50 protein-coding genes (2 of these 50 running past the window's edge) are annotated in these 57,671 nt (G+C 40.9%); 34 read left to right on the forward strand and 16 right to left on the reverse strand.

The window, feature by feature from the left end; all coding sequences use genetic code 11:
* Positions 1–332, reverse strand: partial view of a MarR family transcriptional regulator gene (locus tag FXW07_RS02820; RefSeq protein WP_346655614.1) — the 5' portion only. It extends 157 nt beyond the left edge of the window; 332 of the gene's 489 nt are visible here — the first part of the coding sequence; the start codon lies at positions 330–332; its stop codon lies off the left edge, out of view.
* A 916-nt stretch (positions 333–1,248) separates the two neighbouring features.
* Complete coding sequence (locus tag FXW07_RS02825; protein ID WP_229393672.1) at positions 1,249–2,112, reverse strand: nitrilase-related carbon-nitrogen hydrolase; 864 nt, start codon at positions 2,110–2,112, stop codon at positions 1,249–1,251.
* A 631-nt stretch (positions 2,113–2,743) separates the two neighbouring features.
* Between FXW07_RS02825 and FXW07_RS02830 the strand changes: the two genes are divergently transcribed.
* Positions 2,744–4,207, forward strand: a complete 1,464-nt coding sequence (locus tag FXW07_RS02830; protein WP_229393673.1) for an asparagine synthetase B — start codon at positions 2,744–2,746, stop codon at positions 4,205–4,207.
* Between the two features lie 346 nt (positions 4,208–4,553).
* Positions 4,554–5,348: a carbon monoxide dehydrogenase accessory protein CooC gene (locus FXW07_RS02835; RefSeq protein ID WP_346655620.1), complete on the forward strand. Its 795-nt coding sequence runs from the start codon at positions 4,554–4,556 to the stop codon at positions 5,346–5,348.
* A 50-nt stretch (positions 5,349–5,398) separates the two neighbouring features.
* Here the strand turns inward: FXW07_RS02835 and FXW07_RS02840 are convergent, their stop codons facing one another.
* The 3 genes from FXW07_RS02840 to FXW07_RS02850 form a co-directional block, all read right to left on the reverse strand.
* Positions 5,399–5,974 (reverse strand): tetratricopeptide repeat protein, encoded by a 576-nt coding sequence (locus FXW07_RS02840; protein WP_229393674.1) that lies wholly within the window; start codon positions 5,972–5,974, stop codon positions 5,399–5,401.
* Positions 5,975–6,391: 417 nt separating this feature from the next.
* Positions 6,392–7,081: a class I SAM-dependent methyltransferase gene (locus FXW07_RS02845; protein WP_229393675.1), complete on the reverse strand. Its 690-nt coding sequence runs from the start codon at positions 7,079–7,081 to the stop codon at positions 6,392–6,394.
* A gap of 95 nt (positions 7,082–7,176) precedes the next feature.
* On the reverse strand, positions 7,177–8,553 hold the full coding sequence (locus FXW07_RS02850; protein WP_229393676.1) for a NosD domain-containing protein: 1,377 nt from the start codon (positions 8,551–8,553) through the stop codon (positions 7,177–7,179).
* A gap of 1,142 nt (positions 8,554–9,695) precedes the next feature.
* Here FXW07_RS02850 and FXW07_RS02855 point away from each other — a divergent pair.
* Both FXW07_RS02855 and FXW07_RS02860 read left to right on the forward strand, forming a co-directional pair.
* Positions 9,696–10,643 (forward strand): phosphotransferase, encoded by a 948-nt coding sequence (locus FXW07_RS02855; protein ID WP_048119400.1) that lies wholly within the window; start codon positions 9,696–9,698, stop codon positions 10,641–10,643.
* Between the two features lie 31 nt (positions 10,644–10,674).
* Positions 10,675–11,439, forward strand: coding sequence for an HAD family hydrolase (locus tag FXW07_RS02860; protein ID WP_229393677.1), 765 nt, complete (start codon positions 10,675–10,677; stop codon positions 11,437–11,439).
* Positions 11,440–11,648: 209 nt separating this feature from the next.
* Here the strand turns inward: FXW07_RS02860 and FXW07_RS02865 are convergent, their stop codons facing one another.
* Genes FXW07_RS02865 through FXW07_RS02875 form a run of 3 tightly spaced genes read right to left on the reverse strand, consistent with a single transcriptional unit; the run spans position 11,649 to position 13,323 of the window.
* Positions 11,649–12,011 carry a hypothetical protein gene (locus FXW07_RS02865; RefSeq protein WP_229393678.1) on the reverse strand — a complete coding sequence of 121 codons (363 nt, stop codon included), beginning with the start codon at positions 12,009–12,011 and terminating at the stop codon, positions 11,649–11,651.
* On the reverse strand, positions 11,996–12,520 hold the full coding sequence (locus FXW07_RS02870) for a class I SAM-dependent methyltransferase (RefSeq protein ID WP_229393679.1): 525 nt from the start codon (positions 12,518–12,520) through the stop codon (positions 11,996–11,998). The genes FXW07_RS02865 and FXW07_RS02870 overlap by 16 nt, the downstream gene beginning before the upstream one ends.
* Complete coding sequence (locus FXW07_RS02875) at positions 12,517–13,323, reverse strand: class I SAM-dependent methyltransferase (protein WP_229393680.1); 807 nt, start codon at positions 13,321–13,323, stop codon at positions 12,517–12,519. Before FXW07_RS02875 ends, FXW07_RS02870 begins: the two co-directional genes overlap by 4 nt.
* Positions 13,324–13,475: 152 nt before the next feature.
* Here FXW07_RS02875 and FXW07_RS02880 point away from each other — a divergent pair, with 152 nt between their 5' ends.
* The 6 genes from FXW07_RS02880 (at position 13,476) to FXW07_RS02905 (ending at position 22,088) form a co-directional block, all read left to right on the forward strand.
* Positions 13,476–14,414 carry an ABC transporter ATP-binding protein gene (locus FXW07_RS02880; protein WP_229393681.1) on the forward strand — a complete coding sequence of 313 codons (939 nt, stop codon included), beginning with the start codon at positions 13,476–13,478 and terminating at the stop codon, positions 14,412–14,414.
* A gap of 36 nt (positions 14,415–14,450) precedes the next feature.
* Positions 14,451–15,365 carry an ABC transporter ATP-binding protein gene (locus tag FXW07_RS02885; RefSeq protein ID WP_229393682.1) on the forward strand — a complete coding sequence of 305 codons (915 nt, stop codon included), beginning with the start codon at positions 14,451–14,453 and terminating at the stop codon, positions 15,363–15,365.
* 221 nt (positions 15,366–15,586) lie between these two features.
* A complete protein-coding gene (locus FXW07_RS02890) occupies positions 15,587–17,137 on the forward strand; it encodes an ABC transporter substrate-binding protein (protein WP_229393683.1) in 1,551 nt (516 codons plus the stop codon).
* 49 nt (positions 17,138–17,186) lie between these two features.
* Positions 17,187–18,131 (forward strand): ABC transporter permease, encoded by a 945-nt coding sequence (locus FXW07_RS02895; RefSeq protein WP_255678559.1) that lies wholly within the window; start codon positions 17,187–17,189, stop codon positions 18,129–18,131.
* A gap of 14 nt (positions 18,132–18,145) precedes the next feature.
* Positions 18,146–19,024, forward strand: coding sequence for an ABC transporter permease (locus tag FXW07_RS02900; protein WP_229393685.1), 879 nt, complete (start codon positions 18,146–18,148; stop codon positions 19,022–19,024).
* A gap of 454 nt (positions 19,025–19,478) precedes the next feature.
* The gene (locus FXW07_RS02905) at positions 19,479–22,088 is read left to right on the forward strand and encodes a valine--tRNA ligase (RefSeq protein ID WP_229393686.1); all 2,610 of its coding nucleotides are present in this window, start codon (positions 19,479–19,481) and stop codon (positions 22,086–22,088) included.
* Between the two features lie 139 nt (positions 22,089–22,227).
* On the opposite strand, the gene FXW07_RS02910 is transcribed toward FXW07_RS02905, so the two are convergent.
* Positions 22,228–22,395: a hypothetical protein gene (locus FXW07_RS02910; protein ID WP_229393687.1), complete on the reverse strand. Its 168-nt coding sequence runs from the start codon at positions 22,393–22,395 to the stop codon at positions 22,228–22,230.
* Positions 22,396–22,897: 502 nt separating this feature from the next.
* Here FXW07_RS02910 and FXW07_RS02915 point away from each other — a divergent pair.
* From FXW07_RS02915 to FXW07_RS02960, 10 genes are all read left to right on the forward strand, one after another.
* Positions 22,898–23,266 (forward strand): DsrE family protein, encoded by a 369-nt coding sequence (locus FXW07_RS02915; protein WP_229393688.1) that lies wholly within the window; start codon positions 22,898–22,900, stop codon positions 23,264–23,266.
* A 983-nt stretch (positions 23,267–24,249) separates the two neighbouring features.
* Positions 24,250–25,506 (forward strand): hydroxymethylglutaryl-CoA reductase (NADPH), encoded by a 1,257-nt coding sequence (hmgA, locus tag FXW07_RS02920; RefSeq protein WP_048119375.1) that lies wholly within the window; start codon positions 24,250–24,252, stop codon positions 25,504–25,506.
* Positions 25,507–26,040: 534 nt separating this feature from the next.
* Positions 26,041–26,649, forward strand: coding sequence for an archaellin/type IV pilin N-terminal domain-containing protein (locus FXW07_RS02925; RefSeq protein WP_229393689.1), 609 nt, complete (start codon positions 26,041–26,043; stop codon positions 26,647–26,649).
* Between the two features lie 81 nt (positions 26,650–26,730).
* Entirely contained in the window at positions 26,731–27,420 is a 690-nt protein-coding gene (locus FXW07_RS02930) for a hypothetical protein (protein ID WP_229393690.1), read from the forward strand.
* A 413-nt stretch (positions 27,421–27,833) separates the two neighbouring features.
* Complete coding sequence (locus FXW07_RS02935; RefSeq protein WP_229393691.1) at positions 27,834–28,328, forward strand: hypothetical protein; 495 nt, start codon at positions 27,834–27,836, stop codon at positions 28,326–28,328.
* On the forward strand, positions 28,328–28,837 hold the full coding sequence (locus FXW07_RS02940) for a hypothetical protein (protein ID WP_229393692.1): 510 nt from the start codon (positions 28,328–28,330) through the stop codon (positions 28,835–28,837). Before FXW07_RS02935 ends, FXW07_RS02940 begins: the two co-directional genes overlap by 1 nt.
* Positions 28,838–29,033: 196 nt before the next feature.
* Positions 29,034–29,819: an ATPase domain-containing protein gene (locus tag FXW07_RS02945; RefSeq protein WP_229393693.1), complete on the forward strand. Its 786-nt coding sequence runs from the start codon at positions 29,034–29,036 to the stop codon at positions 29,817–29,819.
* Between the two features lie 60 nt (positions 29,820–29,879).
* Positions 29,880–31,694, forward strand: a complete 1,815-nt coding sequence (locus FXW07_RS02950) for a type II/IV secretion system ATPase subunit (RefSeq protein WP_229393694.1) — start codon at positions 29,880–29,882, stop codon at positions 31,692–31,694.
* On the forward strand, positions 31,691–33,256 hold the full coding sequence (gene flaJ, locus FXW07_RS02955) for an archaellar assembly protein FlaJ (protein ID WP_229393695.1): 1,566 nt from the start codon (positions 31,691–31,693) through the stop codon (positions 33,254–33,256). Before FXW07_RS02950 ends, flaJ begins: the two co-directional genes overlap by 4 nt.
* A 155-nt stretch (positions 33,257–33,411) precedes the next feature.
* Complete coding sequence (locus FXW07_RS02960) at positions 33,412–34,410, forward strand: hypothetical protein (RefSeq protein WP_229393696.1); 999 nt, start codon at positions 33,412–33,414, stop codon at positions 34,408–34,410.
* 267 nt (positions 34,411–34,677) lie between these two features.
* On the opposite strand, the gene FXW07_RS02965 is transcribed toward FXW07_RS02960, so the two are convergent.
* Positions 34,678–34,857 carry a hypothetical protein gene (locus FXW07_RS02965; protein WP_048119360.1) on the reverse strand — a complete coding sequence of 60 codons (180 nt, stop codon included), beginning with the start codon at positions 34,855–34,857 and terminating at the stop codon, positions 34,678–34,680.
* Positions 34,858–34,961: 104 nt separating this feature from the next.
* Here FXW07_RS02965 and FXW07_RS02970 point away from each other — a divergent pair, with 104 nt between their 5' ends.
* Positions 34,962–35,195 (forward strand): hypothetical protein, encoded by a 234-nt coding sequence (locus FXW07_RS02970; RefSeq protein WP_229393697.1) that lies wholly within the window; start codon positions 34,962–34,964, stop codon positions 35,193–35,195.
* Between the two features lie 102 nt (positions 35,196–35,297).
* Here FXW07_RS02970 and hacA read toward each other — a convergent pair whose 3' ends face one another.
* The 3 genes from hacA to FXW07_RS02985 form a co-directional block, all read right to left on the reverse strand.
* Positions 35,298–36,530: a homoaconitase large subunit gene (hacA, locus tag FXW07_RS02975; RefSeq protein ID WP_346655621.1), complete on the reverse strand. Its 1,233-nt coding sequence runs from the start codon at positions 36,528–36,530 to the stop codon at positions 35,298–35,300.
* Positions 36,531–36,740: 210 nt separating this feature from the next.
* Positions 36,741–38,921 (reverse strand): PAS domain S-box protein, encoded by a 2,181-nt coding sequence (locus tag FXW07_RS02980; protein ID WP_229393699.1) that lies wholly within the window; start codon positions 38,919–38,921, stop codon positions 36,741–36,743.
* A gap of 524 nt (positions 38,922–39,445) precedes the next feature.
* Positions 39,446–39,604, reverse strand: coding sequence for a hypothetical protein (locus FXW07_RS02985; RefSeq protein ID WP_229393700.1), 159 nt, complete (start codon positions 39,602–39,604; stop codon positions 39,446–39,448).
* A gap of 142 nt (positions 39,605–39,746) precedes the next feature.
* Here FXW07_RS02985 and FXW07_RS02990 point away from each other — a divergent pair, with 142 nt between their 5' ends.
* The 11 genes from FXW07_RS02990 (at position 39,747) to FXW07_RS03040 (ending at position 48,135) form a co-directional block, all read left to right on the forward strand.
* Complete coding sequence (locus tag FXW07_RS02990) at positions 39,747–40,337, forward strand: 50S ribosomal protein L15e (RefSeq protein WP_229393701.1); 591 nt, start codon at positions 39,747–39,749, stop codon at positions 40,335–40,337.
* Entirely contained in the window at positions 40,334–40,777 is a 444-nt protein-coding gene (locus FXW07_RS02995; protein ID WP_048119347.1) for an RNA-binding protein, read from the forward strand. The genes FXW07_RS02990 and FXW07_RS02995 overlap by 4 nt, the downstream gene beginning before the upstream one ends.
* Positions 40,770–41,489 carry a ribonuclease P protein component 3 gene (locus FXW07_RS03000; RefSeq protein ID WP_048119346.1) on the forward strand — a complete coding sequence of 240 codons (720 nt, stop codon included), beginning with the start codon at positions 40,770–40,772 and terminating at the stop codon, positions 41,487–41,489. Before FXW07_RS02995 ends, FXW07_RS03000 begins: the two co-directional genes overlap by 8 nt.
* A complete protein-coding gene (locus tag FXW07_RS03005) occupies positions 41,486–41,857 on the forward strand; it encodes an Rpp14/Pop5 family protein (protein WP_229393702.1) in 372 nt (123 codons plus the stop codon). The genes FXW07_RS03000 and FXW07_RS03005 overlap by 4 nt, the downstream gene beginning before the upstream one ends.
* 945 nt (positions 41,858–42,802) lie before the next feature.
* The gene (psmA, locus tag FXW07_RS03010) at positions 42,803–43,552 is read left to right on the forward strand and encodes an archaeal proteasome endopeptidase complex subunit alpha (RefSeq protein ID WP_048119339.1); all 750 of its coding nucleotides are present in this window, start codon (positions 42,803–42,805) and stop codon (positions 43,550–43,552) included.
* A gap of 78 nt (positions 43,553–43,630) precedes the next feature.
* Positions 43,631–44,323: a ribosome assembly factor SBDS gene (locus tag FXW07_RS03015; protein ID WP_048119336.1), complete on the forward strand. Its 693-nt coding sequence runs from the start codon at positions 43,631–43,633 to the stop codon at positions 44,321–44,323.
* An 11-nt stretch (positions 44,324–44,334) separates the two neighbouring features.
* Complete coding sequence (rrp4, locus tag FXW07_RS03020) at positions 44,335–45,117, forward strand: exosome complex RNA-binding protein Rrp4 (protein ID WP_048119333.1); 783 nt, start codon at positions 44,335–44,337, stop codon at positions 45,115–45,117.
* A gap of 73 nt (positions 45,118–45,190) precedes the next feature.
* Positions 45,191–46,738 carry an exosome complex exonuclease Rrp41 gene (rrp41, locus tag FXW07_RS03025; protein WP_229393703.1) on the forward strand — a complete coding sequence of 516 codons (1,548 nt, stop codon included), beginning with the start codon at positions 45,191–45,193 and terminating at the stop codon, positions 46,736–46,738.
* The gene (gene rrp42, locus FXW07_RS03030) at positions 46,722–47,522 is read left to right on the forward strand and encodes an exosome complex protein Rrp42 (RefSeq protein WP_229393704.1); all 801 of its coding nucleotides are present in this window, start codon (positions 46,722–46,724) and stop codon (positions 47,520–47,522) included. The genes rrp41 and rrp42 overlap by 17 nt, the downstream gene beginning before the upstream one ends.
* Before the next feature lie 170 nt (positions 47,523–47,692).
* Complete coding sequence (locus tag FXW07_RS03035; RefSeq protein ID WP_048119323.1) at positions 47,693–47,977, forward strand: 50S ribosomal protein L37ae; 285 nt, start codon at positions 47,693–47,695, stop codon at positions 47,975–47,977.
* Between the two features lie 20 nt (positions 47,978–47,997).
* Positions 47,998–48,135: a DNA-directed RNA polymerase subunit P gene (locus FXW07_RS03040; RefSeq protein WP_011021777.1), complete on the forward strand. Its 138-nt coding sequence runs from the start codon at positions 47,998–48,000 to the stop codon at positions 48,133–48,135.
* A gap of 388 nt (positions 48,136–48,523) precedes the next feature.
* Here FXW07_RS03040 and FXW07_RS03045 read toward each other — a convergent pair whose 3' ends face one another.
* Complete coding sequence (locus FXW07_RS03045; protein ID WP_229393705.1) at positions 48,524–49,387, reverse strand: GNAT family N-acetyltransferase; 864 nt, start codon at positions 49,385–49,387, stop codon at positions 48,524–48,526.
* A gap of 231 nt (positions 49,388–49,618) precedes the next feature.
* The gene (locus tag FXW07_RS03050) at positions 49,619–52,843 is read right to left on the reverse strand and encodes a RyR domain-containing protein (RefSeq protein WP_229393706.1); all 3,225 of its coding nucleotides are present in this window, start codon (positions 52,841–52,843) and stop codon (positions 49,619–49,621) included.
* Positions 52,844–53,200: 357 nt separating this feature from the next.
* Here FXW07_RS03050 and FXW07_RS03055 point away from each other — a divergent pair, with 357 nt between their 5' ends.
* Positions 53,201–55,573, forward strand: a complete 2,373-nt coding sequence (locus FXW07_RS03055; RefSeq protein WP_229393707.1) for an SIR2 family protein — start codon at positions 53,201–53,203, stop codon at positions 55,571–55,573.
* Here FXW07_RS03055 and FXW07_RS03060 read toward each other — a convergent pair.
* Positions 55,488–56,141, reverse strand: a complete 654-nt coding sequence (locus FXW07_RS03060; protein WP_229393708.1) for an NUDIX domain-containing protein — start codon at positions 56,139–56,141, stop codon at positions 55,488–55,490. The genes FXW07_RS03055 and FXW07_RS03060 overlap by 86 nt on opposite strands.
* Positions 56,142–56,351: 210 nt before the next feature.
* On the opposite strand from FXW07_RS03060, the gene ade reads away from it, so the two are divergent.
* On the forward strand, positions 56,352–57,671 hold the 5' portion of the coding sequence (gene ade / locus FXW07_RS03065) for an adenine deaminase (protein ID WP_229393709.1). It continues 336 nt past the right edge of the window; only the first 1,320 of its 1,656 coding nucleotides appear in the window; it begins with the start codon at positions 56,352–56,354; its stop codon lies beyond the right edge, outside the window.

Consider the following 57,671-nt stretch of genomic DNA (forward strand, 5'->3'; position numbering starts at 1 on the left):
GTGAGAGAAATAAGGTTTTTTCTCCGATCCTGGGGGTCTTTTTTCCTGTAGACAAGCCCTTCTCTTTCCAGAGCATCGATCATACTTGTCAAGCTTCCCTTCTGAAGATCAAGGCATTTTCCCAGGGTTGTAGGCATAATATTGTCTGTTGACCCAATAATCATAATTGCTCGATTCTGATTTTTATTGAGGCTATACGGAATGTCACCTGCTTTGTGAAATATTTTAGCAAAATTTTTTTGAAACAGATTAATTATCTCAAACTGGAGTTTTACTGTTTCTTTTATCTTTTCTTCCTTCATTGTTATCACAGTAAGGAGTTTTACAGTCATAATTCGGATGATAAAGGCAGGATAGTAACCATTAGAGGTTTTTTACGAGACATTTTTTATCCAGTAGATTTGTTTGCGAGGTGTTTCTTAGTTGAATCTACTGGTTCTAATGGGCTTTACTTATTTTCTTGAGTTTGACTGGATTTTAATATCTCTATCATCCGAATGGCTGTTTTTAATCTTACTATTTGGTATCTTACTGTTAGATTTCAAACTAAAAAGGAACTGGGTTTATTTATATTTTATGATTTTGCAATTATTGTATATTTAAGCATCAGCCGCCCTTATACTACCAAATTTATTCCTGTTTCCCATTAGTTAATTGTAAAAAGAAAGTGAAAATTAACAGATCAGTGAAGTTAAAAACTTTAGCTGTCAATAAGAGAAATTAACAACTAAGACTCTACCAGAATTGAAAAATAAGATTCAACCAATTAGGATGAACCAGTTTCCTTTAAGATGAGGCTCTACCAAAATTGATAAAAATGCTCTAAAACCTAAAAAATCTGTTAAAATCACGTATTTTGGCATAAAATTACTTTTTAAGCCTCTAAAATAATACTTCAAAATACCTTTGAATACGAGTTAAGTTCAAAAATTGATATAATATTACATTTACTTTCAAAATTAGAATTTATTGCAATTTATTTTCATAACTTTCATAAAAACATAAATATTTAGTATGTTTTGAAAGCTCAAATAAAGTTTATTTCCTAATAAATAAGCTATTTATTGCTCCAATTCAAATTTTAGATAAAAACAAAGAATTAAATAGATTTTAAGTAATTATTATATAAATTTTTCAAGAAATAAGCTATGCTATTAAATATTAGCGGAAATAAAGGGATTATGTGAAAAATGGCAAAACCTCAGATGAGTAAGTAATACAGTTACAGAAATTATTATCGAAAAAAACTTAAATAATCTTTAGATCTTCAGAATAAAGCTCAATTCTCCGATTTTCAAAAACGGGAATCATTTTACGAACTTCATTCTTCCTGGACAGGTCAAGGTCATGCACTATTACGCACTCTTTATTGCCGGCATCGGCTTTTACCTCACCCCAGGCATCGATTATCATGGAGTTGCCGAAATAACTGCAGTCAGGAGCAGAACCTATCCGGTTACAGGCAATATGTGGGATCTGGTTTTCAATCGCCCTGGCCTTTGCGAGAATATTCCAGTGTTCAGACCTTGGATTGGGGAATGCAGCTGTGGTCACAAGCAGGTCAGAACCGTCAAGGGAAAGTTTTCTTGCAACCTCGGGAAAGCGGAGTTCATAGCAGATCTCAAAACCGATTTTCAGGTTTTGCTTTTTAAGAGAAATTGGCTCTATAGAGTCGCCTTTCGAGAAATAGTTGTTTTCGTTTTTGAAGGGATGAGTTTTCCGGTAACTACCTGCAAGGGTTCCTGACTCAAAGCAAAAGCCGAGATTGTAGTAAAATGGGGAATTACTGGAGTCCGAAAGAATAGAATTTTCAGAATCCGCAGGTGTTCCACTGTTAGAAGTCTCTTCCGAAACAACTTTTTCAATTACTGAGCCCATAATAATACAGTCATTGGCCTCGGAAAAACAGGCCAGGTTTTCAAGGAGAGGAGAAGGTAAGGTCTCTGCTGCATGGTCAAGATACTCGTAGCAAAACCCTGTTGAGAAGACCTCGGGTAAAACAATAAGTTCGGCTCCTTTTCTTACAGCTTTAAGGGCCATATGCAGAGCTTTCTCAAGGTTTTCCTGTTTTCTGCATTGCAGCACGTCCATCTGTATACAGGCAACTTTCATGTCATAAACACCAGCTAACCGTTAGCAAACGGCTTGAATCCTTTGAAGTAAAATTTCAAGTAAATAATATGAATTTGAAGAGACTATGAATTTGAAGAGACTATGAATTTGAAGAGACTATGAATTTGAAGAGACTATGAATTTGAAGAGACGAATTGAAAAAAGTGAATTTCAATTCATTGGTCATCAGTTAGGGATCTTATTTCTTCTTTACTTTTTGAATCAATACTTATATTTCAGTTAAATATCCTGCAACTTGCTGCGGGGATGGAAAACTTTCCCAATAACCTTTGTTAAGTAACCAATTTATATTTTAGCTATATTTATATTGTGAATGGAACTCAGACACAATCATTGTATATAAAATAAGATACAGCATGTTTTTTTGTGTGAAGTATCGTAAAAAGCTTATTTAGAAAACGCACATGAATTTTTCCAAATAGCAGGCACAAAAAATGAAAGTGCCTGCAGATGGCAGCATTTTCATGCTAAATAATTTGTAAATTTTTTGTCATTCATAAATTCACAGTTTTTACCATTTCGGATTTAGTATGTCCTTTTTAATATGGAAAAATGATAAATAGAGATAGAGCGCGTGTATACACCGAAGATAACGAAAAAAGGAGTAAACATGTGCGGAATAGCAGGAGCAGCAGGAACTCCTGATACAAATGAAGAAACACAAAGAATGCTTGCAGCCCTGGAGCATAGGGGGCCTGATGCTTGTGGAACCTATGAGGCTAAAGGACTGAGTATAGGAAATACCCTGCTTAAAATAACAGGCGACATGCCCCAGCCCCTTGTTGGAAAAGGGGCTCTGGTACTCAATGGAGAAATTTTCAATTTCAGGGAACTTGCAGCCGAACAGGGCATAAAAACTGATTCAGACACTGAAGTACTTTTTGCCCTCATAGAAACAAAGATAAAGGAAGGAGAAACACCTACAAATGCGATCTTTTCCGTGCTTTCCAGAGTAAATGGAGATTACGCTCTGGCTTATACCCTGGATAACGAACTTGTACTCGCCAGAGACCCTGTAGGAGTCAAACCTCTTTTTTATTATCTAGAAAAAGGAGCAGAAAAGCCTAAAATCGCTTTTGCTTCCGAAAAAAAAGCTTTTTCCCAGGGAAAACAGATAAAACCCTTTCCGCCTGGCAGAGTCATGTCTTTCGATATCAGAAATGGAGGGCTTGAAGAAAAATCCCTTACAATTGAGCCTCCGCAAGAAAGAATCTCAGAAGAGCACGAAGCTGCGTCCCGCCTGAGGACGGCCCTTGAAAAAGCTGTCGAGATAAGGCTTACAAAAACCGCAGGAATCGCGTTTTCAGGTGGTATTGACAGTACATTTTTAGCTGCCCTTGCAAAAAACATTGATCCTTCAATTTCTCTTTATGCCGTTGGGCTTCCAAATTCCCATGACCTTGTCCAGGCTCAGCTTGCGGCTGAAATTGCTGGCATGAGTGATTCCCTCAAGATCCATCTCCTTTCTGCTGAAGAAATAAAAGCTGCAATCCCGGATGTGATCTATTCGACGGAATCGACTGACCCTATGAAAATTGCAATCGGGCTTCCACTCTATTTTGTAGCGAAAACTGCAAAAGAAGATGGTAAACGAGTCCTTCTCACAGGTCAGGGCGCAGACGAACTTTTTGGAGGTTACAGCAGGCACGAAGGTTTTCTTGAGCAGGGTCCCGAGGTACTTGACAGAGCGATCTACTCAGACCTTAAAAACATTTCAACTATAAACCTTGAGAGGGACGATATGGTTACCATGGCCAACTCTGTGGAGCTCAGGGTGCCTTTTCTGGATAAAGAGGTAATAAAAACAGGACTTGCAATCAGCCCTGAACTTAAAGTCCTTAAAAGAGATAGCCTGTATATAAGAAAATATATCCTGAGAAAAGCAGCAGACAGTTTGCTTCCATCGGAACTTCTCTGGAAAGAAAAGAAAGCAATCCAGTATGGGACAGGAGTTCAAAAGGTACTTGACAGGCTTGCCCGCGAGGCAGGATTTTCAAAAAAAGAAGGAAACCATATAGAAAAGTACCTGAAACAGGTTGCTGAAGACGAGGGATTCGATTTCATATTCAGGTAAAGGAGTTCCCTGCTGAATAGGCCTACTGAATAGGCCCACTGAATAGGGGAATCAATTTTTTACCTGATAAATGTGGTCTTTATAATTTATCAAAATAACTTTTAACTATTTTTAAATATCTTTTTGATTCATATAAAACGAAAAGACTTTAAATAATACTCTCTAAGGAATAACGGGATGAAGCCAGAGATAAATAAACAAGTATAAACAGCTTGATGACTATATCCCTGCTTAGAAAACCACTATAGTTAATCTGAATCAACAATTAACCTGAATCAACAATTAACCTGAATTAACAATTAATCTAAAACATTTAAATTTAAATCTAAATTAATGTTCAGGGGGAATCTTCATAAAAATAGCAATTACCGGAAAAGGCGGCGTTGGAAAAACAACTCTTTCAGGCACTCTGGCCAGACTGCTTGCAAGGGACGGATACGAGGTACTGGCAATAGATGCAGACCCGGATATGAACCTGGCATCTTCGCTTGGGGTCGAAAATCCCCCAAAGCCCCTGACAGAATTCAAAGACCTGATTCAGGAAAGGGCAGGCGCCGAAGGCGGAGCTTTCATCTACAACCCTAAAGTCGATGATATTGCGAGTAAGTACGGAGTTATAGGGCCCGATGGAGTTAGAATGCTTGTCATGGGAACCGTAGACCGCGGAGGAAGCGGATGCATGTGTCCTGCCTCGGCTTTCCTGAGGGCTCTTCTCAGGCACCTTATGCTCAAGGAAAAGAGTGCAGTAATCCTTGATATGGAAGCCGGGATTGAACATCTCGGAAGGGGAACTACAAGAGGAATGGACCTCATGATCGTTGTAGTTGAGCCTGGAGCAAGATCGCTTGAAACGGCTGAGAGAATAAAAAAGCTGTCTTCCGAAATAGGGATAAAACACCTTGCTGCCGTAATTAATAAAGGAGGCTCAGGAAAAGTTAACGATAAACTTGAAGAGATGGGCATCCAGGTACTTGGAGAAATTCCCTTTGACACCATGTTAATGCAGGCCGATCTGGAGAAACGGGCTCCTATTGAGGTAGGCGGCGAAGCTGTTGACGCTATAGCAAAAATTAAGGAAAAACTGATGGAAATTGTTGAAGAGATCAGGAAAGAAGAAGAAGCTAGCAAGAGCAAAAAGTAAAGGCTGCTTGCCGGCCCTCATTTTCGTCTCATATTTCAAAAGTTCTTAATTTAATTGAAGCTGCTGTCCGGAGAGTCAGTTAAAGTTCCCTTTTTATAAATAACTTCCAGAAGCCTCAATTTCTTTTCTCTGATAAAAACATCAGTCGGATCGATATCAAGCGCGTTGTCATAACACTTCATAGCTTCCCCATATCTTCCAAGGCTTTCCAGAGCTGAACCTTTCTGACATAAAGAAAATACATCTTCAGGATTTACTTTCAGAACCTCATCATAAGACTCAATAGATTTCTCAAATTCGTTCAGATTGTTAAAGGCAAAACCTTTGAGGCACCTGATCCCCAGATTTTCAGGATCGATTTCAAGAGCCCTGTCATAGCAGTCAAGAGCTTCCTTTGATTTCCCCATCCTGTCCAGGGCGAAACCTTTCTGGATCCAGGCATCGAGAAACAAAGGGTCCAGAGTTAAGGCTTTATCGTACAGCCTGAGTTTGTCTTCGTAACTGCCAATCTCACCAGCTTTGATAAGGAGCTGCCTGAGATCCTCTGGTTCTTCGGTTTTTTCTGCCGCTTGCGACTCCTTTTGCTTTGCTTTATCCATCTTTTCACTCACGTTTTCTTCTGTCATATAGGAATCCTCGCTTTTCCAGTGAAAGCTCATTCCGGACCCCTTTCGGGTTTTTACCACACCTGGTTGTTTTTACATTTCACGCATGGAACCAGAGCTAAAACTGGTATTTTGCATTTTTTGTTTTCAATGAGATATACTTTTTCTGATTCGAATTTTCCCTAATATAAAAAAGCTACCTGTAACTGAAGGAGTACAGCCGATTCTTAAGCTCAGATGGAGGAATACGATCTATTTTTGGTTCTTCGTCATTCCCTGTGGATAAGATGATTTTCAATTCGAGATCGCATTGGTTTTTATGAAAACATTATGAGGATAGCCACACAAAACAACGAAGAGCCGAAATTATTTATTAACCGATGACCAATGAATTAGTTTTTGAATGACTGATGAATTAGTTTTTGAATGACTGATGAATTAGTTTTTGATTTTCATGTTCTTGAACAGGTTGGTTTTTTGTACTTGAACAGGTTTTTTGGCAGAAAGCACTACAAATCTTCCCTTCCCATGTCCTTCTTCCGGAAACTCAATACTTTCAATTTTCTCAGGCTGCCTGAAAAGGGTCTGGCAAACTTCAAGATTTTCAAAACCGACTTCCAGTAAGTATGTCGATAACTCTGCTGTCGAAAAAAAATGCGCTTTCGAAGAAAACCTGCCTTTTTTATTTCCGGATTCGAGATCGAGGCCCTGTGGGCTATCCCTATCAAGGATTCCGGCTAGTATTTGCCCACCTGGTTTCAATACCCTCAGAGCTTCCCTGAGTGCCTGGTTCGGATTTTTAAAAAAAGCAAGTGCAGTAACGATTAAAACAAGATCAAGCTTCTCTCTTTTAAAGGGCAGAAACTCAGCAACTCCAAGCATGACTTCCAGCCTGCGTTGCTTTGCAAGTATTGCCATAGCTCTTGCCGGTTCAAGCCCGAGTCTAACCCCAAGAGCCGAAGCGAACCTACCTGTACCAGCTCCAATTTCAAGAGCTTTTAATTTCTCGGGATTTTCGGGTAGAAAAGTTCTCAGGGCAAGAAGTTCGGATTCATATGCAGGCTTATATTTCTCATACCATACATCGTATTCTTCTGCACACCTGTCAAAGCTCTCCCAGAATCCCATTAAATCCCCATAACCCCATTAAATCCCCACTCCCTTCAATGGCTCATGTTCTTTCTGATTCCTTAAGTTTCCTCAGCCTTTTTCATCTTCAGAATTTATTCTCTTTTTCTATACAGGAAGACCGCAAGAAAACCGAAAATTCCATAAATCAATTCAAAACCAGGTAAACTCTTAATTTTATTCAGCCCGGTATCTTGAGTATCGCTTCCCTCAAGAACAACTATTATGTAACTTTTTGAAGCAGTTCCGTTTTCGTTGCTTGCGGTAAGATTAACGGTATAGGTCCCAGGCTCTGCAAATGTATGAACCGGGTTTTCGTCCGTCGAATCAATATTTTCATCACTTTCAAAATCCCATTTTCTTTCGCTTTCATTATTCGAAAGATCGGTAAACTGGACTGAAAGAGGAGGGTGACCACTAGTTACATTGGTACTGAAATTTGCAACAGGAAGAATCGGATTCTTCACTTTAGCGGCTACAAGAGGCATGCGATCAACGTAATCACTGTTTTCAATCTTGTAGACCTTATCAGCAATGCCGTCCCCATCTGTATCAGGCGTGATTTCCGAGGGGCCCAGTCCATTGGGTTGTGACCAGTAGTTTCCTGCAAGATAAGATCCACCAACAATGTTAGTGCCCGGGGTTTTTTCTATATAGTATATGTTGTCGGTTCCGTTATTAGGTACGGCATTGACAGTATTATTGAAGTAGTTATTAAGAACACTATTCTTGTCACTTTTAGGACAGATAAAAAGCCCAAAAATCTCATTTGAAGTGATAGTATTTCCTGAGATCTTATTGTTATCCGAATTGCCCAGGTAAATGCCTCTACCGTTATCTGAAGCATTATTTTCTGAGAGGGTATTGCTTACTCCAGTTGAAAGCACGAGCCCATAATCTTTGTTTTCAGAGAGCGTATTATTTGAGATTACATTCCCCTCAGAATTTGGAACATAGAATCCGTACCTGTTTTTTGAAGCTCGGTTTCCGGAGATTGTGTTATAGTTAGACTGCTGAGCGACAACTCCCTTATCTCCTTTTCCAATCAGGTTATTGAGAATTAGATTATAATCCGAATTCTCCAGGTACACTCCAACAGTATTATTCAGCAATCTACTATTCTCAATGGTGCAGTTTTTGCACTTATACATATAGACCCCTGCATGGTCTTTATGTGCCTCCATTATTTTAAACCCGCTAATCGTAACTTTGTCTGACTCTACATTGAACACATCTAAGGCCGGGTTTTTAGCCATTATTATTGTATTTACAGGATTTCCAGACTCTGATTTTATTACCAGGTTATGTACGGTTACATTTATGTTCTCGGTATAGGTTCCAGGCTTTACAATTATCACATCACCTGAAACCGCACTGTTTACAGCAGCCTGTATGGACTCTCCTGACTTGACAAAGATTTCATTTGCAGTTCCAATACCAGAGCTTAATATCAGGATAAAAAAAACTAACAACAAGGTAATTAATTTACTTATTCTAATCCCTCCATCCACTCAAAAAAAGATGAAATTTTCTAATCAAATTTGCTTTAAGTGGCTGTCTAAGTCACGGATAATTATCCGTGTAAATGCTCTTATTTATCTAAAGTGAGTTTTTTGTTATCTAAAGTGAGTTATGTTGTTATCTAAAGTGAATTCTGTTGTTATCTAAAGTAAGTCCTTTTACAATAGCGTATAAGATTGCTTTACTCGATCCTTATTAAAAAATATACAGAAACCCACATGCGTTTATGCATACAATTTGCTTTATCTTTATAGAATATTTCATCCAAATTGCCAGAACAGGGGGAATAATGTATAAAGTAATATAAATATGCTGGGTTTAGTTCAACACAAATTAAAAATAAAAATACAATGTGAGTGTACGCTAAACTTGATGATATTGAGTGATAAATGACAAAAGCAAAGTTGCGCTGGCGCGCCCCCCAGCAAGCTAGCGGGTTATTCGACTGAAATAAAGGGTCATCATTTCAAAATCGCCACTCGTAAAAATGATCAAAAATGAAATGTCAACATTCCAACTATAGGTTTGTTAATTATTCCCACCAATTTACATTACCCCATATTTTGTATAGGCAGTGTGATTGTCTCGAAGGCGATTTGGCATCCGTGATCAAAGTCACGTTTGAGCCTTTGATGGCAATTCACTTGCTAGTTTTTTGACGGCTTCAAGAACCTAAATAAGTACAACCTTCCTGCCCAAGATAATGACGAAGTTGAAGGGTAAAAAAGGTAGGGTGAGAGTTCTTTCATTTTTTGAGTATGTAATTCGAAGAATTTCATGTGCATTTTTTGAGTATTCCTGAGTGACTCGCTTTACAGGGGCTACTGAGAGGAAAGAGAATACAACAAATGGTTTGATGTAGGCGGGCCCGAACTTGAGAGCGGATAAGATCCTTACATTTAAACACCAACAACAATATAATATATATCAGTATATTGTTTATTCAAATATAGTATACTACTGTCATTATTGTAGAATATCAAAAATAAAGCTGGCATCTGCTCTCTAACAAAAATATACCTGGATATAAGAGCACATTGCAAAGAAAAGATACAATTGTGAAGTATTTATGGATAAGTGGGGGTAATTTGAATTGGCATCCCGCCATGTTAATACTTTAAACCCTGGTGATCCTTTTAGGGACTGGCTTGTTGAAGAAGTTGTTGGGGATAGGCTACGGAATAAAAATTGCTCTGTTAATGTTTTTAAATACAACTCTTCCCATACGGTCTGCAGGTACCAGTTCAAGAGTGAACACTTCAGCGTTATGGCAAAGTTTTTTGCCGAACCTACTGGTCAGTTGAAAGATTATAATCCATATAAAGGCATGATGAATGAGTACCGGAACCTTAGAAAGGCTGCGTCGGTAATAAATGTTGCAAGACCTCTTGCAATCAATAAGAAGTTCAATTGCGTCCTTGTAACGGAACATATACCTGGAAAATCTCTGGGCTGGTGTATCAGGCACGAAGAAAAAAGATATGAGAGGCTTGCTGCAGTTGCGCATATGCTCCGACAACTGCATGATAACACAAAATCTTCCTATAATAAGGAAAATGAATTCAGAAATTATCATGATGTCCTGGGCCATCTGAAACTGGACCATGACACTAGAGAAACTTTCAATAAATTACTTGGAGAATGGTGGTATAGCCCCCTGCTCGACAGGGAATACGGATGCATGGTTCACAGGGATGTCAACCTTTCCAATTATATTTTCTGCAAAGACAAGCCTTATGCCCTTGATTTTGAAAGCTCCTGGTTCGAGGCACATCCTGTAAGAGATCTCGGAATTCTAGCTGCAGAACTTAAAAACGAGTTCGAACTGCATATGGGGGGAGGAGAGAAAGCTGAACCGTATATCGGAAATTTCCTCTGGGAATACAGCAGCAATGAAAAAGATTTTTACTATATTACCAGAACTTTGCCTTTTTTCATGAGTATAGGGCTCCTTCGCTCGGCAAGGCTTCACCAGAGCGACTATAGAAATTATCTCATTAGAGAAGCATGTGAATGTTTAAAGGCAATTAATTACAGATAAAACATGAAGTAGAAACTTAAGCAAAAGGGATATGGGAGGAAAGAACATATCGGAGAATTACGGACCTGAGGTAAGCAAGGATGAAGTTACATTTCTTAGTCATTCTCTTGCAAAGGGAGAGGAGGCATTTGAGAGCTGCCATATAAAAGGGGTTATCTTTGACTGCTATGAGACCCTCATTGACATTCACACTGACGAGCATAGCCTGGAGACATATAAAATACTGAGCGCATGGCTTGCCTATCAGGGAGTGAAAATCGAGCCCGAAAAGCTTTGGGATACGTACATGTTTAAGGTCAGACAGAAAATGGAGATTTCCAGGGAAGTGTACCCAGAGATCAAGGTAGAGGAAATCTTTGCAGAGATCTGCAGGGAAAATTCGGTCTGGAATATTGACGAAAACAGCCTGGGAGTAGAAGCTTCAAGGGTCTTTCGGGCAGCTTCTATAAGGAAACTCCGGGCTTTCCCTCAGAGCATCAAACTGATTGAACATTGCATAAACATTCCCAAATGTGTAATCTCCAATGGGCAAAGAGTTTTTTCTGAACTGGAACTCAGGTTCCTCGGGCTCCACGATTATTTTGACTTTGTTATCTTCTCATCGGATGTAGGGTATAAAAAACCTGACCTCAGGCTTTTTATGACTGCGCTCAAAAGGATGGGCCTTGAACTCGAACCCAAATGTGTCATGTCAATAGGAGACTCTGACGAAAACGAGCTAGCGCCTGCAAAAAAACTGGGAATGCGCACCATGAATATTAAAGAAGCCTGGGAACAATTCGGATTGACAGATTGATTCCATAAAATTTTCTGTCTTTAAAAAAGTAATATTGGGTTTAAAAAAGTAATATTGGGTTTAAAAAAGTAATATTGGGTTTAAAAAAGTAATATTGGGAAGAAGATTCGCTCAGTGATTCTCCCAATCATTCATATTTACTGTTCTCTTATTTTTCTTCCTGCACATTTTTTATCCTTCACACTTTTTATGTAAACTGCCAGAAATCCTCAGGCAATACCTGTAAACTCTTTTCTTCGAACAGACGGATTCCACCAGACCACAGCGGAGCGGTATTTCCTGACACATGGACCTTCTCCGGAGTCACGGTACAATGCTTCTCGAATAATCTCCTCAACTTCAGGTGTGACCTCTGTGTAGATTGAGTAGAAAACCCTGTACATTTTGAGCATGTTCTCAGGTGACCTCAGACTTGTATAATTAATAAACCTAACATGAGGAACTCTTCCACATGTGTAAAGGAGGTTATAGATCAAAGGGTATTCCGGGTACTGAGGACGAGGTGTATTGCCCATGATTTTCTTCCAGAGTTCGGCTTCAAATGTCTGCCCTGTGCCTACCCCACAAACCAACAGCAGTGCCCCTGTGTTACCTCTTCCATCCGGCTTATCTGGGTCATAATGTCACGAAACATCCATATGACTGTTGAAGTGATAGTAAGGTCATACCGTCCCCTGATATCTTCGATGTTCACATCCTGCCAGATTTTTGGGATAATATCATAGTTATCCACTCCGGCTTCCACAGCATTTTGAGAGATCATACGGATCATTCCCTCTGCAGGCTCAATAGCAGTTATATGATCAACTTTCTTTGCAAAGGGTATTACAAACGTTCCCGGACCTGCACCAACTTCAAGGACCCTTGAACGAGGAGAAACAACTCCATGTAGGGCAAGTGTAGAGTATACTGACTCTCCGAACTCGTAATTATTTGTCCGCCTGGATTCTGAATAATCCTCTGCCCTTTCATTCCAGTCATTGAGTTCATAGTCCCTGAACATAATTTTAGACCGGGTATCATAACTGTCTTCCCAGCATCTGACCCAGTCTACAGGAGCTATAAGTGAGTCGGAAGTCATGCTACCTTCCACCATAGTAAACCCATCCTGCCTCTAACCTGATACATGCCCTCATTAGCGTGATTGTGCACGTATTCCTGAATAATCTCTTTGTCCCTGGAGTCCAGAGGTCGATGTTTCTCAACAAGTTTCTCAACCGAAGTAACTGCCGAGGTAACCGACCGATTAAGTGTGTAATCGATCACATCAACGTTCGGGTACACTCCAGAATCATTGAGAATATTGAAAACCGTGATGAACTGATCAAACTCACCCTCATTGATCCCAAGAGCTTCCATTAGTTTAAGGGTCTCTGAAGGAGCCTCAAATCCATGAGCAAGACAACAGTACCCTCTGGATACTGCTTCCATCCGTCGGATCTGCGAAAGGATGTCCGAAAATTGCCAGAGCGCATGACAGCAGATCACCAGATCATAGTTTTTCGGATAAGCTGCCTCATCCACTTCCTGCCAGGTCTTAAGGATTACCTCAACATTGGAAATCCCTCTGTTCTGCGCATATGACATCAATGCTGCTGCCATCTTCTCCGCAGGCTCGACAGCGGTCACCCGGCATACCCTCTCTGCAAATGGTATCGTTATTGCTCCTGGGCCTGATGCGATATCTAAAATATGCCAATCCTTCTGCAGCAGCCCTTCCTTTTCAAACAGGTTGAGGATATTCCGGCCATGATTACAGTCACTTGCCAGTACCATATCAGAATAATCCTCTGCCCTTTGATTCCAGTAGTTTGTGGTAGAAAGCCTATTCATCTCATCGATGCCTGCAGCCCAGGCTGTCTCCCAATCGATCTGCATAACCATATTATTCCTTCAAAAATGTTAATTAACTAAAAATTAGTATTAAGATATAATAACTTATTTGTTTATTATAGTGAAATATATGAAAAGAAATATAAATAGTAACAACATACACCCTGTAATTGTCATAACAAAAGATACGCAGATGTAGCAAGATGACCATGATTCTTGATGTTAAACAGCTGTATGTACATTTTCCCGTTTCAAGCACCGTCATCCGGGCAGTTGATGGGGTTGACATTAACATAGAACAGTCTGAGACACTTGCAGTTATAGGAGAGAGCGGTAGCGGAAAATCGGTACTGGGCCTGGCGTTACTAGGGCTGTTGCCTGCAAATTGCACTGTAAACGGAGTTATACGATATCATGGAGAGGATCTTCTAACCCTTTCTGAAACTGAACTTGAAATGATCCGTGGCAGAAAGATTGCATGGGTCCCTCAGAACCCTACAGGAGCAATGAATCCTTCTATGACTGTGGGGAACCAGATTGGAGAACCGATCTCTCTCCATATAGAAAAGGATAAAAATAAAATTAGAAAGAAGGTCCTTGAACTTCTCCAATTTATCAGAATAGCTCCCCCAGAGGAAAGAATAGATTCCTATCCTTATTCATTCAGTGGTGGAATGCTTCAACGCTCACTTGTAGCTATGGGAATTTCAGGTCACCCGGAAGTGCTTATTGCAGACGAACCTACAAAGGGTATAGACATAATGAATAAGCAGGCTATCACCTACCTTCTTAGGGTTTTACGCGAAGAAGGAATTACGCTGGTAATCATCACACACGATCTCCCATTTGCTAAAAACCTCGCGGACAGGATTGCAGTCATGTATTCCGGAAGGATAGTGGAAATAAGAGGGAGGCGGGAATTTTTTGACGGGCCACTGCACCCTTATTCCAGAGGGCTACTTCGTTCGCTCCCTGAAAACGGTCTTCACCCTATACCATCCGGAACAGGAGATTCAGAAGAAAACGATGGAGGCTGTAAATTCCGGTTTCGATGCACATCTGCAATAGAAAAATGCAGGGTCGAACCTCCTCTAATCCACCCTATAGAAGGGTCGGCTGTCAGGTGCTGGCTGTATGAGTGAAGGACGGAAATCGCATGGTTGAAGGGAGAAAGTCGCATGATTGAAGGAAGAGGCCTGACCAAGATATTCGCTCCCAATTCCCCCGGAAAAAACAGGATCATCGCTGTTGACAATGTAAATATCAGGATCGAAGCAGGAGAAACCCTTACTCTTGTAGGAGAAAGCGGATGTGGAAAGTCTACTCTCTCAAGACTGCTTCTCTTGCTTATTCCTCCAACACGGGGAGAGATATTCTTTGAGGGCCAGGCTCTTACGGGGATGAAAGAGAAAGAGCTCCGTTCTGTCAGGAAAAAAATTCAGATTGTACCTCAACAGCCTGAAAGCTCCCTGGACCCCAGGTGGACAATAGCTTACTCAATCTGCGAACCTTTCCGCATACATCCTGATTCGTTGCGCGGAAGGCCGATGGAAGAAGAGCTAAAAAGGCTTCTTAGGCTCGTTGGGCTCGAACCTGAGCAGGCAGCCAGATATCCTCACCAGCTCAGCGGTGGAGAACTGCAACGTGCTGTTATTGCTCGTGCTATCGCACTTGAGCCTTCACTTCTCATATGTGACGAACCGACTTCAATGCTCGACGTGTCTACCCAGGCATCTATTATACACCTCCTGAAAACACTCCAGCAAGACCTCGGATGTGCCCTTCTCTTCATTACTCACGACCAGGGGCTTGCACACGTTATTGGTGACAGGACTGCTGTAATGTTTGCCGGGCAGATAGTAGAAGAGGGGAAGGGTATTCTGGACAGGCCATACCACCCATTTACCCGCAGAATCACATCCGTCTCTGATTCCAGTTCCTTGCCACCATCTGAACCTCAAGGGACAAAAGTTCCAGGTTCATGCGTATATTATCAATTCTGCCCGGAAAAGACAGAAAAATGCCTTCACAGCCCTGAAATGATGGAATACAAAGATAGACGGGTGCGTTGCCATAATTTTTCGCCTACTTGATTAATCGTACACTCTCGATATCCCCTAATAAGTTTTAGCGGTACAACCACAATTCCAGGGTGCTTACCCCAATAAATTATCCTGGATTATCCAACAAATCATCCTGGATTGTCCCACCAGGTTACCCAAAATTAAGATGATAACTCCAGAGTTTTCTGTATATGTAAATTTTTGTGGAGTTTGATGTTGATACATAACAGTATCAGGTGTGATTGGTAAATATGAAAAGAAAAGAGGGAATTCTCTTTATTTTACTGGTTCTCGTTGTCCTGGGAGCCGGCTGTACAGACAAAGAACAAAAAGGAGATAATCAAACATTGTCCATCTCAGGCCAATGGAGTCCCACCTCTATTGATCCTCACATATCGGGGACTGTTCCTCAAAGGCTCGGGTACGTAGAAACTCTCGTAGGAGTTGATTATGAAGGAAAGATTATCCCAAATCTTGCAAATTCATGGGAAGTCTCCAATGATGGAAAAACATGGACATTCAAATTGAGAGAGGGCGTTCTATTCCATGACGGGACACCTTTCACAGCCGAAATAATGAAAAAATCTCTTGAAAGGTCCTTTATCCAGTCGGCATCAACATTCGGAAAAATTCCTGTAACATCGATTGAGGTTCCTGATGACCTGACATTAGTAATCAACCTTAATTCAACTTTCCCTGCACTTCCTGCTTATCTTTCCAAAGGAGAAAGTGCTGCTCTCGCCCCCGGATCTTATGATGCAAGCGGAAATGTCACAAAGCCTATCGGCACAGGGCCTTTCATCTTTGAATCCTGGAAACCGGAAGAAGAAATTGTTATTGTCAAGAATCCCAATTACTGGGGACATGTTGCTTCAGTTGATAAGGTGGTATACCGGATAATTCCTGAAGTACTTACAAGAAAGATGCTCCTTGACAGTAAGGACATTCAGATAGCAATGATTCTTTCTCCCGATGTTGCTGACAAATATACAGAAAAGGCTGATTATACGGTCCTTGAAGAGCCGATTGCTCGTGTAAGGATGATAACGTTCAATACAGAAAAGGAACCCTTCAACGATAAAAAGGTACGTCAGGCTGTTAATTATGCTATAGATCGAGAAGCGATAGTGAATTCTGTCCTTTACGGATACGGAACCACAGCATCAGGCCTTTTCCCTCCCCAGTTTTACTGGGCAAACAAGGATATTACCCCTTATACTTACGACGTGGATAAAGCAAAAACACTCCTTGATGAAGCAGGATGGACCGACTCGGATGGTGATGGGATCCGTGATAAAAACGGCAAGCCTATGAAGATTACATTAGTGACTTATTCTGAAAGAGCAGAACTGCCGTCGATCGCTGAGGTGATCCAGCAGCAGCTTAAGAAAGTAGGCATAGAGACAGAACTTAAGGTCCTCAATACCGATGCCGCAAATACCCAGAGGAATAAAGGAGATTTTGATATTTACCTCGTAGGAAGGGGACTATTTTTCGTACCTGATCCTGATGAGATAATGATGACGGACTATCATTCAAGTGGCACATCAATAGATGGTTGGGGAGCATATCGCTGGCATAACGATACTGTAGATCAGTTGATTGAGCAGGCCAGAACCACTTCCGATGAAGCTGCCAGAAAAAAACTCTATGATGAAGTTCAGGCAATTGTTGTCGAAGAAGCGCCGGTTGCGTATCTTAACTACTACGTTAATATCGACGTCACAACTTCGAACATAAAGGGATATCGTCTCCATCCTACAGAGTGCTCTTTCGACCTTCAGAATGTCTCAATTTCCTGATGTGGGTATTCTACCCACCACTTTTTCATTTAAAAGAGTTTGAGTAAGAATGATACGTAGAATTATACTGAACCGTCTGTTTCAAATGATACAGGTCATGGTAGGGATATCTCTCATCACTTTTACAGTAATTTCCCTTTCTCCCGGAGATCCAGCTGAAATTACGCTCAGAGCTACTCTTGGTACCGAAAGTCCACCTAAAGAGGCAGTAGCCATACTTCATAAAGAGATGGGGCTTGACGACCCCTGGTATGTTAGCTATCTAAAATGGATTTCAAGGGTTGTGCATGGAGACCTGGGATATTCCTATCAGACAAAAAGGAGCACTATTGAAGAGATCAGATATGCTCTGCCCACGACCTTCTATCTAGCCTCTCTCTCACTGTTATTCTCGGCTATTATAGCTATCCCGCTTGGAATTGCAGCAGCTCTGAGACAGAACGGTCCTGTAGATCATCTCTGCAGGCTTACTTCAATAGTCTGCCTCTCGAGCCCTGAGTATTTTATTGCTATAGTTTTTATGCTCATCGGAGGCATCTATCTTGGCATCTTTCCGGTTGCAGGAACAGGAGGAATAGAATATTTCATCCTACCATCCCTCACCCTTTCGGTTGGCCTTATTGCAATTACAGCGCGTATCATGAGGACAAGCATGATTGAAACGCTTGAGCAGGATTATATCAGGACAGCACGTGCAAAGGGGCTCAACCGCAGAAAAATTATTCAACGGCATGCTCTAAAGAATGCACTTCTCCCGGTCATTATATACATGGGAACCCAGTTTGGATGGCTTTTCGGAGGGGCAGTTACCATTGAAAGTATTTTTGCACTTCCAGGACTTGGGAGACTTCTTGTTAACTCTGTTTCTTCGATGGACATCATGGTGATGCAGGGATGTATGCTCACCTTCGCGGTGATTGTAGTGCTTATTAATCTCTTTGTCGACCTTGTTCAGTTTTATCTTGACCCATCAGTCCGGGCTCAGGGAGAATAATGGGGAGAATATATATGGAACACTCATACTTTGATGAAAAACTGGCAGTTTCCGAAATGAAAAGAGTATGGGGAGTCTTGCGGAGCAATATAACGCTTACAATAGGAGTCCTGCTGTTTATTCTTATCTCCGTGATGGCTGTAATGGCTCCGGCGATTTCCCCGCATGACCCTGCAGAAATGCATCTTGAAGAAAAGTTATCTCCTCCATCAGCATCTTTTCCCCTTGGGACGGACCAGTTTGGAAGGTGTATTTTAAGCCGTATATTATATGGTGCACAGACTTCATTCTTCATTGCAGTTATTTCAACTCTAATTATCGTGCCTGCAGGAATTATCATAGGAATGTATGCAGGTTATTTCAGCAGGTGCGATGCTTTCTTAATGCGATTGGCAGATATCTTTCTTGCTTTTCCCAGTATAGTTCTTTCAATTGCGATTGTGGGAGTTGTAGGCCCAAGTCCTGCAGGAATTATTCTATCACTTTCCATTCCTGGCTGGGCAAAGTATGCACGATTAATCCGGGGATCCACTCTTTCGCTGAAAAATAGCGGGTTCGTTGAGGCGGCCAGGGCAATTGGAGCATCTGATAAATACATTCTTTTCCGCCACATTCTTCCCAACAGTTACGGGCCTATTATTGAGATCGCAACGCTTGGATTGGGGTCCAAGATTATTTCAATTTCCGGGCTTGGATTTTTAGGGCTTGGGATTCAGCCTCCTACCCCGGAACTGGGAACAATACTGAAAGATGGACTTGTATACCTTCAGACTGCACCTATGATGGCTTTATCTTCAGGAGGCATGATCATGCTGTTTGTTCTTGCAGTAAATCTCATCGGTTCCGAACTGAGGTCTATTGCCGATCCTCGCTCTGATACGATAGAATTTTAATTGGCAGGCAAAGGAAGTAAAAACGAAAAGTTCAACCTCTAAAAATTCGTTTCTATCCTAACGACGGCATTTCAACCCCTAAAAATTATTTTTTGCCCAAAATTATGATGTTTATGGCTTTTCCAATTAATGTATAAAAACAAAATAGGAAAAAATATTTGCAGTATCCGGTGCTTTTGCAGTATCCAGTACTTGCAAAAATTTCCAGAATAATTAGCCACCTTGAATAATTAGCCACCTTTTATACATTAACACCTTATTGTACTCTGACAAATTTGTTTTTTCGGATAAAAATGCAATCAGCAGAATCAAAAAGTATATTCCTGTAAAATACTGGATAGGCATTAAAAAGTAAGAAATCTTTACTCTATCCAAAACCAGATATATTTAAATAATCGCAAGCACTCTAAACCCCAAGAATTCTTACACTATTTCCCAATCATGGAGTGTCTTTATGACAGAATCAGAAATCCCAAAAGAGTATAATGCAAGTGAGGTTGAGGAAAAATGGATGGAGAAGTGGGACCTCTCCATGTACCATTTCAACTGGGGAGAAGACCCCCGTCCCCAATATATTATCGACACCCCACCTCCTTATCCTACAGGTAATTTCCATATCGGAAACGCGCTTAACTGGTGCTATATCGACTTTGTTGCCCGATACAAACGTATGCGCGGGTACAATGTAATGTTCCCACAGGGCTGGGACTGTCACGGCCTGCCAACCGAAGTCAAGGTTGAAGAAATTCATAAAATAACGAAAAACCAGGTTCCACGGGCCGAGTTCCGCAAGATGTGCAGGGAACTGACTACAGGAAATATCGATAAGATGCGCAAAACAATGCTGCGCCTGGGCTTTTCCGTAGATTGGAGTAACGAATTTATTACTATGGACCCCTCATACTTTGTAAAAACGCAGAAATCCTTTGTCAGGATGTATAATCATGATTATATCTATCATGAAGAACATCCTGTCAACTGGTGCCCCCGCTGCGAAACTGCCATTGCTTTTGCAGAAGTCGAGTATGAAACAAGGCAAACAAAGCTTAATTTCGTCCATTTCGACAAGGTAGATATTGCAACCACCAGGCCGGAACTTATGGCAGCCTGTGTTGCAGTTGCAGTAAACCCTGAAGACAAGCGTTACAGCCAGTATGTAGGTCAGGAAATTACAGTCCCGCTCTTTGGCCAGAAAGTGACTCTGATTGCCGATGAGGATGTTGAGCCTGAATTCGGTACAGGCGCCGTAATGATCTGTACTTTCGGAGATAAGCAGGACGTACGCTGGTGGGTGAAATACGAACTTCCCCTCATAAAGGCCATCGACAAACAGGGCAAGATGACAAAAGCGGCAGGCAAGTATGAAGGCCTGAACATTGCCGAGTGCAGGGAAGCTGTCATTGCAGACCTGAAGGCTGCAGGTTTCCTCTATGACCAGAAATCTCTTGAGCAGAATGTCGGGCTCTGCTGGCGTTGTGACACCCCGATTGAAATCCTCTCTGAGCCCCAGTGGTTCGTAAAGATCGACAACGACGGCATCCTGAAAGCTGCAGATGAGATCAAATGGTATCCTGAATACATGAAAGTAAGGCTTCAGAACTGGACAGGCACGATGGAATGGGACTGGTGCATCTCCAGACAGAGGATCTTTGCAACCCCAATCCCAATCTGGTACTGCAAGAAGTGCGGGGAAGTAATGGTTGCAGAAGAAAGCTGGCTCCCGATTGACCCGAATGAAGCTGTCCCAAAGAAAGCCTGCGCCTGCGGATCAACCGAGTTTGAGCCTGAAACCGATGTCCTCGATACCTGGATGGACTCCTCGATTACGGCATTACACGTCACGGGCTGGGAAAGCGAGCACGAACTCCGCCTGCCTGCGCAGATCCGTCCACAAGGTCACGATATCATAAGGACCTGGGCCTTTTACACAATCCTGAGGAGCCTGGCTCTTGAAGGCAAGAGACCCTGGGACTCTATAGTGATTAATGGTATGGTGCTCGGGCCTGACGGACATAAGATGAGCAAGTCCCTTGGAAACGTTATCTCTCCTGAAGAAGTAACCACACAGTACAGCGCTGATGCTTTCAGGCAGTGGGGTGCAGTTGGTGGCTCCACAGGTTCGGATGTAATGTTCCGCTGGAAAGATGTGGTTTCAGCTTCTCGTTTCCTTCAGAAACTGTGGAGTATCTACCGATTCTCAATGTCTCACTTGAAAGACTTCGGACAGGATGATGCTGAAAAATTCCAGACTGACTCCCTCCTTATAATTGACAGGTGGCTGCTGAGTAAACTCAACAGGCTTGTAGATACCGCAACAAAGGAGCTTGATGATTACCAGTTTGATTCTACTTTCAAGGCCATAAGAGGTTTTGCCTGGGAAGTCCTTGCTGACAACTATCTGGAGCTCGTAAAAGGCAGGCTTTATGGCGATGAGCCCGAAGGCAGAAGAGCAGCTCAGTATGTGCTCTACAGGACAATAAAAACTCTCTCGCTTCTGCTTGCGCCTTTTATACCCTTCTTTGCAGAAGAGCTGTACTCCAGGTTTAGTGACGAAAGCGTCCATGAACAGGCCTGGCCAGCAGTTGATGAAAGCTTCATAAATGAAGAAGCTGAAGCCGCAGGGGAATTGATTAAAGAGATAACAGGTGAGGTCCGCAGATACAAGTCCGAACTGGGAATGGCACTTAACGCTCCCCTGAAAAAGCTTGAGATATACAATGCAAATATTGACACAGGAGATCTCGCAGGCGCCACAAACTCGAAAGTTGAGTTGATGAAAGGGGCTCCTTCCTTTGAATACGTACCAGTAGAAGTTAAGCCCAATATGGGTATCCTGGGCCCCAGATTCAGAAAAGATGCAGGTGCTATCGTGAAAGCTCTCAAGGCTGAAAGTCCTGCTGAAATTGAATCCCAGGCAGCCTCAGGAAAAATAACCGTTAATGTAGACGACAAACCGATCGAGCTCGAGCCCGAAGCCGTAGAGATAAAGAAAGAGGTGATTTCCGGCGGCAGGGAAGTTGATGTGATCGAAGTCAGAGGTGCGGTTGTTGTAATCGTAAGGTAAGCTTTTGCTTACCTTTTTATGAAAACTTCGGTATTCGGACGATACTTATTATTTCCAGCTTTTTACTAATAGCTGAGGTATGAAAAGCTGGGGTATGAAAAGCTGAAGACAGGACATCCTCCGGTTTGATTCCCTTAACTCAAACTCCTTCTTTATGAGTTATCATAGAATAGACTCTGCACAGGTTTTCTATGCACAGGTTTTCTATGCACAGGTTTTCTATGCGCAGGTTTTCTATGCGCAGGTTTTCTATGCGCAGGTTTTCTATGCGCAGGTTTTGATTTGGCTCCTTGATTTTTAAGATCAACGTCACCAATTAAAGATTGAGTTTATGAAAACTCTGCCTACTAATTTTATCTTTATGTGACAATTACTTAATTCAAATTTCGGCCTTAATTCTGCACGCCGGCTGTTCAACTAATTTTCTCAGATTTTTTCTCATTATTACTAAAATATCATTTTCAAAGATGAAAAATAGACTCATAGTGTACGATATTACGAACAAATCCAAAGATGTTCAGCTTAAATTGAGGATTTCTATCAAGCCGAACTCTCAAATATGGGCATTTAGAATTAGTCATAAACTTTAAAAATTTTTGTTACAACAAAAGTTCAGGTTAGATTAAAAGTGTTGAAGTGAATATATTATTTTATGTTGCAATCGAGTTAGTTAATCATGTATAAGTATCTAAATTTTGCCAGTTACTATAAAGAGAAATAGAATTATTTTATGCAAGTTTTCAATGTGAAACTTTATATACATCCAGGTAATCTGTTTCAGAAATGTATTATTCAAACCTGGAGTTTTTATGACAAAAGTCAAAAAAGTATTATTGCTGCTAAAAAATATGGTGTACGAAAGCACCAGCCCTAAGGAAACTCTCAAGTTTGCGAAGTACTACAGGAGTAAAGGGCTCGACGTGCTGGTTATTCTGTGGGGGCCTATGGGGGTGCTACTTGCAAAGAAAGATAAAATAAGAGGATCGCCCAAGTACGATGACACTGTACAGGAATGTATAGATATGGGAGTGGAGTTTCGGTGCTGTCAGCTTGCCTCGGATATGATCGGGCTTAAAAAAGAAGAATTAATCCCTGGAATCGACTTTATCTGCTCAAAAGAGGTAGCGGAACTCTTTCTGAGATACACTGAAGAAAACCAGTTAATCATTACTTTCTGAGCCTTACAAATTCTAAAATTAAATGAGATGTTTAAGCAATAACAGCCTTAAGCAATTACATGTGTTTTATTGTAGCTTTTTCTAAGTCAGGTTTTCTTCAACCTAATAATTCTAGCCTGCCCCCAATCTGTCCTTCTACGAAATATAAACCTGAAACCGGCTTATAGAATATGTAATTTCCACTTCATTCAATTTTAACCGTTTTAGAATCCCTTTTGCTCTTTACTTACCCACACCAGTTTCATCTCGGATAAAAGTGCTCTTCTCGAGTCCCGAGTTCTGTTACCCAAATTCCATCACCCAAGTTCCATCACCCGAGTCCCGTCTCGGGAGGACGGTTCCCTTTTCGCTCGCTTCGTTCTCTCAAGAGGGCTGAGTTAGGGGTAAACAGCGTTAATCTTTGCACAAGTGGGTGGATTTAAAATTGCAGTTTTTCTGTCTCAAATCACTTAGAGGTATAGAAAAACAAGGGATTTCCTGAGAGAGCCAATCTGCAATTTTTCGTCTTTTCCGGTTTAAGGAGCTGTAACAGGGTCTGAGAATTTTTCTGTAAATCTTAAATTCTAAAATGCCATGATCTTTTTCGATATAGTTAGACCGATAGAGCTTTTTATATGTACTTTATTTTTTATACTGTTCAGGGCTAACAGAAAATATCACATTGAGGAATGAATTATATGTCAATATGCACATATTAGAATAAAAATATAAAAACGCAAATCAAACAAGAGAGCGTTTGTGCACATAATAAGGGTAAAAATGGATTTTAATATAAAGTATACAACTTAAGTATAATACTTTAAAATGGTTATTTAATATTGAAGATTTCAGCCTAAGTATACGACTTTAAAGTGGTTATTTAATATTGAAGATTTCAGCCCAAGCATACGACTTTAAAGTGGTTGTTTAATATTGAAGATTTCAGCCCTTCAGTCAATTAATTTTTAAGGAATAAAAAGAAAAAAATTTCAGCAGGTGATTTCATGTTTTTACAGGATTATGAATTAAGTGAAGAAGAAAAAGTTCTCTTACAAAAGGTTCTGGATGGAGATGTGGCTCTTCGTAAGATTGAGGAGTTTGCAGACCCCGTGACTTCAGTAAAAATCAGACGACTCGCAATACAGGAGTTTGCAAAACTTGAGTTTGAACATATCCAGAATTTTTCCATCGATGTTGAAGCAGCATCGAAAAAGAATATTGAAAATATGATAGGCGCAGTTCAGATTCCTCTCGGAGTTGCTGGACTTTTGAAGGTAAATGGCGAATATGCGAATTCCGAGTACTACATCCCTCTTGCCACAACTGAAGGAGCTCTTGTTGCCAGCGTAAATCGCGGCTGTTCGGTTATCACAAAATCAGGAGGAGCCAATGTAAGGGTCTTTGAAGACGAAATGACGAGAGCGCCTGTTTTTAAGTTTGAGAGTGTTATAAGAGCTAAAGAATTTTATGAGTGGGTAAAATGTCCTGAGATTTTCGAGAAGATGAAAGCCACTGCCGAGAAAACGACACGTTTTGGCAAATTGCTTTCTGTAAAACCCTTCATAGTCGGCACATATGTACACCTCAGGTTCTCGTATGATACAAAAGACGCTATGGGCATGAACATGGTGACTATAGCTACCGACGCGGTGATGCACCTTATCGAAGACGAATTCGGTGCACATTCCATTACCATTTCAGGAAATATGTGTACGGACAAAAAACCTGCTTCCATAAGCACAATTCTCGGAAGAGGAAAAACCGTTGTAGCTGAGGTTACGATTCCAAAGGAGATTGTCAAGGAGACCCTGAAATGTACACCTGAATCCATGTTTGAAGTAAACTACAGCAAAAACCTGCTTGGTTCGGCAAGAGCAGGTGCGCTTGGCTTCAATGCCCATGCTGCAAATATTATTGCTGCGATTTATCTGGCCTGCGGACAGGATGCGGCCCATGTTGTTGAAGGGAGCACTGCAATTACGAGCATGGAGCTTACGAAATATGACGAAATTCACTGCTCTGTTACTCTACCTGCTCTGCCTGTGGGAACCGTTGGTGGAGGCACTGGTCTTGGGACCCAGAGAGATTGCCTGAACATTCTTGACGTTGCAGGCGCAGGTGACGTTCCCGGAGTAAACTCTAAGAAATTTGCGGAAATCGTAGCTTCTGCCGTGCTTGCAGGAGAAATTAACCTTATAGGAGCTCAGGCTGCAGGACATCTTGCCCGTGCCCATGCTCAGCTAGGTCGTGGAAAGTTCTAACGCAACCGTTGCGCCGGTTGATCACGCCGATAGGGTTCGGGGATAAGTTTCTCAAACTCAAATGTTTTTCGGGTTTTCGGTCAAGCCTTTTTTAAAAAGGCTTATGATAACGTTGGATAGAGTTTGGGGATAAGATCCTCAAACTCAAACTTTTCTCTTGTTTTCGGTACACTTCCACTGATTTACGGAGATTTTGATTTTTCTCAGAACAGTTTCAAATTTGGGAGTAACTTCAAATTTAAGAACAATTATCAAATTTGTAGACAGCTTTTCTATAATTCTTTATTAATATATCTTCATTTACCATCTTTTCCAATTTTTAAGAAAAGTTAATAAATCAGAAGATGTTAGTATCTATTGGAAATTTATGGGTATGTGTATGGGGGTAATTAATAGGGAACCATGTGGATCAGCTCCTGAATGTCTCGTTTCCCATCAAAAATTTGTAAACTTGAGAAATAGATATGCTGAGAACATGACCCTTTAATTTCTCTATATACTTTCATTCAAAAATAACATTTGGAGTGAACTAGAATGAAAGGAATTTTTAGCATTTTTAGAAAAGATGATAAAGCCTTCACAGGGCTCGAATCAGCAATTGTGCTGACCGCTTTCGTAGTTGTGGCAGCAGTGTTTTCTTATGTAGTGCTCGGGGCAGGGTTTACTACCTCCGATACCGCCAAGAAGACTATCGATGAGGGTGTGAAACAGACTACTTCTTCAGTTGAACTTGCAGGTGATGTAGTTGCGACTTGTACAGACCCTACTGCATCTGCTACTGTAAATACAATTATTGTCACTCTTCAGCTCACAGCGGGGCAATCTCCTGTGGATATAGGGGTAGATAGTGGCGCCGGAATGCTGGTGGTAAGTTATGCAGACAGTGCTATCTATAGCCCAGAAGTAACATGGAGTTCGTCATTTATAGGGGATAACGACGAAGATACGATTCTAGAACAGCATGAGAAAGTGCAATTATCTATCACTGTACCCAATACTGATCCAAACATCGCATTGCTTGCGACTTCTGGTTCAGCGGAGAACACTGAATTCAGACTTGAGATAAAACCAAAGGTTGGCGCAATTGTTCCAGTAACAAGAGTAACTCCGGCACAGATCGATAAAGTTATGGTTCTGAAGTAACCCCTAAGGGATTTTAGGGGGCACTTTCCCCCTTCTTTTATCCAAAAATTGAAGAATTAATTCTTTCTTTTGGTGGTTAATATGGAACTGGAGAAAAGAGTAGCAGATATGGAAACTGAACTTAAAACCGTAAAAGGGGAGATAAAGGAATTACTCGTGGATATAAGGGACCTTGTAAACAGAAATGAAAATCCCTTTTTCAATGGCCAGAAAAATGGAGTCCCAAGGCTTGAAACAAAAGGAAAAGGGACAGAAGTGGAGAATCAACTGCCTTCTGATGAAGAAAAAAATGATAAAAATAAGGAAAGTGCCCAGGAACCGGTCAGAACCCTTTCTCCAGATGAGGTTCCCGAAGGAAATATTCCACAACAGAAAACTCCTACAAAGGAAATGCAGGCTATTGAACCTGAAATTTCAGCTCGAAAAATCGATACGTTTACCCTTGTCGAACTCATGCGCTGGGTGGATTATGCTATCCGGACAGTTGGGCACAGCAACCTGGAAGTCCTGCTTGACCTGTATTCACTTACAGGACCGCTTTCTGAAGAGACCAGATATGTTATCAAAAATATTGCAAACCTTTCCATTGAAGAGCCTGCATGTGAAGATAAGGTTAGCATGAAAGATAATATTACAGTGCTTTCGCAATTGAGTGCAATTCTCGACCCAAGAGAATTCAAAAATGGAATCAAGCCTCTTTACGAAGATTCCGGCTGGAGAGAAGACAAAAAAGGAAGACAGGATTTTTCTATAATTAAATGTACGAACTAAAAAACCGACTAGATGTACGACCGTTAAATTGACTGAAAAGCAGATCAAATGTTCAAATTGATACCAGTTAATCATTATTAGTGTCAGTAAACTTAGGTAAATACTGTATAATTTTATTAGTGTCAGTAAACTCAGGTAAACACTGTATAATTTTATTAGTGTCAGTAAACTCAGGTAAATACTGTATAATTTAATTAGTGTCAGTAAACTAAGGCAAATACTGTATAATTTAACCGTTATTGTCAGACAGAATCAATGCTACTGGCATAATCGATATTCCTGACATAAACAGGTTGAGATATCACTATTATCTAACTGCTATATGCTCATTCAAATTGGTTTATGTTTTTTCAAACTTACCGGAGTTTATTCAAACTGATAAGGGGAACCAGAAAGTAAGGCGGGGTCGAAGAATGAGTGGGGAAGCGATAAGCTCTGCGATTCTAACAATAGCATCCATTATCTGTGCATTTTCATTTGTTTCAGTTGTATACCCGTCTGTAATTTCCGCAGGAGACCCTATAATCAGCCGTACAAATGCAATGGGAGACCAGATCCAGACCGATTTTGAAATATTACATGAGACAACTGCCGATGAAGGCTCAGAGGTCCACATATGGGTTAAAAACGTGGGACCTAAGGGGATATCTTCCGGTTTAATCCCGAGATCGGACCTTTTTTTTGGGGAGGTCGGGAAATTTGAAAGAATACCATATGATGAGAATGGAAGTCTGGCTCCCTGTTGGAACTACTCAATAGAGCAAAACAATGACAATAACTGGGACAAAGGGGAAACACTGCAGATCAGATTAAAGCCGGTTGATGTGCCTGTCAGCCGAGTGAAGTATTTCATTAAATTTAGTGCATACAATGGGGTTTCTGAAGAGGCCTATTTTACGGTGTCATGATGGGGTTCGGAACGGTTATTGCATCAATGCTTTCGGTTGCAATTCTCCTCCTGGCATCTTATGTCTGCTCAAGCGGGGGGTTTTACATGGCAGACGTTCTTGCAAATTCAGTAATGGAAATGCAGGAAAATGAGAATGAGATAATGAAAACCGAAATTGAAATTACAAATATCTCTGCAAATGAGGCCGGTATTTTCGTGTCCCTTAATAATACGGGCTCCACAAAGGTAGGAGACTATGATTATATGGACGTGATCGTGAAGTACTCCAACACATCCGGCATTGCAAAAACCATATGGGTTCCCCACCAGGGAGATTCAGACGCATTAGAAAACAAATGGACTGTGGGAAATATAAGTCCAGATCTGGTAAATCCCGGAATTCTCGATCCGGGTGAGGAGATGGAACTGCAGATTTTGCTCGAAGATTCCCTGGAAAACAAGAGTGTAAACTGGCTGCTGGTGGCTGCCCCAAATGGAGTAAAGGCTTCAGGATATTTTAACGCATGAATTAGAGTACTGATTTGATAGGCCAGAATTAGATAACTGGTTTGATAGGCCAGAATTAGATAACTGGTTTGATAGTCTAAAATTAGAGTACTGATTTGATAGGCCAGAATTATTCAGGCTAAGTCAATGATTTGAATTAGATAACTAAGGAGATAAAAAATTAGTTCATCTTTGAAAAAAGGGAGAGAGGAAAAATATGGGAGTAAGTTCGGAAGAGGCTTTATTTCTTGAAAATGAAGCATTTTGTGAAGAGGTATCAGATAAATCGGAAACTGAGAAGAAACCCTTAGAATTCATATCTTCAGGAAATCTGGAAATTGATAAGAAACTGGAAGGAGGCATACCCGCAGGTTCTTTATGCCTTCTCGAAGGAGCAAAAGGTAGTGGAAAATCAATTTTCATGCAGCAGATTATGTTGGGAGCTCTCAACCAGGATAAAAAAGTTTTATCTTTGACGACAGAAAAAACCTCCCGAAACCTGTTGAATAATATGGAAAGCCTGAATCAGGACATATCAGATTATTTCATAATAGGCAGGTCAAAGATTTTTGAAATAAATGCAAGCTATGTTGAAGAAAATCCCGAGCTAAGTAATAATCTGCTAGAGAGGATGCTCAAATGCGTAAACGACTGTGACGAAGAACTTATCCTGATCGATTCTTTAACGATTTTAGCGGTTAGCGCCTCTGAAAATACCTTATTGAATTTTTTTAGGGAATGTGTAAAACTTTGTGATAAAGGAAAGACTATTTTAATAAGTGTTCATGGGTATGCATTCTCTCAGGAAGTGCTTTACAGGCTAAGATCCGTTTGCGATTCATGCCTGGAACTGAGAATTGAACAGGTCGGAGATAAACTGATAAAGACTATGGAAATTCAGAAGTTGAGGGGTGCCAGAAAAACTACTGGAAATATGTTAAGTTTTGATGTGAACAGTGAGTGTGGGCTTAAGATAATTCCAGTTTCGAAAGTCAAAGCCTGAAAGAGGAAAAACATCCGGAAAAAGTGCTCTTAAGAAAGAAGGCTCGAATGAGGATTTTAAATGGACGCTCTACCTTTTAACCCGTTGCCTGCACCGGTAAATGGAAAGCGCTCCAGAGAGGATGTACGTTTGAGACTTACTTCAGAATTGCGGGAATTTGTGGGCAGGGAAGAAAATAGTCACATTCTTGATTATATATGCCGACTTCCTCTGGAACAAGTCGCAATCCCGGAGTTCCATTTAAAGATCTCAAGAGCTATGAAAGGTATCAAACACCCAAACCTAATTTATCCTATTGGAAAAGGACTTGCTGTTCACATTTATCCTGATAAAGAAGACATAAGAAATTACTATATCCCGATAGAACCCTGTCTTTTTCAGGATATGAACAGCACACTTGAGGCTGTAGAAAAGCTGCTTATCGACGTTATACATGACGAGGATGTTGATACTAAGGACCTGGAAGAAAAGAAAAAACTTCTGGAAAGAGCCCTTGAAAAAGTTTGCATTATAGAAGAACACGTAAACGAAAGTGCAGAAAAAAAAAGTAAAGATTTTGAGGGGAATAAAACAGCCACGAGAGAGAAAAATGGCAAATTGAAAATCGGATTGATTGGAAATTTAAAAGAAGCCGGTAAAGCCTTCAAAATGAAAAAATTGGAAAATATCCGGGTAACTCCTGAAGAATTTCAAGCTATCAAATATCTTATGATAAGGGACAAGATCGGAATGGGAATGCTCGAACCTCTGTTGCTGGACTCGAATATAGAAGATATCAGTTGCAGCGGGCTTGGGAGGGTTTTCGTCGAGCATAAGATATTTTCGTCCCTTAAAACAGCAATTACGTTTCAGGAGACTGAGGAACTTAACTCTTTTATAATACAGATGTCTGAGAAGGTCGGAAAGCCAATCACATATCGAGATCCTATAGTTGATACCGCTCTTCCGGACGGGTCAAGGATTAACATTGTGTTCGGAGAAGATGTGTCCAGAAGGGGGAGCAATTTTACCATAAGGAAATTTATGGGAACTCCGATTTCTATTCTTGAACTTATTGACTTTGGGACAATTGACTACATTATGGCTGCATATATGTGGATGATGCTGAGGGCAGGGATGAACTGCTTTATTTCGGGGGAAACGGCTTCCGGAAAGACCACTATGATGAATGCAATAACTACTTTTCTTCCCCCTGAGTCAAAAATAGTTTCTATTGAAGACACGCCGGAACTGCAGGTTCCCCACAAGAACTGGACCAGAGAGGTTACAAGGACTACAAGAGAGGATAGCGGGTCTGATGTCTCGATGTTTGACCTGTTAAAAGCTGCCCTTCGCCAGCGCCCGAATGAGATTATAATCGGAGAAATCCGTGGAGTAGAAGGCAGCATTGCTTTTCAGGCTATGCAAACAGGGCACCCTGTCATGTCTACTTTCCATGCCGCATCCGTCGAAAAACTCATTCAAAGGCTAACAGGAGACCCGATCAATGTTCCCAAGAACTATGTAGATAACCTGAATGTGGTTATCATCCAGAGCGCGGTAAATATCCCTGGAAAAGGGATGGGAAGAAGAGTCCTGAGCATAAACGAAATTGTAGGCTATGATTCCTTTAATCAGGCTTTCAATTTCATGGACATATTTAAGTGGGACCCTGCAACAGATACTTTCAAATTCACGGGAAAAAATAATTCATATTTGCTGGAACAAAAGATTGCTCCGCGTATGGGAATTCCGGAAAACCAGGTCCGAAAAATATATTCCGAACTTGAAAGGAAAGGAAAAATTCTCAAGAAGATCCATCAGGCGAAAATTACCAACTTCTACGATCTCTTCAATACTTTGATCCAGATTGAGGAGGCTGGTTTAATATCATGAGAAATGTCATGAGACCTGAGGAGAAACTTGCGTACCTGAAAGCAGAAGCTAACCAGCATGGGTTTGAGGGCTACTTTAATCTTGCACGGCAACTGAAGGACACAAAGGTTGTTGAAAGAGTCAATGATGATATGCTCTTCCTTCTTACTTATATGGCAGCGATTTCAACGGCCGATATTGAAAGAGACAGGATTTTCGATTATGCAGGCTCTCAGAAAGAGTATGAAGCTTCAAAATATTTCAGGCAGATTCATAACCTTGCCTCAAAATGGGGCTATGCATATGCAAAGGCCTGCAAATATATATCTCAGCGATTGCAGGACGAGTACCTTTCAAAACTTTTTGGACGAATGTCAAATATTCTTTCGTCTGGAGAACCGGAAAAAAACTTTCTGAAGCAAGAAAAACTAACAAGGGAAGAAATATTTTCCAATGAATATGAAAGAAGCATCGAATCACTGAAAAAATGGACCGATGGATATACTGCCCTGATGGTGTCCGTAACCCTTGTTGTTACTATAATTCTTGTTTCAGTCATGATCTATAATATAACAAATATCGGAACGATTGCTTTTCTTGTTGTATTACTAACTGTTTTTATCTGTGGGATTGCGCTTTTTATCATATATAAAGCCGCTCCTGCTGAAAAGAAGCTTCATACCCTGAGCAGGCGGTCAAAGGAACAGGAAATTATCAGGTTTTTGAGTCGGATTTTGCTTCCGCTGGGAGCAATTTCGGTCATTGTTCTCATTCTAATCGGTACAGAGCTCCAGTATATTTTGCTTGCAATAACTTTCTTTACGCTTCCGATAGGCTTCTTTGCGATGATAGATGACCGAAATGTCAATGAAAGAGATAGTAGCTTTCCCGCATTTGTGAAGACTCTGGGCACACTTGCAGGAACAACAGGAATCACTATTCGAAGTGCAATGGAGGACCTTGATAAAGAAACTATAGGCGGCCTCAGGCCTGGGGTTGAGGAATTACATGCAGGGCTTTCCCTGGGACTTAAGTCGAAGCTCTGCTGGGATAAATTCATAGGAGAAACAGGTTCCGAACTGATCAACCGATGCTCAAGGATCTTCACGGACGCAGTTGAGCTTGGAGGAGACCCTGCCGAAATAGGAGAAATAGTCTCATCCTCAAGTCTTTCTATTGTACTTCTCAGGATGAAAAGACAACTTGTCAGTTCCGGTTTTCGCGGCCTTGCCATAACTCTCCATGTTGTTATGATCGGGCTTCTAATTTTTATAATAGAGATAATTTCCAAATTTAGCGGGCTCGTTTCTGGAATGAATGAGTCTTATTCTTCGATTCAGGGAGGCGCTTCCGGAATGGGGATGAGCATGTTTAATGTTACTGAAAGCATACCGTTGCTTTATACATTTACCCTTTCCGTGGTGCTTATTTTAACAATTTCAAATACTCTTGTAGTAAAAATTGTAGAGGGTGGAGGAAACTGTAAGCTCTTTTTCTATGGAGGCTTGATGTCAGGAATTTCCGGGCTATGCATGATCATTGTCCCGCCGGTTGTATCAGGGGTATTTACATTTCAGATGTGACAAATTGAAAAACGCAAATTTGAACTAAATGTAAATTTGAACTAAATATAAATTTGAACTAAATGTAAATTTGAACTAAATGCAAATTTGAACTAATATAAATTTGAACTAAAAGAGCTATAAAGAAAAATTCAGGGTTGGTGGGAGGTAACAGAATGGATGCATTAAATAACTTGAGAATTAAAGGGCTAAAAAATCTAAAAATCAATGGATTCAAATTTCTAAAAGTTAATGAATTGAAGCATTTGATATCTAAGCCTGCGAGCCAAGATGATATGGAACTGGGGGATTTGATAAAAAGTAAAAAGGAGGTTGAAATCAAAATCCGAAAACTGTTTAGGGAAAAGAAAGAATTGGAATCCCAGATTGAAAAGAAAGAACTTGAATCCTGGGTTGAAAAGAAAGACTTGGAATCCCGAATTGAAAAGAAAGAGCTTGAATCCCGGATTGAAAAGAAAGAATTTGAGTCCCGGACTTATCAGCGTCAAGAAACCGAAGACGAAAAAAGAGAAGAAATATCTGAGTTTATCTGGAGAGAGGAAATCTTTCCTCCGCTTCGCAGAAATATGCATCAAGAAGTATCCAGATCTCTTGAAGTTGAAACTGATTCTTTGCAAAAAGAATATGCCGGAATTTCAGAGAGGATAAATAGCCAAACAGATAAAAAAGTTGAAGGCTCCGATAAATCTCTTGAATCAAAAGAAACCGTTGAAATCGAAGAGGCCAATATAACAGAGATAGGGGTTAAAGAAGAAGCAAATTCTGCCAGTGAAAAAAATGATGTGAAAAGTGATGAAAGAGCTGATTTCGATGATATGAGAAAAAAAGCTGAAGAAATTGCTTTTCTGGAAAATACAGACAAACCAGAAACTGTCGAGGCTGCTTTAGAAGATTATGAAAACGGAGAAAATAAAAGACTTGCTTTAGAAGATAACGAAAAAGAAGATAAAACTCCTGAAAAGAGAAAAACTGAAAGTGAAAACCCTGCTCCTGGCATTTTTGGAAATAACCTGATTCAAGAGTTGCTGGAAAGCGAAGACCTGTGCCCTGAGGAAGAGCAAAATTTCATGAAGTATATTGGGGAATCAAGTGTTTCCGAAATTATCGCAGATTTAAAAGAAGTAAAGAGCATCCTTACCGAAGCAGGGCCCTGAAAGTTTGATTAAATATAAAATAAGCATGTAACTCTTCAAATAAAAGGAATAAACAAATAAAGGCACCTGAAAGCACCTTTATCCCAGGAAACTCAAAAATAGTGACAGAAATCCCGCCACGCGAAAATCCTGCCACAGAGCTCTTAAAGAATAGTTCTTAAGATACAGCTTTAGAAGGAAACAGTTCTTAAGATACAGCTTTAGAAAGAAATAGTTCTTAAGATACAGCTTTAGAAGGAAGTTCTTAAGAGTTTGCTCTTGCTTTTTTCACTTATGGAAAAGTCCTTCTTTTGCTTTATTAAGATGTTTATTTGCTTCCTCCATTTTACTGGCAGCTTCAAGGATATCCTCGGAAGCTTCAAGAAAACCATCTTTTTTGGCTCTCTGAGCCCATTCTTTGAAACTTTCAATGTGGCTTTCGTTGTGCTCGATCCAGTGCTCAATCAAATGTGAAAGGTTATCGTGACTAAGTTCTTCAGTAATAGTTTTCCCTCCTGTCCAAAATATATACGATTCATGGTATAAATGCCCGCTGGATATAATTAGAATTTTTGAACAGATACCTCGGAAAGACAGAAAATAGATCTAAAGAGACAATAGGTAGAAGATCCGGAATAGGTAAAAGATCCGGAATAGGTAAAAGATCCGGAATAGGTAAAAGATCCGGAATAGGTAGAAAATCCGGAATAGGTAGAAGATCCGAAATAGGCAGAAGATCCGAAATAGGTAGAAAATCCGAAATAGATAGAAGATCCGGGATAGATAAGATCCGGAATAGAAAATAATCTGATAAGCAGGATAGTTTAAAATCCTGAGAACTATGTATCAGGTTTTAAACGATTCTGCCCGCTACTCACATCGAATTCTTTGGCATTCAGTTCTCAGATTCAAACTGTCCTTGGATCAGTAATTTCTCCTGCCAGTGCCGAGGCTGCTGCGGTTGCAGGGGATGCAAGGTAGATTAAACCACCTTTTCCCATCCTGCCCTTAAAGTTTCGGTTTGCGGTTGAAAGGCAGACTTCTCCTTCTCCGAGCACTCCCTGGTGGGCGCCAAGACAAGGCCCACAGCCAGGGGTTGCAAGCGTGATGCCTGCTTTGAGCAGAGTTTCCATTGTTCCGTTCTCAATTGCTGCAAGGAGAGTCGTGCGAGATGCAGGAATTACAATAGTCCTGACTGCAACCTTTTTTCCTTTAAGAATTGCTGCTGCGACCTCAAGGTCTTCAAGTCTGCCATTTGTGCACGTCCCTATGAAAACCTGGTCTACGTGGGTACCTGTAACTTCTCCTACAGGTTTTACATTGTCAACCTGATGCGGGCAGGCTACCTGAGGTTCAATATCCCCGGCAGAGAAAACAGATTCTTTTACATAGACCGCGTCCTTGTCGGCATAAACCGGCTCATAGGGAGCAACTGCCCTATTTTTCAGGAAATCGAAGGTTTTCTCGTCAGGTGGAACAATCCCTGTTTTTGCGCCCATTTCGATTGCCATATTGCAGAGGGTCATTCTGCCGGAAACCGATAATTCGGAGATAGCCTGTCCGTAAAACTCTACAGCCTTATAGGTGGCACCATCGATACCAGTCTTCCCTATAAGGTAAAGGGTCAGGTCTTTTGCATAAACCCCTTTTCCAAGCCTTCCTTCAACCGTGAACCTGAAACTCTCAGGCACCTTAAACCAGAGCTTACCTGTAGCAAAAATTTCAGCCATATCGGTAGCTCCCACGCCTGTGGCAAAAGCCCCGAAAGCCCCATAGGTGCAGGAATGCGAATCAGCTCCCACAACCAGTTTTCCAGGCAGTGCGAATCCATTTTCGGGGAGTACCTGATGACAGATTCCTTCTCCAAGCTCATAAAAATTCGGAATCCCCTGTTCCTTTACCCATTCCCTTATTTCTTTTTGCAAAGTAGCTGATGTCTCATTATTTGCAGGCGCGATGTGGTCGAAAGGAATTACAATCCTTGAGGGGTCCCAGACCTTCTTCATTTCCATTTCCTTAAAAGCATTAACTGCAAGTACTGAGGTACCGTCATGCGCCATTGCGTAATCAATATCTGCGAGGACAAAATCGTTTGCTTTTGCCTCTGCTCCCGCTGCCCGGGAAAAAATTTTTTCACTAATTGTTCCCAAAAGTAAGTCTCCTGTTTGATAATCAAATGATAATGAAGTATGAAAAATTCAGATTCCTGAACCACTATAAAGAAATAACTGTAAATATCTGACATTAAGAATAGAATCCGAATATTACAAATATAAATTAAATCTTTTCAGCCTCTTGAAGCTGGTTTAGATAGGTTTTCTACAAACCAAAATAAATTACTCTTTACTCATTTAAGTGTGGCGCTGATGCTGATGATTATTTTTTTCTACTACAGTGAACCTGATAATGAACTCTGTCCCATTTCCTTTTTTCAGTTCAAGTTTTCCATCTAGCTGGTCGACAAGGAAAATTACAAGCTGAAGCCCCAGGCTATCAAGTTCTTTGATATCAAGGTCTTCAGAAATGCCCACACCGTTATCGGAAATTGTTAATATAAAACTTGTAGTCTTATATTCTTCGCTTTTGCTTTCTTCTATGTTGCTTCTATTTTCTCTGTTATTATCTTTACGAAACTTGATTTGGATTTCTCCTTTGTCTCTGTTGAGAAATGCGTATTTAAGAGAATTGGAAACAAGCTCATTGACAATTATTCCTAACGGAACTGCTGTGTCCATGTCAAGTAATATATTTTCTTCCAGGTCCATACTTAAACTGACATCAAAATTACCAAGTCTGTAAGTCGAGAAAAGAGCGTCAGCGAGTTCCTTAATGTACAGCGAAAAGTTAAGTTTATCGAGCTCTTCACCTCTATACAGTTCTTCATGGATAAGGGCCATTGATATCACTCGGTCCTGGCTCTCCCTGAAGGCTTCCAGGACTTCCGATTCATTGATGTTCTTTCGATTTCTGAACTTTTCAGCTTGAAGGTCCAGTAATGATGAGATTACCTGAAGGTTATTCTTGATTCTATGATGGATTTCCTTCTTACGGGCAATCTCAAAGTTTTTGAGAGCTTCTTCAATTTCCTTTCGCTTGGTGATGTCAGTATGAAGGTTCAGAGTTCCTAAAAACTTGCCATCTTTATCAAAAATAGATTTGGAATTTGTATGAGTCCATATAGCTGAGCCATCTTTACGCATAAATTGAATTTCAAGGCTCTCATTAACGTTTTCCTTCCCATCCTTTAAAATATTTTTGATAATAGCCTCACTTTCATCAATGAGAACGTTCCACATCGATCTGCCAATGAGTTCTTCTGAACTGTAACCAAACATATCTTCAATCTGCTTATTAACAAAAGTAATTCTATTTTCAGCATCAATTATGCTTATGCCTTCGTTTGCTGTCTCTACAATGTTGCGGTATCTGTTCTCACTTTCTTGAAGTTTTTCTTCTGCCTTTTTTTGCTCGGTGACATCAATGTCCATCTCAAGGATCATTGGAGAACCGTCAACGTCAGTGAACGGTAAATTATAGGCATCATAAAAGCTTCCATCCGGCCCGCTTACTTCCCAATGATGAGGTTGACCGGTTTCAAGTACTTTATGTGATTCGCAGAATTCACACGGCTGGGTGAATCCAAAATAATATTCATAGCAATGCCGGCCACCTGGGTCCCCGAACCTTTTACGGAACCTGCGGTTGGCAAAGGCGATATGATAGTCAGACGTTAACAGGATTATCATTGCCGGCAGCGTATCCAGCACGTTATAAAGACGTTGGCGTTCGTTTATTGTTTCCTGGTTCCACTTCTCCAGTTTCTCATTTGTTCTTTTAAGCTCTTCTTCAGCTTTCTTGCGCTGGGTAATATCAGAATGCATATTCATATTACCGATATGTTTTCCCTCTGCGTCAAGAAGAGGCGTAGAGCTCACAAACGACCAGACAATACCGCCATCCTTGCGGCAGAACTTCATTTCGTAACCTTTTTCTTTGCTGCCTGTCTGTAGGGACTTTATCTTGATAAGCAAATTTTCCATGTCATCTTTATAGATAAAGTCAAAGGCTGATTTCCCTATCATTTCTTCCGTTGTGTACCCGAGCATTTCTGCCATTTTTTGATTCACAAAAGTAGTAACTGCTTCAGTGTCGGTAATCCAGACACCCTCGTTTGCTGTCTCTACGATGCTGCGGTACTTTTCCTCAGATTCCCACAGTTTTTCTTCAAGGCCCCCACGGTTACTTATATCAAATCCATAAATGTTGACGCACCCTTCTTCCGGAAAGGGGTGAAAATTGATCAGGTATACTCTTTTTCCCACTCTAACTTCCTTTGTTTCCGGAATATTCCTGAAAACTGTTTTTAGCACTAAATCTTCGATAGAAGACGGCAGTTTTTCTCCTATTTTCGTGCCCCACTCCTGCAATAAGGGTTCACTAGCTTCATTTGAGTAAAGAACAGTACCATCCTTATCGACACTAAGCACAGGATTCGGATTATTTGCTAGAAGTTTTTCAGTTTTTGGTGTCATATGCCCCTTCAGGCTCCTCTCTAGGAAGGCAATATGCCTACTGTCGATGATTCATTAACGTTAAAGTGTTTCTACTGCAACTATATAAATATATAATATTATTTGAATATAATAGATTTAACTCGACTTTGATGACAGATTGTATCAAAACCATTTTGAGTTCTACAATTTGGTAATTTCCTGTCTCGATATTTCTCTCATTTCTACAAGAATCGTATCTCTTCAAATTCAATAGCGAATTTTCAACCTTAACTCCCAATTTTGTAAGGAATATATTAAATTGGAGAGTTTTATCGAATTCTCTTACTTTCCTACTTTCCCAGGAACTTTAGTAATTATATTATATTCACCATAATTTATGTTTTTGTATCCTCTTCAAATTCAATGGAGAATTTTCCAACTCAAAAAATATATAACCATTTTATCATACAGTTATAAAGTTGGATGCCTCGTTTGAGGTTGTTTTTCAGACTTGGTTATGTTTTTAAATTTTTAAATTTCCAGCAAATACATGAAATTTACTTTTATCTATACAATTTTAAGAGGATACCATATTTCCCCTCTTTCCTCTTTTTGTGGATTTCGTTCTTTTTTGTGGATTTCGTTCTTTTTTGTGGATTTTTCTCTTTTTTGTGGATTTTTCTCTTTTTTGTGGATTTTTCTCTTTTTTGTGGATTTTTCACTTAATCGAGCTTTTTACGGGCAAAGCTTTAAATCAAATGGTTCAGTTTATCGCATGTTTCATTTTCGGGATTAGGTCCCGTTGGAATGTGGTCCTGCAGGCAGGGCTGAACCGTGAAACAAAAGTGAAACCTGGTGTTTAAATTGGTAAAATCATTTTATACATATGTACGTGATGCATGGAAAAACCCTGATGAAACTTACGTGAATGACCTCCGCTGGGAGCGCATGCAGGTATGGAGAAAGCAGGGATCTGTGACCAGAATAGAAAGACCAACTCGAATCGACAGGGCACGCTCCCTTGGATACAAAGCCAAGCAGGGCATTGTCGTCGCCAGAGTAAAAGTACGCCGCGGAGGGCTTGGTAAAACCAGGTTCAACCGAGGTAGAAGAACCCAGAGAATGGGAGTAAACAAGATCACAGGCGGCATGAGCATTCAGAGGATTGCCGAAGCCCGTGCAGACCGCAAATACCCGAACCTTGAAGTCCTGAACTCCTACTGGGTAGGGGAGGACGGAAAGAACAAGTGGTTTGAAGTTATTCTTGTAGACCCCTTCCACCCAGTAATAAAGAGTGATAAGAGCCTTAACTGGGTATGCGATCCTTCCGTCAGAGACAGGGCCGCAAGGGGTAAGACCAGTGCCGGCCGGAAGGGCAGAGGCATGTATACACGCGGAAAAGGTACTGAAAAGACCAGACCGAGTATCCGTGCAAACAAGAGTCGAGGCAAGTGATTCATCACATAATACTGCGTGTGATCGCCCACGCAACCGAAGACGTATCCAGAGTCCGTGCGGCTCTGGACTTTTTTTTATCCGGTGCCGGCGTCCGGGAAGGAAGCAAACTGATTGAAGAGCTCCAGGCCGAAGGGCATCATGGAAATCCCATTACTATCCTGAGCGTGCAGCTCAAAAGAAAGGCAGACTGTCTGAGTTTTGCCCGCTTCGTACGAGAGAACTTTTCCGAAGAAGACGTAGCAAAGCTGAGGGAAGAAATGCCAGAGAGGCTGGACGACGATCAGGTCTTCCATCTCCGCTTTGACAAGCAGGCTGCATACTTACAGCAGGTGAGGCTGACTGATTCCTCGGATGCGATCACTGCAAAAGTCAAGATCGAGACTTATCCGAAAAACCGGGAAAAAGCCGGAGCTATTGTGGAGGAGTTGTTTGGGTAAACCTAAATTCTATGACTTTTGCGTTCATGCAGTGCCTGATGGAGAAAATACGGTTGAGCAACTTTCTGCTTTTGCCCGGCATTTAGGGTACAGTGGAATTGCACTTGCAAACCATTCTGATAAACTTCCTCAATCACAACCTGTATTGCCCTTTACTAACGGATTTGAGGTTTTCAGGGGAATCGAGCTTGTGGAGGAAAATCCCTCGAAACTTCACGGGCTTATTGGAAAATTCAGGAAGTCCGTGGATGTCCTGATAGTGCACGGAGGTTCAGAAAACGTCAACAGGGCTGCTCTGGAAAACCCGAGAGTAGATATCCTGAACCACCCGGCTTTTGCTAAAAGCAGTGGGTTAAACCAGGTGCTTGCAAAGGCCGCAGCTGAAAACGATGTCGCAATCGGCCTGACAATAAGGCCCCTCCTTCATTCAAGAGGGCCAAGGCGCGTTCGTCTGTTATCGGATTTAAGAGCAAACCTTGACCTTGCCAGAAAGTACGATGTTTCCCTTGTTCTTTCAAGTGGTGCTATGTCCTGTTTTGACCTTCGCTCTCCCATGGAGACCCTTGCTCTGGCTGAAGTCTGCGGGCTTGAAGAAGACGAAGCCCTTGAAGCCATTACTGTTGTACCTGAAAGAATAATCTCAAGGAACCGCCCTGGCCCCGGCTATATTAGAGAAGGTATTGAGGTGCTTGAGGAGGGAGATTACTGTTGAAACGCCTTCTTCCTTCGCTTCGTGCGAAAAAACGCTATCTGGCCTTTGAGCTGATTTCCGAAGTGCCAGTCAGCAGAAGTGACCTTGTCAAAGAAGTCATGTCCTCGGCGTCGTCCTTGCTTGGAGACGTTATTGCAAGTGAATGTGATATCAAAGTGCTCGGTTTTGAAGAATATAAAGGTATTATTCAGTGCTCTCATACGAAAGTAAAAGAAACGAGAGCATCCCTGGCAACTCTCACACGGGTCAATGGAAAAAGGGCAACTGTGCATATACTTGGAACTTCAGGCACGATTAAAAGGGCAACCGAGAAATTTCTTCAGAATACGGCCTTTGATCCAGAAATCAGGAAAATCCAAAACATCTGAAGAATAATGACCTGGGCAAGATTCTGGAAAGCTAAACTGCAGGGCTCAGAAAAACTGAACTTAGAATTTGAGAATATTAACGCCCGGTGATTTAAGAGCTTCAAATTTTCAGGATTTGGAAAAGTAAATCAAGCAGCTTTTCCGATTAATGGCTTTGTGCCAGGGTTGAAAATCTTCGGCTTTGAGGCTTTAAGGAAACTATTATAATAAACTATCAGGACGCTGTCTGATATACTATGATGAATGAGTATATTAATGAGTATATTAGCGTAACAAATATAACGTTCATTGATATGACAGAAAAATAACTGGTCCGAAGAAAATTCATACAATTACGAGTCTGATCGGAACGTAGATTGAAACCCTGTATAGCATGAAGCGGTGGAAGCAAAAACCCTTTTATAGAGGGCTCAAAATACGACTCTAAGCAACAGAAAATTTCGGGTCTCACAAGCATTATAACTGAGTAAATACACTTTATTAGCAGACTTAGTTAACATTGAAACTGGACCTTAAAAACCATTAAAAAGGCTCCTGAAGTGTGCGAACCCAGATTATGGAAAACGTACTTTGTATGGTAGAAGTTTTGCAGGGTAGAAGTGCCTTTGAATTCCCTGTAACTGGGGAATTTCCCGCAGTTTTCGTCCGAAAAAAGTATTTCAGGATTGGAAGTTCCGAATAAAAGGTAAAAAACTCTAATAAGGAAGAAATACGTTATAGGAAATCAAAAGTCAGTTTCCTTACCTGAATGCTGGGTCGGGGACTTTTAGCTCCTGAATTTTCGGATATCCTCGCAGCAGTTCACAATCACTGACCAAAGCCTTTTTGGGGAGGGCGGTGATTTAGCTACGAGCCTGCGGACAGAGATCCTTAAAGGAAAAAAGACCGGTTTCTTGCCGGGAAGATAATAACAATATACAATAAAAATTAAGGGAGATACGGAATATGCAGATGGCACCACAGATGGGCTATGACAGGGCAATTACGGTTTTCAGCCCTGATGGAAGACTTTTTCAGGTAGAATATGCCCGCGAAGCGGTCAAGAGGGGAACAACAGCCGTGGGGATCAAGGCAGCTGACGGGGTAGTGCTGCTCGTTGACAAGCGAATAACCAGCAGGCTTGTAGAAGCCGAATCAATCGAAAAGATTTTTCAGATTGACGACCACATAGGAGCTGCGACCTCAGGGCTTGTGGCAGACGCCCGCTCCCTTGTTGACAGAGCTCGTGTAGAAGCGCAGGTTAACAGGGTTTCTTATGATGAACCCATAGGTGTGGAGGTTATCTCCAAGAAAATCTGCGACCACAAGCAAACCTACACCCAATACGGCGGAGTTCGCCCATATGGGACTGCACTTCTGATTGCAGGTGTGGATGACAACCTGCCAAGGCTCTTTGAGACTGACCCGAGCGGTGCTCTTCTGGAATACAAGGCGACAGCTATAGGCGCAGGCAGAAACGCAGTCGTTGAGGTCTTTGAAGCAGAGTACAGGCAAGACATGAATATTGATGCGGCCATCCTTCTAGGTATGGATGCACTCTATAGAGCTGCCGAAGGCAAGTTCGATGCATCTACCCTTGAGGTAGGTATTGTGTCGCTTCAGGACAAGAAATTCAGGAAATTAGTTCCTGAAGAAGTTGAGAATTATGTTCAGCAGATCCTTGCAAAACACAAGGAAACTGAGAACAAAGAATAAAATCTATATATAGTTGAGATTGTGTACTCAGAGAATCTTCGGATTCTCAAAATTATATTTTGGAGAAGGTATTTGAAAATGGTGTCCCTGGACGAGGCAGTGACTGCGCGGCTTAAAAGAGGCAGCAAACACTTCGAAGTCCTGGTCGAGCCCGAAGGAGCTCTGGCCTATAAGCGAGGAGAAGACGTAAGCCTTGAAGACATTCTGGCGGTTGAAACTATCTTCGAAGACGCAAACCGAGGGGACCGAGCAGCAGAGTCCGATATTCTCAATGCTTTTGAGACAACGGATCCCTTCCAGATTGCTGCCGTGATCCTGAAAAGCGGGGAGCTTCAGCTCACTGCTGAACAGAGAAAACGCATGCTTGAGGAAAAAAAGAAAAAAGTTATTTATACCATTTCCAGGAATGCAATAAACCCCCAGACAAAAGCACCTCATCCTCCCGCACGGATCGAAAAAGCGATGGAGGAGGCAAAGGTGCATATAGACCCCTTAAAAAGCGTGGATCAGCTGGTCAACATCACAATGAAAGCCATTCGCCCGCTTATACCTATACGCTTTGAAGAGGTCAATGTTGCTGTGAAAATCCCTCCCGAATATGCTCCCAAAGCATACGGAGATATTTCTAAGATAGGAAACATTACGAAAGAAGAATGGCAGCGTGACGGCTCCTGGATTGCAGTGGTAAGAATTCCGGCAGGAGTCCAAACTGATTTTTACGCTCTTATAAATCATCTTACGAAGGGAGAGGCTCAAACTAAACTTTTATAAGAGGATGTTGGATGGATAAAAAAATAGTGATCCCTGGTGACCTGATATCCGAGAATTCGAAAAAAGCCGGATACGGGACTTATGTCAAGAACGACAAAATCTATTCTTTATTTTGTGGTATTGAAAATCTCAAAGAAGATAAAGTTGGAGTGATCCCTCTTGCGGGAGTTTATATCCCTTCCGCAAATGATGTGGTGATCGGGATCGTTATTGTGGTTACGCCATCCAACTGGATAATGGACATTGCTTCTCCTTATGACGGTCTGTTCCATGTGTCCGAGTATCCCAGAAGAATAGAATCCCGGGAGATGCATGAAGTTCTGGATGTAGGTGACTCTATAATCCTTAGAGTAAAAGATGTAGACAATTCCATGAAAGTTGAGCTTGCCCTTAGAGATTCAAGCTTCCATAAACTAAAATCAGGCCAGATCGTCGAAGTTGAGCCTGTGAAAGTCCCACGTGTGATAGGGCACGGTGGTTCCATGATCTCAATGCTGAAGAAAGAAACAAACTGCAGCATTTTCGTTGGCCAGAACGGCAGAATATGGATTGATGGAAAGGATGACGATGTAGAGCTTTTAAGTAAGGCTCTCCGGAAGATCGAAGCCGAAGCCCAGCGTTCCGGATTGACGGATAGGATCTATAACTTTTTGAAAAATGAGCGGAGCAAGCAGAAAGAATCAAAGCCCGCCAAGTTTTTTAAAAGCGCTAAGAAAGAGATAAAGTTGCCAAAAGAAGATCATTCCGAAGAGATTTACAGGAAGATCGATGTGCTGCTGGATCCAAATAACTGAGTTCTGGATAGCATGAGAGATTTTAGGGAAGCTTCTGTAAAGTAGTTGTTAGGAGTTTTTTGGAGATTAAAGTATGAGTGGTAAATCTGTAAAATTAATCAATGACGATGGGCTGCGCCTTGACGGGAGGCATGCGGATGAGATCAGGCCCATGAAAATTGAGATCGGCGTTCTTTCGCGAGCCGACGGTTCATGTTATCTTGAATGGGGAAGGAACAAAGTCCTCGTAGGCGTTTTTGGCCCAAGAGAAGTTCATCCCCGTCGTTCACAGCGCGCAGATACTGCAGTTATCCGTTATAAATATAATATGGCTTCTTTTTCCACTGAAGACCGCGCCAGACCCGGACCCAGCAGACGGAGCATTGAAATTTCAAAAGTTTCCAGGGAAGCTTTTGAACCGGTGATTATGGCAGAGCTTTTCCCGAAAACTGCAATCGATATTTTTGTGGAAGTACTTCAGGCTGATGCAGGGACAAGGACAGCAGCAATTAATGCCTCAAGCATAGCGCTTGCAGATGCAGGCATTCCTATGAAAGGCCTGATTACTTCCTGTGCTTTTGGAAAAGTCAACGGGCAGATAGTGCTTGACCTCAATAAAGAAGAGGACAATTATGGCGAGGCTGATTTTCCTGTTGCAATGACCCAGGATGGAGAAATTACCCTGCTTCAGATGGACGGTAATCTAACTCCTGATGAAATTCGAAAAGGCTTCGAGCTTGTTAAGAAAGGCTGCAAAGAAATCCTTGAAATTCAGCAGGCAGTGCTGAGGAAAAAGTTTGAGACTCCTGTTGAAGAACCTGAAGTCGAAACCGCTGAAGAGGCTAAAGAGGCTGAGCTCGAAGTTGTAGAAACTGAACCTTCTCTTGAATATGCTTCCGAAGCAGCAGTTGTAGAAGAGATTGTTGAGGAAGCTGAGGCACCTGAAGAGGGGCTCTCCGAAGAAACCGTTGAAGCCTGTGCTGTTAATGAAGAAGCTCCCGAGTGCGAGAAGCTTGAAGAGATCATTAAAGATGCCGAGGCTGAAGTAATAGAAGGAGAAGCTATAGAAGAAGTAATTGAAGCTGAAGAAGAGGAAGCTGAAGAAGAGGAAGTTGAAGAAGAGGAAGTTGAAGAAGAGGAAGTTGAAGAAGAGGAAGTTGAAGAAGAGGAAGTTGAAGAAGAGGAAGTTGAAGAAGAGGAAGTTGAAGAAGAGGAAGYTGAAGAAGAGGAARTTGAAGAAGAGGAAGTTGAAGAAGAGGAAGTTGAAGAAGAGGAAGTTGAAGAAGAGGAAGTTGAAGAAGAGGAAGCTGAGTTTGAAGAAACTGTTTCCGGAGAAAAAGTCGAAGCCGAGCCCGAGATAGAGGAATTTGCTGAAGAAGAAAACCAGCCTGAAGCCGAAACTCAGCTTGAAGAGGAGGCAGAGGTTGAAGAAGAAGTGCAGCTTGAAGAAGAAACCGGGATTGAAGAAGCTGCTTCAGAAGAAACTTTTGAATCCGAACCAGAGATTGAGTCCAAAGCTAAGTCCAGGAAAGGGGCTTCTGTCGAACAGCCCGTAGAAGAGCCTGAAGAAGAATGCAAAGGGCCCTGGAAGGTAGTAAAAGACCCATCTGAATCCGGAAGCAGAGGTGAAACCGATGAGTGAAATTATTGCTACGCTTAAGAAGGATTATATTTACAACCTTATGATTAAGGGAAAGCGCCAGGATGGGCGCGGATTTAAAGATTTTAGAGATATCAAGCTCGAAACGAATGTTATCTCGAAAGCCGAGGGCTCGGCAAAGGTAACCCTGGGAGATACCCAGATTCTTGTAGGAGTTAAGCTTCAGCCAGGAACTCCTTTTCAGGACTCTCACGATGAAGGCGTAATTATTACTAATCTGGAACTCAATCCTATTGCTTCCCCAGAGTTTGAGCCCGGCCCACCCAGAGAAGAAGCAATCGAAATGGCAAGGGTTGTAGACAGGGGAATCAGGGAATCAGGCGCAATTGATATAAAGAAGCTTTGCATAAGCGTTGGAGAATCCGTCTGGATCATCTATATAGATGTCCATGTACTCAATGATGACGGAAATGTCATTGATGCGGCCAGTCTCGCTGCTATTGCAGCCCTTATGACTACAATTGTCCCTAACGAGCAGCAGGGAATCGGTGCGGATGTACCCCTTGCAATGAAAGAGTTGCCTGTGGGCGTGACTCTTGCCAAGATAGGCTCAAAGCTTATGGTGGATCCGTCACTGGATGAAGAAGCTGTTTGTGAGACGAAATTAACTGTGGTCTCAAGTTCGGATGGGTCTATCGCAGGCATGCAAAAAATGGGCCCTGTTCCGTTCACAGAGGCTGAGGTGCTGGAAGCAATAGATATGGCATGCGAAAAGGCAGCCGAAATCAGGGAACTTTATCTGGAAGAACTGGTAAAGAAGGAATGACCAGGCAAGGATTAATTAAATATAAATATTAAATGCAGTATTACGGTCTAAGTATACGTGCAAGAGGTGATTATATAACCTGGCAATCTGGCCTCAGGGACTTGCCCCGCGGGCCAGCAGGTTCTTAATTCAATCACTTATAAACGTTTTCATTTTAGGGAGTTTTAACGATGGCAAAAAAGTTTACTAAGAAAGGAAGGATTTCCAGGTCAGCAGGCAGATTCGGTGCCAGATATGGAAGAAAGGACAGAAAACTTGTTGCAGACCTGGAAGAACGCATGCGAGCTCCGCATGTATGTGCAAAATGTGCCAGGCCTACCGTAAAGAGAATTGGGACCGGCATCTGGAAATGCAGCAAATGCGGACATACCTTCGCTGGCGGAACTTATATTCCCTATACCAGTGTTGGCCAGACTCTGCTGCGTACGATGAAGAATGTTGCTGAGGCAAAGTAATATTTTAGGGTTGTGGTTGTATGGGTTATAAATGCACTCGATGTAAACAGAAAGTGGAAATCGACTACGAGTACACAGGTATAAGGTGTCCGTACTGCGGACACAGAATCCTGGTAAAAGAGCGTCCTACAACCATTAAACGCATTAAAGCCGAGTAAGGATGCTGGTTTAACCCGGCTGACGAGTAGAACGGAAAGTATTAGATAAAAAATGGGCTTCTATGAATGTAGCCCTCCTATCTAATAATTCAATGCGTAGGGCAAAATTAGGCGCTCTATATTCAGACAGAATATATATCAGACTTTGTTTTGATTTTTTTTCTACCCAGGTAATAGCAATAAATAGTTGCTATGCTTAGTACTTTTTTTAGAAACTTGTAAATTTCATTGACTTTAATTCCTTTTCATAATATCCTCAGGTATAAGGATATTTGGCATGAAAGTTCTTTCAGGTACTTTCATTTCTTTGTGCTGTGATTAGAAGAATTTCATGTGCGTTTCCTGGAAAATAATTTTGATTTTTTTCACAGGTTGACATTAGAAACATTCACCCTAGTTCCAGAGTCGTGCTCCCGTAAACTTTTCCAAGGTTTATACCAGGTTCTCCCTGGCTGTACATCCGGATAGTTGTGAATACTACATCCATTCCGTATTTTCTGGTAATTTCCAGTGCTTTATTATTTGGTTCTGGAACATCTATAACATACACAGCTTCATATGGAATAGAGGCCTTGAGAGCCAGAAAGATTTTCTCTGCTGTTATCGGGTCATCGGCAAAAAGAGGGCCTATTTTGTATCCGGTCTGGCATTTTCTTATAACGCCGTATCCTTTCAGCTTTCCTGTTTCAACGGCTGCAAAGGCATAAGAATCAGGTTGTTTAATCCAGTTTTCCAGAAAAGTACCTCTTGGAGCCGGAAACATTTCCCTGTCATACTCAAGCAGGCTTTCAAATGGCACGTCTGAGACGTTTACAAGCCCATCCGGAACTTCGCCTCCACCTCTTCCTTCAAAGCGAAGGTTGCTATAAAAGGACTTGAAATTCATAAAATTCTGGTACTTCTTTTCGTTTTCCACTACCGCATCAAGCCCAATATTTCTGTTGCCCATCCGCTCCAGACATTTTTCAGTTAATTTAACACCTACTCCTTTATTCCTGAATTCGGGTTTAACCACATAGAGGCCAAGAAAACCATAGTAATCGTCATATGCAACAGCAGAGACACAACCTACAGGTTCTCCTTCAACTTCTGCAATAAAAAAACCATCAGGGTCTGTTTCATAAAAAATTTCCCCGTCATGGATACCAGGGATCCACCCTTCGCCGGCTTCCATCTGGATCACGAATTCGGCTTCATCCCGCCTCATTTTCCGGATTTTTAGCCCTTCTATCTCTATATGACTTTTTTCCATGTATTATTGTACTTTTGTATTGTATATATATCTCATTGTACTTTTATATTGTATATATGTTTTATTATATATTTGTATTATGTCTAAATTTTATTATATTTTTGTATTATATTTAGAGTTAATTATACTTTTATATTATATATATATACATATTTAATTATACTTTTATATTATAAATATAACTCATCATACTTTTGCATTCTCGTATTAGGTACAGGAGATAAACATGTTTCAGTCGCTTTTCTCGGAATCAGGCTTGTAGGCTTCGTATCCAGCCTCTTTGAGAAGTTCTGGAATAAGGCTAACGGAATTAAAATCATTTTTTCGGATATCAGTTGGAAGCTTGTTCCACGGAACAATAAATGGGCTGGTTTTATTGACAAAATCCTTTTTGCCTTCTTTATAGACCCATCCCTGCATGATCTTTTGCCAGACCCAGCGATCGTGTTCCCTTATCGCCAATTTTTTGATTTCTTCTGGCGTCAGAGTCATCTCTTTTTGTTCATTAGCCAATTCAAAGTATCGTATTTTATAGTCAATCCAGCTCAATTTCTCAGGAATCTTTCTTATATTATCAAAATTTGCTTCTCGGATATCTGGCGGTAATTTATCAAACTCAACCAGTGACGGATTCGTGTCAGGAGTTTCTCCTTTACTCTCTCTATATTCAACATATTTGGTATGATGAAATCGAGCAAGACGCTCGACAACTTTAGGATCGGTGATTTCTTCAACCTTTTTCAAACGATATATCTCATATCCAGCTTTTTTGAGTATCGGAGGAATTTTATAGACTAGCTGTCTATACTTATCTTTTTCATCTTCATCGAGTTGATTAAAATCGTTCAGCCACAGAATAGAATTATTCTGAGACATGTTTGTTTTACCGTTTGATAATTCTTCAAATCTTCGAATTCGACGTAACCGCTCATATTCAAGACGAGCAAATGTTTCAATCTCTTCTCCGGTTATATCTGGTATAGACAGACTCGTACCTCTTACTTTTCGGATACCGTTATTGATGGCCCAAAGTTTATTGGGAATATCTTCAGCAGCAGTTTTGAGTTCTTCAAAACTCCCGTGAATAAATGTTGCCATAGATGAAGCCACAGATTCGACAATTTCACTTTCCCTTTTGAGGTAGGAAGTCTCTTTGGGATTAGGAAGATCCTGAGATATAAGCATAGATTGATATCGTTCTTTTTCCGCCAAAAATAAGAATTCATCAGCGTCTACGTGCATGTCAAGCTGTTTCTTTACTGGAAGCGCAGAGAGGTCGAATCTGTTTTTACCCGCCAGACGACTCATTTCAATAAGAGCAGTCATGGAACGAGTACCATGCTTATACTTAGTCACGTTTAGCATTGCTCTCAGAACGCCTGCATCAATACTTATTTCCCTTTTTGAGTTAAAAAGACCGGAAGCTGTTTGATCTTTATCCAATAACACTCTCAACACTTTCGCTCTTCGAATAATGAAAGTATCATCGTCATCATACTTTGTGCGCTGACGATTAGGTCCCATGACATTTATAAAACCTCGGAGTCTACTAACAAAATCGGGTCCCTTCGCATCTTTAAACACTTTATCCACAGATTCGTTTTCAACGCTTTGCTCACGGTTTTTATCAGCCTTCACATCATCAGATGGTGGAAGATTGGTAGTCTGGACGTTGTCATGGGTATTTTGTACGAAGTTCTCAAAAGTATATCTTGTCCCACCAGCAAACACAAAAATCGCATTTCCAATGGGATGTACTGTATCTCCGTCTTTGAATTCACCGTCCTGCATAGGAGCCAGGAAGTATTTCAGCCAACCTAGAGGTTTTCGGTCCTTATCAGAATCAAATTCGTCGAAAAACACAAATGGTATCTTGTCTGAAAGAGCTATGTCTCGTACCTTGTGAAATGCACTGATTAAATCTTGATAATCATCAAACTGGGAGATATTAAATGATATAATTTTGAGTCTGTCTTCTTTCGGATCAATGCTTTTGAGTATTTGTTTGACACCTAAAGATTTACCAGAACCGGGAGGGCCAAAAACAGCAAAACAGAGAGGATTTTTGGGGTTTGGGTTTGAGAGGAATTCAGTTATTAGTTCCTTAATTGCGCTGTAACTCTCAATTTCGGCGCGGTCAATGGTTTCAATCTCACCAAATCTGCAAATAGGTACATTTTCCAATCCTTTAGCATTTCCCTTCAGGACGATTTCCCTAGCTACAAGCTGTCGTATATGGAGAGTCTCATTATCAAGAATTCGCCAGAACTTTGGATCTGCATTCTTAAGATCAGTAGGCAGTTCGATAGAACTACTGGCGTAATTATGTTTTGTACTCTCTTTCAAAATCTCATTTAACGATGGATATCTAAGATTATTTTCATAAATATTTAATTTTAAGAAGCTTTCTATAAGAAATTTGTATACGGGAGAAGGGTTTTTGGGATTTATTATAATCTTTCTAGAATTATTATTTATTTTGTATCCTATTTCAAGGAGTGCGCGTGAATTAGCAAGTCCCTGCTTGATTCCGTCTGTGAGCCCACATATGCCTTCTTTTATCAGTTGTTTAGCCAATGTTGCAGTGAAGATCGACGTGAGACCCATCATGGTTCCATCAATATTTGATGCAAAAGAGTCCTCAAGGAGGCATGGATCAAATACAATGAAGGCTTCATCTTCTCCTTTTTTCCTTCTATGATAAAGGATCGCTCCATCAGTGCCAAACGACACAACAAGATAAGGACATTGACGCAATGAATTAAGTGCATCTGATCTTTGCAGCTCAAATACTAAATCTTTAGCAGTGCGATCCCATGATAAAGACTTGCTTAAATGGATTCCAGCCGTTTTTCGAAGATCATTCGCATTTATAATTACAATGAGATTCTCATGATATTTTTCAGATATTTTTTCCCAAAGTTTGCCTTCAAGAAGAGGAAGGCTCATTTTATATATAATAATTGGATTCTCGACAGACTCTAAGGCTTCAGGCCATAAATTTTTCATCTCTCGAAATCCATTTCCCGCGTCGTCAAGTATAACTATCTCTATATTGGCGTCATTTGAAACACTTGGTATCCACGATGGCAGTTTGTTCTCTTGAGGTCCAATATATCCTGATAACTCTTTGATACGTAAAACTTCAGCCTTTTTATTACCTGAAGTTTTGAAATTACCCAATATAGCATTTGAATGGATTATTTTTTCCGGTGAAAAATTACGTAGCTTTTTTTCTGGTAACTCTGGTCCCGTCACGGTGGCTAATATTCCCTCTTCTTCAATTGACTGTTTAATAAAACTGGTCAATAACGCTGCTCCGCCAGGAAGTACATCTGCATGGGATGCGTCATGTAAACGCCAGTTATCACCTTTATCACGGGCTTTGACAGGATACATAAACCAATCAACAGTTACGTCTCCAGCTACCACAATTTTAGATTCCTTTTTTGTCATCGGAAGTTTTTCCTTTTGATCTGTCTTTATTTTATATATTTGATCGTAGTTTTTAAAGAATAAATAAGTTTATGTTTTAATTTCAACAGAAAAGGAGGTTTACCTCGTTTTAAGCAATTAAGTACTCAACTGGAAAAATAGCATTAAAGATGTCGTCTCAAAAAATGGTTTGTGTCGCAACTGAGAAAATTAGTCAACTATATCATCATGTAAACTTAATTTCAGGCAACTTATCAATAAACATTAACATTACCTGCTTCTGTTTGGAATATTTGAAATTTAAGACTCAACATGCGTAACAGGTTATGTCAGTTGCCACAAATTAAGTGACTCCTCGTACGATAGAAGGAATGAGATATGAGTTCTGAGAACGACCCGAGTAATTTACTTTATGAGGCAATAACCGCACCGAAGAAGAAGTTAGCGTTTTTTGTCGGTGCGGGTATATCTGTCAATTCTGGACTGGAAGATTTTAAAGGCTTCAGTAAGCAATTTCTCGGCAGTATTGGCCCATCCACCTGGGCTGATAAGGACAATGAAGATGTTGGTTTGATAATCGACAGATTAAGGCCTGAAGTATTGCTTCAGGTGATTCAGCAGGTACACGGCAATAACGCTCTCAAATTTTATAACTCATTAGATTCTGGAATACCTAACTCTAATCACTACTTTTTGGCTTTGGCTTTGCTCAAGGGGCATTGTGTATTCACGACAAACGTTGACACATTGATTGAGAAGGCTTGCGAAAACATAGGAATTGCATGTCAGCCAATATTTTATGAGAAACACTATCAAAACTTTTTAAAAAACCAGCCAGTAGACTTTAGCTCACACTTATTTAAGCTTCATGGTTCTATCGAGCCGAATAAAGCAGGGTTGTCAAAATATAAATCGATCCGTTTTACTCTTAATAGAGTTGGACTTGGACTTGGTGAAAACACAGCAAAAGTGTTGTCTACTTGCTTGCAAGAAAGAGATTTCATCTTCCTTGGTTACAGCGGAAATGACCATTTCAGTGTACATCCTGAATTGCTAAGGACAGATTCAGACCAAAAAGTATATTGGTTCAAGTTTCTACCTGAAACTACGTTAAAGTATACCTCTAGTTCCAGTGATTTTCAGAGTCAGAGGAATAATCTGTTAAAAGAAGCATCAAAAAACTTATCGGCTGCAAAATGGGAAGATATTTCATTGAGAGAAGTTCTCATAAAACGAGAGCCACGCTCTTTTCTTATCGAAGGCAACAGCAGTTCATTCATAAAAAAAATCCTCAAAGAATTAGTTAGTTCTGATGAGTTCCCAGAGTACCTAAAGTTGAATAGCAAATTAGAGAGTTTTCAAGCAGATTTTAATAACCTTAAACGTGAAAGAAAGTCTTCTCTTTCCTGGGTTAAAAATATTACCGATTTCAAGCGTCATCTATGTGCAGCAATGTTATGGATTAGAGTGCGTAACTTAACAAATGCTGATCTAGAATTAAAATACGCTGATGAGTGCGCTAAAGATGATAAAGAGAAAGCGGAAGTAGAAAAATTGCGTGCTACAACTTACTCGATCACTCGTAGAAGTGATGAGGAAAAACCTAGCAAAGAAGATCTTCTGAAGGCTATGGGAAAATTTAGGAGTCAGGGAGATCTTGTGGCAATGGTTGAAGCACATCTTGAACTGGCAAACATTCTCCGAATAAAGCGGGATTTTGACATTGCCCTGGAAGAACTTGATAAAATTGAAAAAGAATTAGTGACGATAAAGCCTGAATTACAGAAGCAAAAGAGGGCTTACGATTATCCTCGATTAATGGCTTATCTACTTTTCCTCCGAGGGCTAGTCTATGGATTGGGACGAAAAGGAACATTCGAAGATAAAATTAAGGGAATTGAATGTTGCTATAAAGCTTCTGATTTCGCATCTCGTGCTGGAGATGTAGCTAGAAAAGCATCCATTCTCAATGCACAGGGTTTGATAATTTCTCAACTTGCAGAGAGGACTGACAGTATGTTTCAAGAAGCAGAAAAATCGTTGAATGAAGCTTTAGCCCTCCATGCTAGAATTGGAGACCCACGCAGTTGTTTTCAACCGTCACGTAATTTACTTCTGGTTCATCGTTTGCGTTTACTCCACAGCAAATCAAAAGTCAGGGATCATTGGTTGGATATAGCATGGGAAGAATCAAGTAGAACTCGAGATTATCTCAAACAAGTAAAAGCTGGCAGTGGTGAACCTACAAGGGACAAAATTGAACTTCGTTTCCGCAGAGCTCAACTACTGGGGTTTAAAGGAGAGACATATAAAGCTAATAAGGAATTCAAAAAAGTCTTAGGTTACTGGGCAAAGAAAAAGGACTCGCATCAACAGGCTCGTGTTTGGCAGGAGCTTCTTTCCTTGGCCGAGAATCAAGAGGAAATTCAAAATTGTTTGTCCAATTTGCTTAATATTATAGAATCACTTTTCCAGTCTGAGGACGAACAAGATAAATACAAAAACGATCGACTTCGTCTTGAAAACATAATGGATATGCTCATTGATGCGTATGATAAAGCATATGAAATTAATGATCAGGAGAGCCTAAATAGAATAATAAACTTGGGATCTCAAGGAGAGAAAATCGCTATGAACATTGGCGATGATAATCTCATTTGTTGTTTTAAAATTTATAGTTCAATCCCTCTGCATAGTCCAATCCCTCTGGAGGAAGTGCCATATCCTCAGATGAAGAGTACTCGTGGATAATTGGAAACATATTCGGATCTTTGAGCATCATTTGAGCTATCAAAGTCCAATAGACCCAATGTCGAGGAAGTGGTGATAGAGGATGGTTACCATTTCCTTTTGAAGGTACATTAAGCCATTCACGTAAATTGAAGTGATAAAATCCACACTGCACTATTTCTGGCGGTGCTGGACGAAGTCCAGATCCATTGGTTCTATCTACTCCACAAAATAAGATGACCAACTCTCCAGTAGTTCCATGTCGCGATAGAAAATATGGTCTTTCTAGCCAGGCAGCAAAACGTAAATCCGAAGGAGAAGATAAACCAGTTTCTTCTTTTAGTTCTCGTATAGCGGCATGACTGGGCAATTCACCTGGTTCAACCTCTCCCCCAGGAAGATTCCACGGGGTACCTCCAGCGGCATCCATGGCATATTTCCCTGTTTTAACCATCAAAGCGTTGCCTAAGGATGGGTCAAAAACTGCTATAAATGTACCCATTCCCCATTGCTTTTCCGAGCAATATTTACGTGCCAGGGAATCTATTTCATAAATGCTCATGGAGTTACTTAGAAAAAGATTTGTCATATAGTAATCCTCACACGTATGATAATTATCTAAAATTTCCTGCTCATATGTGATTCGGTGGAACTTAAAAATTAGGCATATCTATACTTTTTACAATAGGTACATTGCTTTATCCTTATATATCTTCTTACAGAATTTTCAAAACATCTACACAGTCCAGCATCAGCTTATTTGAAAAAATTTATAAATTTGTGGCTGCAATGAATCACCATGCAAACATACCAGGGAATTATTGTTGATGCTATTTCCAGGCGGAAGTTCAAAGGTGAAATTGCCGTTGAAAACGGGAAGATCATCAGTATTGAGGAGAAAGAGCACGATATTGAACAGTATATCCTTCCAGGGCTTGTAGATGCCCATGTGCATATTGAAAGTTCGATGACCGTGCCTTCGGTTTTTGCCCGGATGGCGGTTGCAAGAGGTACAGTTTCAGTTGTTAGCGACCCTCATGAGATTGCAAACGTCATGGGAGAAGAAGGCATTGATTACATGCTTGAGGATGCCAGAAAAGTACCTCTAAAGATCTTTTTTGGAGTTCCGTCATGTGTACCGGCTACACCTTTTGAATCCGCAGGAGCGGTGCTGGATGCGGAGGCTGTTGACCGACTGCTGGAAAGGGAAGATCTTCATTACCTTTCTGAGATGATGAACTTCCCTGGGGTGGTTCTTGAATTTCCTGATGTAATAGCCAAACTGGAATCCGCTAAAAAGTACGGCAAAAATATAGACGGGCATGCTCCCGGTTTGAGGGGAGCCGATCTCCAGAAATACGTTAGCGCAGGAATTTCCACAGACCACGAATCTTTTGCTTATGAAGAAGCAGTTGAAAAAATAAAGCTCGGGATGAAAATACTGATCCGGGAAGGAAGTTCAGCCAGGAATTTCGAAACTCTGTACAAATTGATAGACGAATATACCGAATCGGTTATGCTCTGCACCGATGATTCACATCCTGATACCCTGATATATGAAGGGCATATCGATAAGCTTATAAGGCGCGGGCAAGAAAAAGGGCTTGATATCTATAATCTCATAAAGACAGCAGTGATAAATCCTGTGGAACACTATGGTCTTAATGTCGGACTGCTGCGCAAGGGAGATCCTGCCGATTTTATTATCGTAGACGACCTCAAATCATTCAATGTGCTGAAGACCTTTATAGACGGAAATTGCATTTACGATGATGGAAAGGTCCTTTTTTCAGTTGACAAAGCTCCTGCAAAAAACGTTTTCAACAGAAGCAAAATCTCAATTGATGATGTAAAACTGGCTTTGCCTGCTTCTGAGAATAACGGCGGACAAATGAAAAAAATCCGGGTAATAGTTGCCCAGGATGGAGAACTGGTCACAGGCCAGGAACTGGCTATTCCAAAACTGGAAAACGGAAATCTAGTGTCAGACCCGGAAAGGGATATTTTGAAAATGGTTGTCCTGAGCAGGTATGCTGATGACCCTGTTCAGATTGGTTTCATTAAAAATATAGGCCTGAAAAAAGGAGCTATTGCAAGCAGCATTGCCCATGATAGTCAT

It is taken from the genome of Methanosarcina sp. DH1 (genome assembly GCF_020804205.1).
GTDB classification, from domain to species: Archaea; Halobacteriota; Methanosarcinia; order Methanosarcinales; family Methanosarcinaceae; genus Methanosarcina; species Methanosarcina vacuolata.

Bases quoted from the DNA above. Each gene is read 5' to 3' on its own strand.
- FXW07_RS03055 (WP_229393707.1), top strand. From the start codon at position 53,201: ATGAGTTCTGAGAACGACCCGAGTAATTTACTTTATGAGGCAATAACC.
- FXW07_RS03035 (WP_048119323.1), top strand. From the start codon at position 47,693: ATGGCAAAAAAGTTTACTAAGAAAGGAAGGATTTCCAGGTCAGCAGGC.
- FXW07_RS03050 (WP_229393706.1), bottom strand. From the start codon at position 52,843: ATGACAAAAAAGGAATCTAAAATTGTGGTAGCTGGAGACGTAACTGTT.
- FXW07_RS02900 (WP_229393685.1), top strand. From the start codon at position 18,146: ATGGAACACTCATACTTTGATGAAAAACTGGCAGTTTCCGAAATGAAA.
- FXW07_RS02860 (WP_229393677.1), top strand. From the start codon at position 10,675: ATGGGAGGAAAGAACATATCGGAGAATTACGGACCTGAGGTAAGCAAG.
- FXW07_RS02930 (WP_229393690.1), top strand. From the start codon at position 26,731: ATGGAACTGGAGAAAAGAGTAGCAGATATGGAAACTGAACTTAAAACC.
- FXW07_RS02895 (WP_255678559.1), top strand. From the start codon at position 17,187: ATGATACGTAGAATTATACTGAACCGTCTGTTTCAAATGATACAGGTC.
- FXW07_RS02830 (WP_229393673.1), top strand. From the start codon at position 2,744: ATGTGCGGAATAGCAGGAGCAGCAGGAACTCCTGATACAAATGAAGAA.
- FXW07_RS02845 (WP_229393675.1), bottom strand. From the start codon at position 7,081: ATGGGATTCTGGGAGAGCTTTGACAGGTGTGCAGAAGAATACGATGTA.
- FXW07_RS02915 (WP_229393688.1), top strand. From the start codon at position 22,898: ATGACAAAAGTCAAAAAAGTATTATTGCTGCTAAAAAATATGGTGTAC.
- FXW07_RS02870 (WP_229393679.1), bottom strand. From the start codon at position 12,520: ATGACTTCCGACTCACTTATAGCTCCTGTAGACTGGGTCAGATGCTGG.
- FXW07_RS02885 (WP_229393682.1), top strand. From the start codon at position 14,451: ATGATTGAAGGAAGAGGCCTGACCAAGATATTCGCTCCCAATTCCCCC.
- FXW07_RS02880 (WP_229393681.1), top strand. From the start codon at position 13,476: ATGACCATGATTCTTGATGTTAAACAGCTGTATGTACATTTTCCCGTT.
- FXW07_RS02890 (WP_229393683.1), top strand. From the start codon at position 15,587: ATGAAAAGAAAAGAGGGAATTCTCTTTATTTTACTGGTTCTCGTTGTC.
- rrp4 (WP_048119333.1), top strand. From the start codon at position 44,335: ATGGATAAAAAAATAGTGATCCCTGGTGACCTGATATCCGAGAATTCG.
- FXW07_RS02945 (WP_229393693.1), top strand. From the start codon at position 29,034: ATGGGAGTAAGTTCGGAAGAGGCTTTATTTCTTGAAAATGAAGCATTT.
- FXW07_RS02840 (WP_229393674.1), bottom strand. From the start codon at position 5,974: ATGACAGAAGAAAACGTGAGTGAAAAGATGGATAAAGCAAAGCAAAAG.
- FXW07_RS03040 (WP_011021777.1), top strand. From the start codon at position 47,998: ATGGGTTATAAATGCACTCGATGTAAACAGAAAGTGGAAATCGACTAC.
- FXW07_RS02960 (WP_229393696.1), top strand. From the start codon at position 33,412: ATGGATGCATTAAATAACTTGAGAATTAAAGGGCTAAAAAATCTAAAA.
- FXW07_RS02980 (WP_229393699.1), bottom strand. From the start codon at position 38,921: ATGACACCAAAAACTGAAAAACTTCTAGCAAATAATCCGAATCCTGTG.
- FXW07_RS03060 (WP_229393708.1), bottom strand. From the start codon at position 56,141: ATGACAAATCTTTTTCTAAGTAACTCCATGAGCATTTATGAAATAGAT.
- hmgA (WP_048119375.1), top strand. From the start codon at position 24,250: ATGTTTTTACAGGATTATGAATTAAGTGAAGAAGAAAAAGTTCTCTTA.
- FXW07_RS03015 (WP_048119336.1), top strand. From the start codon at position 43,631: ATGGTGTCCCTGGACGAGGCAGTGACTGCGCGGCTTAAAAGAGGCAGC.
- psmA (WP_048119339.1), top strand. From the start codon at position 42,803: ATGCAGATGGCACCACAGATGGGCTATGACAGGGCAATTACGGTTTTC.
- FXW07_RS02950 (WP_229393694.1), top strand. From the start codon at position 29,880: ATGGACGCTCTACCTTTTAACCCGTTGCCTGCACCGGTAAATGGAAAG.
- FXW07_RS02925 (WP_229393689.1), top strand. From the start codon at position 26,041: ATGAAAGGAATTTTTAGCATTTTTAGAAAAGATGATAAAGCCTTCACA.
- FXW07_RS02875 (WP_229393680.1), bottom strand. From the start codon at position 13,323: ATGGTTATGCAGATCGATTGGGAGACAGCCTGGGCTGCAGGCATCGAT.
- FXW07_RS02825 (WP_229393672.1), bottom strand. From the start codon at position 2,112: ATGAAAGTTGCCTGTATACAGATGGACGTGCTGCAATGCAGAAAACAG.
- flaJ (WP_229393695.1), top strand. From the start codon at position 31,691: ATGAGAAATGTCATGAGACCTGAGGAGAAACTTGCGTACCTGAAAGCA.
- FXW07_RS02905 (WP_229393686.1), top strand. From the start codon at position 19,479: ATGACAGAATCAGAAATCCCAAAAGAGTATAATGCAAGTGAGGTTGAG.
- FXW07_RS02935 (WP_229393691.1), top strand. From the start codon at position 27,834: ATGAGTGGGGAAGCGATAAGCTCTGCGATTCTAACAATAGCATCCATT.
- FXW07_RS03045 (WP_229393705.1), bottom strand. From the start codon at position 49,387: ATGGAAAAAAGTCATATAGAGATAGAAGGGCTAAAAATCCGGAAAATG.
- FXW07_RS02940 (WP_229393692.1), top strand. From the start codon at position 28,328: ATGGGGTTCGGAACGGTTATTGCATCAATGCTTTCGGTTGCAATTCTC.